The organism is Chitinimonas naiadis (genome assembly GCF_054780835.1).
In genome coordinates this window covers 1-55,935 of record NZ_BAAGVO010000005.1, presented here as the reverse complement: position 1 = coordinate 55,935, position 55,935 = coordinate 1, and the positions used below count along the sequence as shown (strand labels likewise).

At 62.7% G+C, this 55,935-nt stretch carries 55 protein-coding genes, 4 tRNA genes and 1 pseudogene (1 of these 60 only partly in view); 27 read left to right on the top strand and 33 right to left on the bottom strand.

What is annotated here, in order from left to right; all coding sequences use genetic code 11:
• Positions 1–226: the beginning of a DNA polymerase I gene (polA, locus tag ACYVHK_RS16170; protein ID WP_460534185.1), read on the bottom strand. Its footprint begins 2,534 nt before the window's first position; only the first 226 of its 2,760 coding nucleotides appear in the window; it begins with the start codon at positions 224–226; the stop codon falls past the left edge of the window.
• Between the two features lie 95 nt (positions 227–321).
• Here polA and ACYVHK_RS16165 point away from each other — a divergent pair, with 95 nt between their 5' ends.
• From ACYVHK_RS16165 to ACYVHK_RS16100, 14 genes are all read left to right on the top strand, one after another.
• On the top strand, positions 322–1,056 hold the full coding sequence (locus ACYVHK_RS16165; RefSeq protein ID WP_460534183.1) for an LOG family protein: 735 nt from the start codon (positions 322–324) through the stop codon (positions 1,054–1,056).
• A 48-nt stretch (positions 1,057–1,104) separates the two neighbouring features.
• Entirely contained in the window at positions 1,105–1,431 is a 327-nt protein-coding gene (locus ACYVHK_RS16160) for a DUF2782 domain-containing protein (protein ID WP_460534181.1), read from the top strand.
• Between the two features lie 81 nt (positions 1,432–1,512).
• The gene (locus tag ACYVHK_RS16155) at positions 1,513–2,460 is read left to right on the top strand and encodes a homoserine kinase (RefSeq protein WP_460534179.1); all 948 of its coding nucleotides are present in this window, start codon (positions 1,513–1,515) and stop codon (positions 2,458–2,460) included.
• 64 nt (positions 2,461–2,524) lie between these two features.
• On the top strand, positions 2,525–4,441 hold the full coding sequence (locus ACYVHK_RS16150) for a sensor domain-containing diguanylate cyclase (RefSeq protein ID WP_460534177.1): 1,917 nt from the start codon (positions 2,525–2,527) through the stop codon (positions 4,439–4,441).
• Complete coding sequence (locus ACYVHK_RS16145; protein ID WP_460534175.1) at positions 4,438–5,013, top strand: sigma-70 family RNA polymerase sigma factor; 576 nt, start codon at positions 4,438–4,440, stop codon at positions 5,011–5,013. The genes ACYVHK_RS16150 and ACYVHK_RS16145 overlap by 4 nt, the downstream gene beginning before the upstream one ends.
• The gene (locus tag ACYVHK_RS16140) at positions 5,010–5,195 is read left to right on the top strand and encodes a zf-HC2 domain-containing protein (RefSeq protein WP_460534173.1); all 186 of its coding nucleotides are present in this window, start codon (positions 5,010–5,012) and stop codon (positions 5,193–5,195) included. The genes ACYVHK_RS16145 and ACYVHK_RS16140 overlap by 4 nt, the downstream gene beginning before the upstream one ends.
• A 24-nt stretch (positions 5,196–5,219) precedes the next feature.
• Positions 5,220–5,912, top strand: coding sequence for a biosynthetic peptidoglycan transglycosylase (gene mtgA, locus ACYVHK_RS16135; protein WP_460534171.1), 693 nt, complete (start codon positions 5,220–5,222; stop codon positions 5,910–5,912).
• Positions 5,913–5,984: 72 nt separating this feature from the next.
• Positions 5,985–7,613, top strand: coding sequence for an acyl-CoA dehydrogenase family protein (locus ACYVHK_RS16130; protein WP_460534169.1), 1,629 nt, complete (start codon positions 5,985–5,987; stop codon positions 7,611–7,613).
• A gap of 166 nt (positions 7,614–7,779) precedes the next feature.
• Entirely contained in the window at positions 7,780–9,114 is a 1,335-nt protein-coding gene (locus tag ACYVHK_RS16125; protein ID WP_460534167.1) for a deoxyguanosinetriphosphate triphosphohydrolase family protein, read from the top strand.
• A 384-nt stretch (positions 9,115–9,498) separates the two neighbouring features.
• Positions 9,499–10,428 carry a hydroxymethylbilane synthase gene (gene hemC, locus ACYVHK_RS16120; RefSeq protein ID WP_460534165.1) on the top strand — a complete coding sequence of 310 codons (930 nt, stop codon included), beginning with the start codon at positions 9,499–9,501 and terminating at the stop codon, positions 10,426–10,428.
• A gap of 4 nt (positions 10,429–10,432) precedes the next feature.
• A complete protein-coding gene (locus ACYVHK_RS16115) occupies positions 10,433–12,217 on the top strand; it encodes a uroporphyrinogen-III C-methyltransferase (protein ID WP_460534163.1) in 1,785 nt (594 codons plus the stop codon).
• On the top strand, positions 12,214–13,428 hold the full coding sequence (locus tag ACYVHK_RS16110; protein WP_460534161.1) for a heme biosynthesis HemY N-terminal domain-containing protein: 1,215 nt from the start codon (positions 12,214–12,216) through the stop codon (positions 13,426–13,428). The genes ACYVHK_RS16115 and ACYVHK_RS16110 overlap by 4 nt, the downstream gene beginning before the upstream one ends.
• Positions 13,425–13,862 (top strand): DUF2214 family protein, encoded by a 438-nt coding sequence (locus tag ACYVHK_RS16105; protein WP_460534159.1) that lies wholly within the window; start codon positions 13,425–13,427, stop codon positions 13,860–13,862. Before ACYVHK_RS16110 ends, ACYVHK_RS16105 begins: the two co-directional genes overlap by 4 nt.
• Positions 13,863–13,872: 10 nt before the next feature.
• The gene (locus tag ACYVHK_RS16100) at positions 13,873–14,289 is read left to right on the top strand and encodes a DUF4124 domain-containing protein (RefSeq protein ID WP_460534157.1); all 417 of its coding nucleotides are present in this window, start codon (positions 13,873–13,875) and stop codon (positions 14,287–14,289) included.
• 49 nt (positions 14,290–14,338) lie between these two features.
• On the opposite strand, the gene ACYVHK_RS16095 is transcribed toward ACYVHK_RS16100, so the two are convergent.
• The 11 genes from ACYVHK_RS16095 to ACYVHK_RS16045 all read right to left on the bottom strand — a co-directional run bounded on the left by ACYVHK_RS16095 (position 14,339) and on the right by ACYVHK_RS16045 (position 24,656).
• Positions 14,339–14,812 carry a SixA phosphatase family protein gene (locus ACYVHK_RS16095; RefSeq protein ID WP_460534155.1) on the bottom strand — a complete coding sequence of 158 codons (474 nt, stop codon included), beginning with the start codon at positions 14,810–14,812 and terminating at the stop codon, positions 14,339–14,341.
• 58 nt (positions 14,813–14,870) lie between these two features.
• Entirely contained in the window at positions 14,871–16,970 is a 2,100-nt protein-coding gene (ppk1, locus tag ACYVHK_RS16090) for a polyphosphate kinase (protein WP_460534153.1), read from the bottom strand.
• Positions 16,971–17,094: 124 nt separating this feature from the next.
• Positions 17,095–17,367 (bottom strand): Fe(2+)-trafficking protein, encoded by a 273-nt coding sequence (locus ACYVHK_RS16085; protein WP_460534150.1) that lies wholly within the window; start codon positions 17,365–17,367, stop codon positions 17,095–17,097.
• 298 nt (positions 17,368–17,665) lie between these two features.
• The gene (ychF, locus tag ACYVHK_RS16080) at positions 17,666–18,757 is read right to left on the bottom strand and encodes a redox-regulated ATPase YchF (RefSeq protein ID WP_460534148.1); all 1,092 of its coding nucleotides are present in this window, start codon (positions 18,755–18,757) and stop codon (positions 17,666–17,668) included.
• An 81-nt stretch (positions 18,758–18,838) separates the two neighbouring features.
• Positions 18,839–19,456: an aminoacyl-tRNA hydrolase gene (gene pth, locus ACYVHK_RS16075; protein WP_460534146.1), complete on the bottom strand. Its 618-nt coding sequence runs from the start codon at positions 19,454–19,456 to the stop codon at positions 18,839–18,841.
• A gap of 108 nt (positions 19,457–19,564) precedes the next feature.
• Entirely contained in the window at positions 19,565–20,161 is a 597-nt protein-coding gene (locus ACYVHK_RS16070; RefSeq protein WP_460534144.1) for a 50S ribosomal protein L25/general stress protein Ctc, read from the bottom strand.
• Positions 20,162–20,264: 103 nt separating this feature from the next.
• On the bottom strand, positions 20,265–21,215 hold the full coding sequence (locus ACYVHK_RS16065; protein ID WP_460534142.1) for a ribose-phosphate pyrophosphokinase: 951 nt from the start codon (positions 21,213–21,215) through the stop codon (positions 20,265–20,267).
• Positions 21,216–21,326: 111 nt separating this feature from the next.
• Positions 21,327–21,401 (bottom strand) — tRNA-Gln (locus ACYVHK_RS16060).
• 24 nt (positions 21,402–21,425) lie between these two features.
• Positions 21,426–22,265 carry a 4-(cytidine 5'-diphospho)-2-C-methyl-D-erythritol kinase gene (gene ispE, locus ACYVHK_RS16055; protein ID WP_460534140.1) on the bottom strand — a complete coding sequence of 280 codons (840 nt, stop codon included), beginning with the start codon at positions 22,263–22,265 and terminating at the stop codon, positions 21,426–21,428.
• A gap of 53 nt (positions 22,266–22,318) precedes the next feature.
• Positions 22,319–22,885 (bottom strand): outer membrane lipoprotein LolB, encoded by a 567-nt coding sequence (gene lolB, locus ACYVHK_RS16050; protein ID WP_460534138.1) that lies wholly within the window; start codon positions 22,883–22,885, stop codon positions 22,319–22,321.
• Between the two features lies 1 nt (position 22,886).
• Positions 22,887–24,656, bottom strand: a complete 1,770-nt coding sequence (locus ACYVHK_RS16045; RefSeq protein ID WP_460534136.1) for a tetratricopeptide repeat protein — start codon at positions 24,654–24,656, stop codon at positions 22,887–22,889.
• An 89-nt stretch (positions 24,657–24,745) separates the two neighbouring features.
• Between ACYVHK_RS16045 and mutM the strand changes: the two genes are divergently transcribed.
• The 4 genes from mutM (at position 24,746) to ACYVHK_RS16025 (ending at position 29,551) form a co-directional block, all read left to right on the top strand.
• Complete coding sequence (gene mutM / locus ACYVHK_RS16040) at positions 24,746–25,573, top strand: bifunctional DNA-formamidopyrimidine glycosylase/DNA-(apurinic or apyrimidinic site) lyase (RefSeq protein WP_460534134.1); 828 nt, start codon at positions 24,746–24,748, stop codon at positions 25,571–25,573.
• 232 nt (positions 25,574–25,805) lie between these two features.
• Entirely contained in the window at positions 25,806–27,764 is a 1,959-nt protein-coding gene (locus tag ACYVHK_RS16035; RefSeq protein WP_460534132.1) for a dynamin family protein, read from the top strand.
• Between the two features lie 144 nt (positions 27,765–27,908).
• Positions 27,909–28,232, top strand: a complete 324-nt coding sequence (locus tag ACYVHK_RS16030; protein WP_460534130.1) for an H-NS histone family protein — start codon at positions 27,909–27,911, stop codon at positions 28,230–28,232.
• Between the two features lie 176 nt (positions 28,233–28,408).
• Positions 28,409–29,551, top strand: coding sequence for a VanZ family protein (locus tag ACYVHK_RS16025; protein ID WP_460534128.1), 1,143 nt, complete (start codon positions 28,409–28,411; stop codon positions 29,549–29,551).
• Between the two features lie 26 nt (positions 29,552–29,577).
• On the opposite strand, the gene ACYVHK_RS16020 is transcribed toward ACYVHK_RS16025, so the two are convergent.
• The 9 genes and pseudogenes from ACYVHK_RS16020 to argB form a co-directional block, all read right to left on the bottom strand.
• The gene (locus tag ACYVHK_RS16020; protein WP_460534126.1) at positions 29,578–30,177 is read right to left on the bottom strand and encodes a 6-pyruvoyl trahydropterin synthase family protein; all 600 of its coding nucleotides are present in this window, start codon (positions 30,175–30,177) and stop codon (positions 29,578–29,580) included.
• A 243-nt stretch (positions 30,178–30,420) separates the two neighbouring features.
• Positions 30,421–31,200: a MetQ/NlpA family ABC transporter substrate-binding protein gene (locus ACYVHK_RS16015; protein ID WP_460534123.1), complete on the bottom strand. Its 780-nt coding sequence runs from the start codon at positions 31,198–31,200 to the stop codon at positions 30,421–30,423.
• A 53-nt stretch (positions 31,201–31,253) separates the two neighbouring features.
• Entirely contained in the window at positions 31,254–31,922 is a 669-nt protein-coding gene (locus tag ACYVHK_RS16010; RefSeq protein WP_460534121.1) for a methionine ABC transporter permease, read from the bottom strand.
• Entirely contained in the window at positions 31,919–32,206 is a 288-nt protein-coding gene (locus tag ACYVHK_RS16005) for an NIL domain-containing protein (RefSeq protein WP_460535439.1), read from the bottom strand. The genes ACYVHK_RS16010 and ACYVHK_RS16005 overlap by 4 nt, the downstream gene beginning before the upstream one ends.
• Positions 32,192–32,926, bottom strand: a pseudogene (locus ACYVHK_RS16000) (methionine ABC transporter ATP-binding protein); the annotation flags it as partial. The gene ACYVHK_RS16005 and the pseudogene ACYVHK_RS16000, both read right to left, overlap by 15 nt.
• A 126-nt stretch (positions 32,927–33,052) precedes the next feature.
• Positions 33,053–33,697, bottom strand: a complete 645-nt coding sequence (locus ACYVHK_RS15995) for an HAD family hydrolase (RefSeq protein WP_460534119.1) — start codon at positions 33,695–33,697, stop codon at positions 33,053–33,055.
• A gap of 2 nt (positions 33,698–33,699) precedes the next feature.
• Positions 33,700–34,527 (bottom strand): hypothetical protein, encoded by an 828-nt coding sequence (locus ACYVHK_RS15990; protein ID WP_460534117.1) that lies wholly within the window; start codon positions 34,525–34,527, stop codon positions 33,700–33,702.
• Between the two features lie 79 nt (positions 34,528–34,606).
• Positions 34,607–35,038 (bottom strand): CBS domain-containing protein, encoded by a 432-nt coding sequence (locus ACYVHK_RS15985; protein ID WP_460534115.1) that lies wholly within the window; start codon positions 35,036–35,038, stop codon positions 34,607–34,609.
• A gap of 551 nt (positions 35,039–35,589) precedes the next feature.
• Positions 35,590–36,492 (bottom strand): acetylglutamate kinase, encoded by a 903-nt coding sequence (gene argB, locus ACYVHK_RS15980; RefSeq protein ID WP_460534113.1) that lies wholly within the window; start codon positions 36,490–36,492, stop codon positions 35,590–35,592.
• A 116-nt stretch (positions 36,493–36,608) separates the two neighbouring features.
• On the opposite strand from argB, the gene ACYVHK_RS15975 reads away from it, so the two are divergent.
• The 4 genes from ACYVHK_RS15975 (at position 36,609) to ACYVHK_RS15960 (ending at position 43,082) form a co-directional block, all read left to right on the top strand.
• Positions 36,609–37,292 carry a TetR/AcrR family transcriptional regulator gene (locus ACYVHK_RS15975; RefSeq protein WP_460534111.1) on the top strand — a complete coding sequence of 228 codons (684 nt, stop codon included), beginning with the start codon at positions 36,609–36,611 and terminating at the stop codon, positions 37,290–37,292.
• A gap of 13 nt (positions 37,293–37,305) precedes the next feature.
• Entirely contained in the window at positions 37,306–38,349 is a 1,044-nt protein-coding gene (locus ACYVHK_RS15970) for an efflux RND transporter periplasmic adaptor subunit (protein WP_460534109.1), read from the top strand.
• Between the two features lie 175 nt (positions 38,350–38,524).
• Positions 38,525–41,578: an efflux RND transporter permease subunit gene (locus ACYVHK_RS15965; RefSeq protein ID WP_460534107.1), complete on the top strand. Its 3,054-nt coding sequence runs from the start codon at positions 38,525–38,527 to the stop codon at positions 41,576–41,578.
• A gap of 163 nt (positions 41,579–41,741) precedes the next feature.
• On the top strand, positions 41,742–43,082 hold the full coding sequence (locus tag ACYVHK_RS15960; protein WP_460534105.1) for a TolC family protein: 1,341 nt from the start codon (positions 41,742–41,744) through the stop codon (positions 43,080–43,082).
• 66 nt (positions 43,083–43,148) lie between these two features.
• Here ACYVHK_RS15960 and ACYVHK_RS15955 read toward each other — a convergent pair whose 3' ends face one another.
• The 12 genes from ACYVHK_RS15955 to ACYVHK_RS15900 all read right to left on the bottom strand — a co-directional run bounded on the left by ACYVHK_RS15955 (position 43,149) and on the right by ACYVHK_RS15900 (position 53,034).
• Positions 43,149–43,940 (bottom strand): AIM24 family protein, encoded by a 792-nt coding sequence (locus tag ACYVHK_RS15955; RefSeq protein WP_460534103.1) that lies wholly within the window; start codon positions 43,938–43,940, stop codon positions 43,149–43,151.
• Between the two features lie 72 nt (positions 43,941–44,012).
• On the bottom strand, positions 44,013–44,642 hold the full coding sequence (locus ACYVHK_RS15950; RefSeq protein WP_460534101.1) for a flavin prenyltransferase UbiX: 630 nt from the start codon (positions 44,640–44,642) through the stop codon (positions 44,013–44,015).
• A complete protein-coding gene (gene rapZ, locus ACYVHK_RS15945) occupies positions 44,639–45,502 on the bottom strand; it encodes a RapZ family nucleotide-binding protein (RefSeq protein ID WP_460535436.1) in 864 nt (287 codons plus the stop codon). The genes ACYVHK_RS15950 and rapZ overlap by 4 nt, the downstream gene beginning before the upstream one ends.
• A gap of 9 nt (positions 45,503–45,511) precedes the next feature.
• Complete coding sequence (gene hprK / locus ACYVHK_RS15940; RefSeq protein ID WP_460534099.1) at positions 45,512–46,453, bottom strand: HPr kinase/phosphorylase; 942 nt, start codon at positions 46,451–46,453, stop codon at positions 45,512–45,514.
• A gap of 173 nt (positions 46,454–46,626) precedes the next feature.
• On the bottom strand, positions 46,627–47,082 hold the full coding sequence (gene ptsN / locus ACYVHK_RS15935) for a PTS sugar transporter subunit IIA (RefSeq protein ID WP_460534097.1): 456 nt from the start codon (positions 47,080–47,082) through the stop codon (positions 46,627–46,629).
• A gap of 531 nt (positions 47,083–47,613) precedes the next feature.
• The gene (gene hpf / locus ACYVHK_RS15930; protein ID WP_460534095.1) at positions 47,614–47,967 is read right to left on the bottom strand and encodes an HPF/RaiA family ribosome-associated protein; all 354 of its coding nucleotides are present in this window, start codon (positions 47,965–47,967) and stop codon (positions 47,614–47,616) included.
• 43 nt (positions 47,968–48,010) lie between these two features.
• Positions 48,011–49,474 (bottom strand): RNA polymerase factor sigma-54, encoded by a 1,464-nt coding sequence (locus ACYVHK_RS15925; RefSeq protein WP_460534093.1) that lies wholly within the window; start codon positions 49,472–49,474, stop codon positions 48,011–48,013.
• 21 nt (positions 49,475–49,495) lie between these two features.
• A complete protein-coding gene (gene lptB, locus ACYVHK_RS15920) occupies positions 49,496–50,221 on the bottom strand; it encodes an LPS export ABC transporter ATP-binding protein (RefSeq protein ID WP_460534091.1) in 726 nt (241 codons plus the stop codon).
• The gene (gene lptA, locus ACYVHK_RS15915; RefSeq protein WP_460534089.1) at positions 50,218–50,895 is read right to left on the bottom strand and encodes a lipopolysaccharide transport periplasmic protein LptA; all 678 of its coding nucleotides are present in this window, start codon (positions 50,893–50,895) and stop codon (positions 50,218–50,220) included. The genes lptB and lptA overlap by 4 nt, the downstream gene beginning before the upstream one ends.
• 13 nt (positions 50,896–50,908) lie before the next feature.
• On the bottom strand, positions 50,909–51,484 hold the full coding sequence (gene lptC, locus ACYVHK_RS15910) for an LPS export ABC transporter periplasmic protein LptC (RefSeq protein ID WP_460534087.1): 576 nt from the start codon (positions 51,482–51,484) through the stop codon (positions 50,909–50,911).
• Between the two features lie 2 nt (positions 51,485–51,486).
• Positions 51,487–52,002, bottom strand: coding sequence for a KdsC family phosphatase (gene kdsC, locus ACYVHK_RS15905; RefSeq protein WP_460534085.1), 516 nt, complete (start codon positions 52,000–52,002; stop codon positions 51,487–51,489).
• 45 nt (positions 52,003–52,047) lie between these two features.
• Positions 52,048–53,034: a KpsF/GutQ family sugar-phosphate isomerase gene (locus ACYVHK_RS15900; RefSeq protein WP_460534083.1), complete on the bottom strand. Its 987-nt coding sequence runs from the start codon at positions 53,032–53,034 to the stop codon at positions 52,048–52,050.
• 86 nt (positions 53,035–53,120) lie between these two features.
• Between ACYVHK_RS15900 and ACYVHK_RS15895 the strand changes: the two genes are divergently transcribed.
• From ACYVHK_RS15895 to ACYVHK_RS15875, 5 genes are all read left to right on the top strand, one after another.
• Positions 53,121–55,091, top strand: coding sequence for a monovalent cation:proton antiporter-2 (CPA2) family protein (locus ACYVHK_RS15895; protein ID WP_460534081.1), 1,971 nt, complete (start codon positions 53,121–53,123; stop codon positions 55,089–55,091).
• Between the two features lie 350 nt (positions 55,092–55,441).
• Positions 55,442–55,526 (top strand) — tRNA-Tyr (locus ACYVHK_RS15890).
• Between the two features lie 72 nt (positions 55,527–55,598).
• Positions 55,599–55,672 (top strand) — tRNA-Gly (locus tag ACYVHK_RS15885).
• A gap of 17 nt (positions 55,673–55,689) precedes the next feature.
• Positions 55,690–55,764 (top strand) — tRNA-Thr (locus ACYVHK_RS15880).
• A gap of 39 nt (positions 55,765–55,803) precedes the next feature.
• Positions 55,804–55,935, top strand: a 132-nt coding sequence (locus ACYVHK_RS15875; RefSeq protein ID WP_460535434.1) for a GTP-binding protein, incomplete at its 3' end; no start/stop codon positions are given.

Sequence of the window (55,935 nt, the reverse complement as noted above, 5' to 3'; positions counted from 1 at the left end):
CCTTGTATTCGGCATAAAGGTCATCGCGGAAGGTCTTGCCCTTGGCGTCGAAGACGCAGCCGATATAATCGGCTGGGACGTCTTTCATCAGCCGCTTAAGCATGGCCAGGATGCCGCGCAGGGCGCCGGTAGGCGCGCCGGCCGGACTGCGCAGGTCAGGCAGGGCGTGAAACGCTCTATACAGATAAGAGGAGCCGTCGATCAGCAAGAGCGTTTTGGTGGACATATACACTTAACCCCGGTAATGCTGCAGGAGCGCCCCCGGCGGGAACCGTCGCGGGTAGGCCAGCTCCTACAAAACCTAAAAATAGAGAAGAAACCATGAGTGCCAAGAACAAACTACCGAGCGATACCGACCCGGCGGCCATGGCAGCCAGCCACGCCTATCGTTCGCGCGAAGCATGGCGGGTTTTCGAGATTATGTCCGAATTCGTCGAGGCGACCGAGCGTCTGCAGGCGATCCAGCCTGCGGTTTCCATCTTCGGCTCGGCCCGGACCCCGCGCGACCATCCATATTTCAAGCTGACCGAGGAGATCGCCCGCCTGCTGAGCGACGCCGGCTTCAGCGTGATCTCCGGTGGCGGCCCCGGCATCATGGAGGCGGCCAACAAGGGGGCGTTCCATGGCAAGTCGCCGTCGGTGGGACTGAACATCCAGTTGCCGCATGAGCAGAACGGCAATCCCTATCAGGACGTCAGCCAGACTTTCCGGCACTTCTTTGCCCGCAAGGTGATGTTCGTGAAGAACGCGACCGCCTATGTGGTCATGCCGGGAGGCTTTGGTACGCTGGACGAACTGAGCGAGGCCTTGACGCTGATCCAGACCGGCAAGACCCGCAAGATGCCGATCATCCTGGTGGGCAGTGCGTTCTGGGGTGGCATGCTGGACTGGTTCCGCAGCTCGCTGCTGGCTGAGGGCATGATCAATGCGGTCGACATGGACTTGATGCAGGTCATCGACGAGCCGCACGCCGTGGTCGATGCTATCTTTTCCTTCTACGAGACGCGCGGCTTCGGGCTTAGCCCGGCCGAACGCGAAATGCAGCTCAGCCTCTGATTTGAATCTGCCCGCCGCTTTGCGGCGGGCCTGTCCGGAGAAAGTATCATGCGTACCCTGATCCTGGCCCTCGCCCTCGTGGCAGCAGCCCCCCTGTTTGCCGCCGAGCCGCCGAAGCCGGTGGTGCCACCACCACCACCTATCCCTGCCGCGACGGCCGATGATCCGTCGGAAGAGCCCGAGGTGACCATCATCCAGCGTGATGACGCGACCGTCACCGAGTACCGCGTCGGTGGCAAGCTGTACATGGTCAAGGTCAAGCCCAAGGTGGGTCCGGAGTACTTTCTCAGCGACGACGACGGCACCGGCAAGCTGGTACGCAAGGATGGCCAGCAGGTGACCCGTCCGCCGATGTGGGTCATCAAGCGCTTCTGATATGCCGGGCGGCGGGGACTGCCTCGCCGCCTGCCTTCCATGGTGCCGCCGTGGCGCCGTTTTCCCTGGCCGATTGCTTTCATGTCCGTTTTTACGACCGTTACCGCCGAGCAGTTGCGAGACTGGCTCAAACACTACTCGCTGGGCGAGCTGGTGGAATTCAAGGGCATCGCTGCCGGCATCACCAATACCAATTACGCGGTGACAACCACGCAGGGGCGCTACGTGCTGACCCTGTTCGAGACCCTGCAGGCGAGCGAGTTGCCGTTCTACGTCAACCTGATGGCACACCTGGCGCACCACGGCATCGCCTGTGCTGCGCCGATCGCGAACCTGCGCGACGAGTACATCGACCAGTTGGCCGGCAAGCCGACGGTCCTGGTGAAGTGGCTGCAGGGCGAGCCGGTCGAGCATCCGAGCGCGGCGCAGTGCCGCGCTCTGGGTGCGATGCTGGCGCAGATGCATCGTGCGGGTGAGACCTATCCGGGACGGATGCCCAATCCGCGAGGTCCGGCCTGGTGGAATGCGGCGGCGACCGATCTGTACGGCTTTCTGGACCTGCCGGAGCGCAACCTGCTGCAGGCCGAGGTGGCTGCACAGGCGCGACAGCGCTTTACCCATCTGCCGAGCGGGGTGATCCATGCCGACCTGTTCCGCGACAATGTGCTGATGCACGGCGAGCAGATCGGGGGCTTTATCGATTTCTACTACGCCTGTGACGATATCCTGCTGTACGACCTGGCGATCACGCTGAACGACTGGTGCAGCGAACCCGATGGCCATATCGATGCCGCACGTGCCGAGGCCTTGTGTGCGGGCTACCAGGCGGTCCGGCCGCTGAGCTCGACCGAACGTGCGGCCTGGCCCTTGATGCTGCGTGCGGCGGCCTTGCGGTTCTGGGTGTCGCGCCTGTGGGACTGGCACAAGCCGCAGGCCGGCGAGCTGACTTTCCGCAAGGACCCGACGGTGTTCCAGCGGCTGCTGGCGGGCCATGTGGCGCGGGGTGGCAGTGCCCACTGGCTGTCTTGAAGCCCGCAGCGATGCTGCACAATGGGCCGGTATGGGCTAATTTGTCTAGGTCAACCACTGTTCGATGAAGCCGATCTTGCCACGCCGCTTGCTACAGAGTCTGTACGCCGATTTGCCACGCAATACCCGCTTGGCGATGGCCGGGGTGTTGACGCTGATCCTGGTGTTGACCGCGGCGCTGGGCTGGTGGCTGGTCACCGGCTACGACAGTGCCCAGCAGAAGGCTGCCGTGAACGCTTATAACACGGCCCGCCTGCTGGAGGAGCGCGTGCTGGGTACCTCCCGCGAGGTGGACCTGATGCTGAAGGATGTGGCGCATGAGGCCGAGCGTCTGCCGGTGAACCCGCCGGTGTCGTGGAGCGAGCCGATCGGTTTCGAGGCCATCATGCTGTTACGTGAAAAGGCCGAAAGACTGCCGCACATGGCGGCGGTGACGGTGCTCGATGCCGAGGGGCGGGTCGCGTACTCGACCGCAGCCAATCTGCGCGTCAGTTTTTCCGACCTGCCGTATATCCAGAACCTACTGCGTGCCCCCAAGCCGGGTCTGGTGATCTCGGCCCCCTATACCCTGCGGACGACGGGCCGGCTTGGCGTCGTGTTCGCGCGACCGGTGTTCAGTGCAGAAGGGCGTTTGCGGGCTGTGGTGGTGGCGGGCATGCACATCGAGGCCTGGAGCCGGCACTTTGCCGATATCGAGCTGGGCCAGCATGGCTCGGTGGCGGTGGTCGATGCCGAGCGGCACCTGGTCGCACGGCAGCCCTTGCCTGATCGCAAGCTGATCGGCCGGCAATTCGAGCAACTTGTCTGGCAGCCGACCAAGCTGTTGCAGGACACCTATTTCTACAACTCACCCATCGATGGCGAACGCCGGCTGCTGGCGGTGCGGCAGGTACCGGGCTACCCTTTCCTGATCGGGGTGGGGGCGTCGGAGATCGACTATCTGTCCGACTGGCGGGCCGGCCTGGTGGTGACCTTGCTGGGCCTGGCACTGTTACTGATCCTTGGCGTTGGCCTACTGGTGCTGTTGTGGCGCGCCGGCCAACAGGCGCGTGCGCTGGCCGAGAGTGAAGCCAGGCTGATCGCCCGCGAGCAACGCATGCGCAGCATGCTGGAGGCCTCTCCGTGTGCGCTGGGGGTGGTGGAGTACGGACCGGACCGTATCCGTTATGCCAATCCCGATATGGCTGCCTTGTTCGGTTTGCCGCTGGCGAGCCTCGCGGGTTTGCAGGTGGTGGAGCTGTTTGTTCGACCGGAGGAGTGGAAGGCGCTCAGCGGTGCCTTGCGCGACGCGGGCACGCTGCGTGAAATGGAGTTCGCATTGCGCTGTGGCGATGGCGTGGAGCGCTGGGTGGCTGTGTCCGCTACCCTGCTGGGTAGCAACGGTGAGGACAGCTCGGAGGATATGCTGCTGAGCCTGGTGGATGTGACCGCCCGCCATGCGCGCGAAACCCGGCTGACCGAGGAGGCCAGCACCGATGCACTGACCGGTCTGGCCAATCGCAGGCGCTTCTTCGAGCGTGGTGGGGAATTGTTCGAACTGGCGCGTCGCCATCACCGGCCGATGTCGCTGCTGATGCTGGATCTCGATCATTTCAAGCTGGTCAACGATACCCATGGCCATGCGGTCGGCGACGAAGTGCTGGTGCGCATCGCCCGACTGCTGGAAACTTCGCGCCGGCAGGGTGACCTGCCCGCCCGACTGGGTGGTGAGGAGTTCGTGGTGCTGGTGCCGGAAACGGCGCTGCCGCAGGCGATCGAGGCGGCGGAGCGCATCCGTGAGGCGGTGGAGAATGCGCCGCTGACGCTGGAGGATGGCACGCTGGTGCCGGTTACCGTCAGCGTCGGCGTGGCGGAGTTGCGGCCCACGGATACCGAACTGCACCTGTTGCTGATCGCGGCGGATGCGGCGCTTTATCGTGCCAAGGATGCCGGTCGCAACCGGGTGGTGGCGGATGTGAGTGTAGGGGAGAAGATGTCTTGAGTTTGCCAGACGATCAGCAATTGGCCGATCACCGGGCCTATCTGCTGCGTTATGCCCTGTACCGCCTGCGGGATGAAGCGGCGGCGGAGGAGGCGGTTCAGGATACCTTGCTGGCCGCCTTGCAGGCCAAGGAGGGGTTTACAGCGCAATCGAGCGTCAAGACCTGGCTGACGGGCATACTCAAGCACAAGCTGATCGATGCGCAGCGCAAGCTGTGCCGTGACCCTCTGCAGCTGGACGAGCGGTTGGACGAGGAGGGTAGCGTCAGCGACTTTGACAGCCTGTTCGACAAGACCGGCCATTGGGGAAGTGACGGGCCGAGACCCTGGACCCATCCCGATGCGGCGCTGGAGCAACAGGATTTCTGGCGGGTCTACGAGGCGTGCGCCGAGCGCATGCCCAAACGCACCGCACTGGTCTTTGCGATGCGGGAGAGCCTGGGTTACGAGATCGAGGAGATTTGTCAGAATCTCGAGATCACGGCGACCAATTGTTCAGTGCTGCTCTATCGTGCGCGCATGAGCCTGCGTCTTTGTCTTGAGAAAAACTGGTTTGGGTTGGAAGCGGGATGAATTGTAAGGATGCCACTCGGCTGGTTTCTGAAGGGCTAGATCGCCAACTGGGTTTGGGCGAGAAGGTGAAGTTGCGCCTGCACCTGCTGATCTGCCATTACTGCACCGATTTTTCCAGGCAGACCCTGTTCCTGCGCCGTGCGGCGAAACAGGCTGCGTTGCGCAAGCGGAATGAGAAGTAGCGCGCGGCGATATAATCGACCGCCATGAGCCTCCTACGCCTGTTCGGCCGCATCCTGCTGGCCCTGATCCTGTTGTTCATCCTCTATCAGTTGTGGATCTTCGCCCATGTCTTGTGGTGGCGTGACCACAATCCGTCCGAGACGGCGTTCATGGACCAGCAGTTGAGCGTGCTGCAGGACAAGAACCCCGATGCCGAGCTCAAGTACCAGTGGGTACCCTACGAGAAGATTTCGCCCAATCTCAAGCGGGCGCTGGTGGCAAGCGAGGATGCCAAGTTCCTGGAGCATGAGGGCTTTGACTGGGAGGGCATGCAGGCCGCCTGGGAGAAGAACCAGAAGAAGGGCCGCATCTCGGCCGGTGGTTCGACCATCAGTCAGCAACTGGCGAAGAACCTGTTCCTCAGCGGCAAGCGCAGCTATCTGCGCAAGATGGAGGAGGCGGCTATCACCTTCATGCTGGAAGCGGTCATGGACAAGCGACGGATATTCGAGATCTATCTCAATGTGATCGAGTGGGGGAATGGCATATTCGGCGCCGAAGCCGCCGCGCGTCACTACTACCAGACTAGCGCTGCCAATCTCGGTGCCGGCCAGGCCGCCAAGCTGGCGGCGATGGTGCCCAACCCGCGCTATTACGACAAGAACCGTTCCGCACGTGGATTGTTGCGCAAGACCGCGATCATCCAGCGTCGAATGGGTTACGCCGACATCCCTTGATTCAGATTGTTTCGAGCGCTTGCTTGGCTGAGGAGTGCGGACTAGTCTGCTGGCAATAGCGAGGAGACACGCATGAGCTGGCCCACCCATACCGTTAGTAATCAGTCCACACCCCTAACGGACTACAACCCCTATCTCGCGGACCCCGCCTTGCGCGAGGCGGTCGCCCGCGAGGGCGCCAGCTGGGCCGAGGCCGAACTGGCGGCTACCGGCATGCTGCTGGGTACTGCCGAGCAGGTGGAGCTGGCACGGCTGGCCAACCAGTATCCGCCGCAGCTTAGGGCGTTCGATGCCCGGGGGTATCGGCGGGACCAGGTGGAGTTTCATCCGGCCTGGCACGCGCTGATGCAGGGCATTGTCGATCGGGGCTTTCATACTGGTCCCTGGGCGGAGCCCAAAGCCGGCGCCCATGCGGCGCGGGCTGCCGGCTACCTGCTGCAGGCGCAGCTTGAGGCGGGCAGCCTGTGCCCCACTACCATGACCTATGGCGCGGTGCCGGCGATCGCCCGGGACGCGGCTTTGGCTCGCGACTGGCTGCCGGTGCTGTATAGCCGCGACTATGACCCGCGCGACCTGCCGCTGGCGCAGAAGCGTGGCGCCCTGATCGGCATGGGCATGACCGAAAAGCAGGGTGGGTCGGATGTCCGCGCCAATACCACGCGGGCGGAGCGGACGGCCGACGGCAGCTACCGGTTGACGGGCCACAAATGGTTCTTCTCCGCCCCCCAGTGCGACGCGCACCTGGTGCTGGCCCAGGCCGAGGCAGGCTTGTCCTGCTTCTTCGTGCCGCGCTGGCAACCCGATGGCAGCAAGAACCCCATCCTGATCCAGCGACTGAAGGATAAACTCGGCAACAAGTCCAATGCCTCCAGCGAGGTGGAGTTCCAGGCGGCCCATGGTGTACTGCTGGGCGAGGAAGGACGCGGGGTGCCGACCATCCTGGAGATGGGCACCTATACCCGGCTCGACTGCGTGCTGGGCAGCACCGGCATGATGCGGCAGGCAACCTCGCTGGCGCTGCACCATGCGCGGCAGCGTGTGGTGTTCAGCCAAAGACTGATCGACCAGCCGCTGATGCGCAATGTGCTGACCGATCTGGCACTGGAAACCGAGGCGGCCATCGTGCTGGCGATGCGGATGGCCAGGGCATTCGACGCCCGCGACGACGAGGCGGAGACGCTGTTGCGACGCCTGTTGACGCCGGCGGCCAAGTACTGGGTCTGCAAGCGAGGACCGGAGCTGGCGGCCGAGGCGATGGAGGTGATGGGCGGCAACGGCTATGTCGAGGAGGGCGTGCATGCGCGTATCTACCGCGAGATGCCAGTCAATTCGATCTGGGAAGGTTCGGGCAATGTCATGTGCCTGGATGTATTGCGCGCCCTGGCAAAGAGCCCGCGTACGCTGGAGATATTGCAGGCGGAGTTGGCGCCGGCGTTGGGTCGGCATGCTGGCTTTGACCGGTTTGTCGCCGATCTGCAGCGGCAATTCAGCGAGCCGGCGGGATTGGAGAGCCGGGCACGGCGGATTACCCAGCAATTGGTGCTGGCGGTGCAGGCTGGCTTGTTGCTGCAGCACGGGCCGGATTTCGTGGCACATGCCTTCGTGCAGTCGCGCTTGATGGGCGATTGGGGGGATAGCTTCGGCACCTTGCCGGCAACGGTGGATTTCGAGGGGGTGTTGGTGCGGGCATTGGTGGTTTAGGTTCTTTGGCGGCGGCTGGGCGTGTTGGGCTTCGCTTTGCTCAACCCAAGCTACCTGGCTCAACCCAGGGTGTATGGCTGAGCGGAATGGTTGGCGGCTTCCTATCCGGGCGTCCTCCACTACAATGGCTTTCTTCGCCGCATACCGGCTTGCAAGGTAGTGACTCATGTCGCAAATGAACTGGCCGCAACTGCTCTCCGCTGATCGCTTGCGCGCACCGCGCCGGGTTCCGGAGACCGGGCCGGCGATAGGACGGTCCGACTTCCACAAGGATCACGACCGGTTGGCGTTTTCCTCGCCATTCCGTCGGCTGGGTCGCAAGACCCAGGTCCATCCGATGACCGAGAACGACCATGTCCATACCCGGCTGACGCATTCGATCGAGGTCGGGTGCGTGGGACGCTCGCTGGGCATCATGGTCGGGCAGGCGCTGGGCAACAAGCTGCCGGCGCATATCATTCCCTACGATATCGGTGCCATCGTGCAGGCGGCTTGCCTTGCGCACGATATTGGCAATCCACCGTTCGGCCATGCCGGCGAGTACGCGATCCGCGACTGGTTCCGACAGTCGGCCAATGCCTATCTGTTGCAGAACCTGACCGCGGACGAGCGTCGCGACGTGCAGACCTTCGAGGGGAATGCGCAGGGGTTCCGGGTGGTGACCCAGCTCGAGAACCATCGTTTCGACGGCGGCATGCGACTGACCTTCGCGACCTTGGGCGCGACGCTAAAGTACCCCTGGACCAGCGAGCATGCCGGCTTCAAGGAGAAGTTCAGCTGCTACCAAGCGGAGAAGAAGTTGCTCGACGAGGTGGCGCTGGAGCTTGGCCTGATCGCCAAGGGGGGCGGCGTATGGTGCCGCCATCCGCTGAGCTACCTGATGGAGGCGGCCGACGATATCTGCTATGCCATCCTGGACCTTGAGGACGGGGTGGAGATCGGCATGTTGCCGTTCGAGACCATCGCGCCGATGCTGATCCGGCTCGCCGGCATCGATGACGATCTGCTGGCGCTGGAAGTGGCGGGGGCGCCCAGCGTGCGGCGCAAGATGTCGCTGCTGCGCTCCAAGGCGATTGACCGTTGCGTGCGCGAGGTGACGGCCGCCTTCCTGCGTCATCACGATGCCTTGCTGGCCGGCGAGTACGAGGGCGACCTGATTGCAGCCTGCCCGGACTTTGTCAGGCATGGCATACGCGACGCCAAGCAACTGGCGCGTGAACGCATCTTCAACAACCGGCGCAAAGTCGAGATCGAGGTCGGCAGCTTCACCTGCCTGGATATCCTGCTGGAAGCCTTTTGCGGCGCGGCCTACCAGCTGCGCATCGAGCCGGAGCGCTTGAGTTTTCGCAATAAGCGCATCCTTGACCTGATGGAGTACAACGCGCCGATCCGGGACTGGCCCTTGTACGAGAGCTATATGCGGGTGCTCGATTTCATCGGCGGCATGACCGACAACTACGCGACCTACCTTGCCCAGCAGGTCGGGGGCATGGGGAGGTGACGCTCTACCTGAGGTGGCGATCTCTGGGAGCGTGGCTCCGCCCGGGAAGCCTGGGCGCTTAAGGTCTTTCTGAGATCAACCATTCCTCGCTGATTTAATCCGGGCCCCCACGGCCCCCCGAGTTCTGCACGCACAGGCTCTTGGCGCTAAAGCGCCAAGAACTCTGGCGGCCTCGCCGTCTCGACTGCGTGGTTGTTGCCCCTTCAGGGGCCTACAACCACGGCGTCCTCTTTACGGGGGGGCTCGCTGATGCGAGCAAGCAGGCCCTTCCGGCGGCAGTTTAGTAATTTGTTGGTAGGCCGCTACAGTTCTCCCTCTCCGGGACTGTGCCGGTGCGCATGCTAGAATCTGAGCAAATACATCTATCCCCCGAGACTGCCCGCTGTGTCTGTACCTGATCACCTCGTCATCGCCACGCGCGAATCCGCCCTTGCCCTGTGGCAAGCCCGCCACATCGCCACCCGTCTTGAAGCGCTCTATCCGGGATTGAAAGTGGAACTGCTGGGGATGACTACCCAGGGGGACCGCATCCTCGACGTGACCCTGAACAAGATCGGCGGCAAGGGCCTGTTCGTGAAGGAGCTGGAGACGGCTCTGCTCGAAGGCCGCGCCGACCTGGCCGTGCATTCGATGAAGGACATGCCGATGCGGCTGCCGGATGGCTTTGCCATCGCGGCCATCACCGAGCGCGAAGACCCGCGCGATGCCTTTGTCTCCAATGCCTATGCCCGGTTGGTCGACCTGCCTGCCGGTGCGGTGGTGGGTACGTCCAGCCTGCGCCGTGAAGCGCAGATCCGGGCGGTCTATCCGCAATTGCAGGTCAAGCCGCTGCGCGGCAACCTGCAGACCCGCTTGGGCAAGCTCGATGCCGGCGAGTACGACGCGATCATCCTGGCCGCCGCGGGCCTCAAGCGACTTGGGCTGGGCGACCGGATCAAGACGGCGCTGAGCCCCGAGGAAAGCCTGCCCGCGCCGGGCCAAGGTGCGCTGGGTATCGAGATTCGTGCCGATCGTGCGGAACTGTTGGCCTTGCTGGCCCCACTGAACCATGCCGAGACGGCCGACTGCGTGACGGCCGAGCGGGCCATGAGCCTGCGGCTCGATGGCTCGTGCGAGACGCCGCTGGGCGGCTATGCCGAGATCGTCGATGAGCATTTCCTGCGCATGCGCGGTTTTGTCGCGAGCCCGGACGGCAGCGAGATACTGCGTGCCGAATCCAATGGCAGCCGGGCTGCTGCCCTGGGCCTGGGCCGGCAGGTTGCCGACCTGATGCTGACCGAGGGCGCCCGCGCCCTGCTTACTCCCAAAGCCTGAACCTATGACCAGTCCGCTTGCTTCCCGCCGCTTCCTGCTGACCCGACCTGCCAAGCAGGCCGAACATCTGGCCGCACTGTTGGCGGAGCAAGGTGCGCAGGTCTTACGCGCACCGATGATAGAGATTGCCGAGAGCAGCCAGCCGGCGGCGCTGCAGGCGGTGTTGCAGCGGCTGGATGACTTTGACCTGGCGGTGTTTGTCAGCCCGACTGCGCTCGATGAGGTGGCGGCGCGCTTGCCGGGCTGGCCGGCCGAGCTGACCGTCGCGGTGGTCGGGCCGTCCTCGCAGGTGCGGGCGCTGGAACTGGGGATGCAGGATGTTATCAGCCCGGAATCGCGCTTCGATAGCGAAGGGCTGCTGGAGCACCCCTTGTTGCAGCGGCTGGATGGCCGGCGGGTGGTGCTGTTCCGCGGCAATGGCGGACGGGAGCTGCTGGCCGATACGCTGCTGGCTCGCGGTGCGACGGTGGAGGTGGTCGAGGCTTACCGCCGCCTGCCGCCCAATGTGAGCCGTGAATCTCTGCAGGCCTTGCTGGCCCAGGGCTGCGATGGCGTGATCGCCACCAGTAGCGAAGCGATCCAGAACCTGTTCGCCCTGTGCGACGAGGCCCTGGCCAGCCAGCTGCGCGAGATCCGCTTCTTTGCCAGCCACGCCGCGATAGCCGAGACCATACGGCAGTTCGGCGTGACGACGGTCATCGGTACGCGGACCGGTGACGCGGGCATCGTGGGCTCCCTGCGCGAATACTTTTCCAGCCCGGCGGCGGTGCCGCCCGTGCCGGCGAGCGAGGCTACGACCATCGTGCGTGCGCCTGCGGGTGGCGGGCAATGGCGATGGATCGTGACGGCGGTGGTGCTGGCGGTGCTGGTATCGATGCTGATCGTCCATTACCAGCGCGAGGCCATGAAGGCCGAACTCAGCAGTCGCTTTGCCCAGCTGGAAAGCCGGCAGCAGGCGCTGACCGCCGGCGAGCAGCGCGATGGCGGCCGGATGAGCCAGCTCGATGCGCAGCTCAACGGCATCGACCACCATATCGAGGAATTACGTGCGCAGCAGGTCGACCTGCAGGCACTGTACGGCGCCATCGCCGGTGACCAGGAGGAGACGCTGCTGGCCGACGCCGAGCTGACCTTGTCGCTGGCCAGCCAGCAACTGCAGCTGACCGGCAACGTGGGCGCCAGCCTGGCGGCGCTGTACCGGCTTGATGAACGGCTGGCTGGGCATGACAAGCCGCGGCTCATGCCTTTGCGCCGTGCGCTGGCGAAGGATATTGACAGCCTGAAGCGGGTGCCGTGGATCGACTATGTGGGCTTGTCGGCCAAGATCGATACGTTGGCGGGCAGCGTGGACCGCCTGCCACTGGTGGTGGATGCCAAGGTGCCGGAAGACCAGGCGGCCAGCGAGGCGGTAGGCCATCGCGGCGTGCTCGGTGAACTCGGCCGGGCGCTGGGTGCGCTGGTGGAGATACGCCGTATCGACCAGCCGGACCCGGTGCTGCTGGCGCCGGAGCAGGCCCTGTACCTGCGGGAGCACATCAAGCTGCGTCTGCTCAATGCCCGCTTGGCGCTGTTGCAACGGGACGAGCCGACCTTCCGCCGTGACCTGATGGCTGCCGATGCCGGCCTGCGCAAGCATTTTGACACCCGCTCCAAGCCGGTCATCGCTACCCTCAATACCTTGCGCGAGCTGCAGGGGGCCCAGCCAGCACAGGTGCTGCCCAGCCTGGCCGACAGCCTGAACGCCGCTCGCGATGCGCGCCGCAAGGCCAGCCGGGAGGACAGCAAGTGAGGATACTGTTCTGGCTGCTGGCCCTGTTTGCCCTGGCGGTAAGCCTGGCGCTGTTCGCCCGCTACAACTCCGGCTATGCGCTGTTGTTCTTTCCGCCGTGGCGGATCGAGCTGTCGCTGAATGCCTTCGTGCTGCTGTTCGCACTCCTGGTGCTGGGGGGGTACGGCATCGTCAAGCTGGTCGACTGGTTGCTGGCCATGCCGCGTAATGTGCGTCGCTACCATGCTGCCAAGCGTATCCGTGACGCCCGGCGCTATCGGCGCGATGCGATCACCGCGTTGATCGAGGGTCGTTACCACAAGGCGGTACGTGCCAGTCGGGTCGCTCGCGAGGCGGAGGACGAGCGTGATATGAAGCTGATCGATACTCTGATCGCGGCACGGGCGGCGCATTTTGGCCGTGATTATGAGGCACGGGACAAGTTTGTCGAAGAGGCGCGTGACGCCAGTGGCGGCCGTTCGCTGGCGCTGGACATGCTCGAGGCCGAGATGTGCTACGAGCAGTATCGCAACCGGGAAGCGCTGGCGGCCTTGCAGCGGGTGTATGCGCAGTCGCCCAAGCTGACGGCGGCGCTCAAGCTGGAACTGAAGGTGAGGCAGCAGGAGAATCACCCGGCCAGGGTGATCGAGCTGACCGACCTGCTGGAGAAGAGCGACGGGCTTGATCCCAGCCATGCGGCCCGGATACGCAACCAGGCCCGGCTGGCGCAGTTGCGGCTATCGCCCATGGATGGTCGTGAGTTGACCCGCTGGTGGAGCGGCCTCAAGCGCGAGGAGCGGGTGCTGCCCAAGCTGGCGGCGGCTGCTGCCCGACAGTTCATCCGGGTGGGGCTCGGGGATCAGGCCGAGAACCTGTTGGTCGATGCGCTCGAAGCCGAGTGGGACGTGGCGCCGCTGGAGATCTACGGCGAATTGGGCCGTCTTGGCGTGAAGGGCGACGCCGTCAAACGGCTGGCGCGGGCCGAAGACTGGCTGCGCCATCATCCCAATGACCACCAGCTTCTGCTGGCGCTGGGGCGGATGTGCCGCGACGCCGCACTGTGGGGCAAGGCACGCAATTACCTTGAGGCCAGCGTGGCGGTGGCGGCAACGCCGGTGGCACATGCTGAGCTCGGGCAGTTGCTGGAACAGCTGGAAGAGCGGGAGACCGCAGATCACCACTACCGTGCGAGCCTGGGGTTGGCGCTGGACCTGCTGGAGAAGCGCGCATGATGGGCAATGCACTGCTGGCAGGGTTCCATTACCTGGGTGCCATGCTGCTGATGGCCTGCCTCGTGACCGAGCATATGCTGCTGAAGCCGCGCATGGATGCCGATACCTTGCGCAAGCTAGGGCGCATCGACGGCCTGTATGGCATGTTGGCAATATTGCAGATCGTGACTGGACTGGGACGCATCTGGGCCGAAAAGGGGTTGGCTTTCTATGCCCATAGTGGCCTGTTCCATCTTAAAATCACCTTGTTCGTCCTGCTGGGGTTGCTGTCCATCTATCCGACGGTGCGCATCATCGCGTGGCGTCGGCGTGCCGGTGCTGTGGCCGAATGGGCCCCACCCGAGTTCAAACGGGTGCTGATGCTGGTACGGGTGGAATTATTGCTGTTGATCTTGTTGCCGATCGTGGCCAGTCTGATGGCCCGGGGCTGGTAGGAGCATGAGTGTGAAGCGTCTTTTGCTGACGTGCCTGTTTCTGTTGTTGGCGAGCCCGAGCTGGGCTGGCCGGGTCAACCGTTGTACCGATGCGAACGGCAAGAGCCAGTATTCGGAAATGCCTTGCCCGCAGGGGAACAAGGTCGAGTCCATACGGACCGTCGAAAGCAATATCGGTGGCAGCGGCAGCGACCTGCAGGGCTTGCTCGAGCAGGAGCGGGCACGTGCCGAGCGCTTTATCGGCTCGGACGATGTCGTGCGCATTTCGGCTACCCGTACGACCCAGTCGCCCAATATGTGCAATGTCGCGACCCAGGAGTACCAGACGGCGAAGCGCAACCTGCTGTGCTGGGCGCGGGCGACCTGCGATAACGACCATACCCGCGAGCTCTACAAGCGCGCCGTCGCCGCCTGTCGGCGCTACTAGGGCGCGCTGCGCAGCACGACCTGCCACTGCTTGGGGGCGGGCGTGAGATCTACAGTTGCTCGGGACTCAGCACCGCCTTGAGGCCGATATGGGCCCGCCCGTCCCGGAGCCGGTACTGCAACCACCAGATAGCGCCCTTCCTGGCGTTCCAGTCGGCCTCCATGCCACTCAAAAGCTGTGCCGCAACTCTGCCTAGCGTAGGCTGATGGCCGACCAGTACGGTCGCTCGCTCGGCCTCGGGCCAGCCGGCGACCTGCAGGTACTGCTCGGCGCTGGCGCCGGGGTTCAGCCGTTCATCCACTTCATGTTCCGGATTTAGTGCCGCGGCGGTCTGTCGTGCACGCACGGCGGTGCTGGCAATGATGCGGGTATGACTGGGCAGGCGTGCAGCCAGCCAGACGGCCATCTTGCGAGCCTGCTTGTGGCCGCGCTCGGTCAGGGCGCGGGCCAGATCGCTGGTCTCGTCGTCATCGTCGGTATCCTCGGCCTCGGCATGGCGCCACAGGATCAGATTGGTCTTCATCGCCTATCCAATAGAAATGGCCAATAAAAAGGGGCGCCGCAGCGCCCCCGTGTCCGGATCAATCCCTGGCTTTCGCCGCGAGGTCTGCCAATAGCATGCCTTGCGCACTGCGCAGCTTGCCGCCACGTGCGGTTTTCTTGCGATAGCGGCCGTCGGGCTGCATTTCCCAGGCCTGGGCGTTGTCGACCAGGTAGGGGCGCAGGCCTTCGCGGATGATGCGGCGCTTGCTCTTGCTGTCGAAGATGGGGAAGGCGACCTCGATGCGGCGGAAGAAGTTGCGCCCCATCCAGTCGGCCGAGCCCAGGTAGAGATTCTCGGCACCGTCGTTGAAGAAGTAGAACACGCGGGTGTGTTCCAGGAAGCGGCCGACAATGGAGCGGACCTTGATGTTCTCGCTCAGGCCCTTGACGCCCGGGCGCAGCGTGCAGACGCCGCGCACGATCAGGTGGATGGTCACGCCGGCCTTGCTCGCGTCGTACAAGGCCTCGATCAGGGCGGGCTCGAGCAGCGAGTTCATCTTGGCGATGATGACGGCGCGGCGGCCGGCACGGGCGATATCGGCCTCGCGATTGATGGCGGCCACCATCGAGGAGTGCATGGTGAACGGCGACTGCCACAGGTGCTTGAGTTTGCCGGGGTTGCCCATGCCGGTCAGCTGGATGAACACGTCGTTGACGTCGGCACACTTCTCTTCGTTGGCCGTCATCAGGCCGAAGTCGGTATAGAGCTTGGCGGTACGCTGATGGTAGTTGCCGGTGCCGAGGTGGGCGTAGCGGCGCAGCCGGCCTTCCTCGCGCCGGACGATCAGCAGCATCTTGGCGTGGGTCTTGTAGCCGTAGACCCCGTAGACGACGTGGGCGCCGACGCGTTCGAGCTTGGCGGCCCAGTTTATGTTCGCTTCCTCATCGAAACGGGCCATCAGTTCCACGACTGCGGTGACTTCCTTGCCGGCCTCTGCCGCCTCGATCAGCGCTTCCATCAGCGCGGAATCCTTGGAGGTGCGGTAGACCGTCATCTTTATCGCCACGACCTGCGGGTCGCGCGCCGCCTGCTGCAGCAGATCGATCACCGGGGTGAAGCTCTGGAACGGGTGGTGCAGCAGGATGTCGCCGTGGCGGATGGCGTTGAACATGTCCGGCTGCTTGCGCAATTCCTTGGGTACGCCGGGCATGAAGGGCTGGAACTTCAGATCGGGGCGATCGACCTGGTCGGGCACCTGCATGAAACGCACCAGGTTGACCGGCCCGTCGACGCGGTACAGGTCTTCATCATCGAGACCGAACTGTTCGAGCAGGAAGTCGGAAATATGGTGCGGGCAGTTGTCGGCGACTTCGAGACGAACGCCATCGCCGAATTGGCGCTGGCTCAGTTCGCCCTGCAGTGCGGCGCGCAGGTCCTTGACGTCTTCTTCGTCGACGTTGAGGTCGGAATCCCGCGTGACGCGGAACTGGTAGCAGCCCCGCATTTCCATGCCGGGGAACAGTTCGTCGACATGGGCGTGCAGGACCGAGGACAAGAAGACGAAGCCGTGTTCGACACCGGAGACTTCGGACGGCAGCTTGATGAAGCGCGGGAAGATGCGCGGCGCCTGCACGATGGCCACGCCGGAGCTGCGACCAAAGGCATCGCGACCATCGAGCTCGACCACGAAGTTGAGGCTCTTGTTCAGAAGGCGCGGGAAGGGATGGGCCGGGTCCAGGCCGATAGGCGTCAGGACCGGGGCGAGCTCACGGTCGAAATACTCACGTACCCAGGTGCGCTGTGCCTCGGTCCACATGGTACGCCGCAGGAAGACTACGCCTTCCTCCGCCAGGGCGGGCAGCAGCACCTCCCGCAGAATTTTGTACTGTTTCTCGACCAGGGCGTGCGCATCCTCGGCAATGCGATGGAAGGCGGCCTCCGGCGAGAGTCCATCCGGCGCGGGCCGGGCGTTGTGCATGCGGATGCTTTCCTTGAGCCAGGCAACCCGGACCTCGAAGAACTCGTCCATATTGGACGACACGATGCACAGGAAGCGCAGCCGCTCAAGCAGCGGGTTGTGCGGGTCTTCCGCCTGCGCCAGCACACGCCGGTTGAACTCCAGCAGACCGAGTTCGCGGTTGAGGAACAGCTCGGTGCCGTGTTCCTGATAATGATGCTGAGGGTTTGCGTGGGTCATGTTGTGGGCTATCTGGCAGTGTGTGGCCGGGCCGGAACGAAGCAGTATAACCATCCCACGGGTCTGTCAGCAGCAGCCGGAAAGCAAAATGGCCGCTAAGGCGGCCATTGTTGCGGTGCAGGGCTTATTCCTGCGGCGGGACGTAGCCCTGCACGGCGTCTGCGCCGCTACCGAAGAAGTAGTTCTGCAACTGCTGCGACAGGTACTGACGGGCGCGGCTGTCGGCGAGATTCAGGCGGTTTTCGTTGATCAGCATGGTCTGGTGCTTGACCCAGGCTGCCCAGGCTTCCTTGGAAACACTGTCGAAAATCTTCTTGCCCATCTCGCCGGGCAGCGGCGGGAAGTCCAGCCCTTCGGCTTCGCGACCGAGCTTGATGCAATTTACCGTTCTGGCCATGTCGGTATTCCTCTTGAAACTAACAGATATTCGTGACAATCCGGTGACGCAAAGATTCCGGTCCTGCTGTCCGGGGCCGATCAGGGGAGGTGTTGCTTCTGATCGTGCCGCTTCGGACAAGGTTTGAGGCAATCCCCGTACGAGCGTCAGCGAGGCTCCCTCGCGGCGGCGAGGGCGGGGGGGCGTGGATTCAATCAAGCATACCGTTTGAACCACGTCCCGATTACGATGCCCGTTAACACCCGGCTGTGCCGGGTGGTGCGCTGCGATTGGCAGCATCGGACATCGTGGCGCCTCATCAAACGTTGAACAGGAAGTTCAGCACGTCACCATCCTTGACGACGTACTCCTTGCCTTCCGAACGCATCTTGCCGGCTTCCTTGGCGCCTTGTTCACCCTTGTACTGGATGTAGTCATCGAAGGAAATGGTCTGGGCGCGGATGAAGCCGCGTTCGAAGTCGGTATGGATCACGCCCGCAGCCTGCGGGGCGGTATCGCCGACATGGATGGTCCAGGCGCGGACTTCCTTCACGCCGGCGGTGAAGTAGGTCTGCAGGCCGAGCAGCCTGTAGCCGGCACGGATCAGGCGGTTGAGGCCCGGCTCTTCGAAGCCCAGGTCTTCCAGGAAGGCCTGCTTGTCGGCGTCGTCAAGGTCGGACAGTTCCATCTCGATCTTGGCGCACAGTGCGACCACGGGCGCGCCTTCGGCTGCGGCGTGGGCTTTGAGGCGATCAAGGTGGGGGTTGTTCTCGAAGCCGTCTTCCAGCACGTTGCCGACATACATGGCGGGCTTGATGGTCAGCAGGCACAGCGGCTTGAGCAGGTCCTTGTCGTCGTCGCTGAGCGCCAGGGTGCGGGCGGGCTTGCCTTCGTTCAGGTGCGGCAGCAGCTTTTCGCAGACTGCGATCAGTTTTTGCGCGTCCTTGTCGCCGGACTTGGCCTTCTTGCCTTCGCGCTGGATGGCTTTTTCGACGCCAGCCATGTCGGCCAGGGCGAGCTCGGTCACGATGACTTCGATGTCGGCCAGCGGGTCGATACGTCCGGCGACGTGGACGACGTTTTCATCGTCGAAGCAGCGCACGACGTTGACGATGGCATCGGTCTCGCGGATGTTGGCCAGGAACTGGTTGCCCAGGCCCTCGCCCTTGCTGGCGCCGGCGACCAGGCCGGCGATATCGACGAATTCGACGATGGCGGGCTGGATCTTCTGCGGGTTGACGATCTTCGACAGCTCGGCGAGGCGGGCGTCGGGCACTTCAACGATGCCGACATTGGGCTCGATGGTGCAGAAGGGGTAGTTCTCGGCTGCGATGCCGGCCTTGGTCAGGGCATTGAACAGGGTGGACTTGCCGACATTGGGCAGGCCGACGATGCCGCATTTCAGGCTCATGGGAAATCCTTCCGGTAAAACATCATTGTAATCGCTGTGGCGGGGTGCATCACGCCGATGGTTCGGTTTGCGCCTGCGCGGTCATGGCGCGGGCTTGGCGACCTTGGGCTTGGTGTTCACCTGCATGGTGGCCTTGTTGTACTCACCGTGCGACAGGGCGCGCCAGGCCGCCAGGGTACGGCTGATGGCGTCGTCGATCTGCGGCTGCTCGTCCTGGCGCGGGCGATGGAGGACAAAGTCGACCACCGGCTGGTTGAGGCCCAGCGAGCGCGGATGGCCGACACCAAGGCGCAGGCGCCAGAAGTCGGCCGTGCCGAGCATGGCCTGGATATCCTTGAGGCCATTGTGGCCGGCATGGCTGCCGCCCTGCTTGAGCTTGGCTTCGCCAGGCAGCAGGTCGAGCTCGTCGTGTACGACCAGGATTTCCTGCGGCAGGATTTTGTAGAAGCGGGCGAGGGCGGCGACCGAGTGGCCGGAGCGATTCATGAAGGTCGTGGGCTGCAGCAGCCAGACTTCACTATCGCCCTGCTTGGCGCGTCCGGCGAGGCCGAGGAATTTGCTTTCGACCTTGAGGCTGGCACCCAGCTCGCGCGCGAGCGCATCCACCCACCAGAAGCCGGCGTTGTGACGCGTGTCGGCGTATTCCGGGCCGGGATTGCCGAGGCCAACAACGAGACGGATGGGCGGGGTGGTGGTCATATCCGGTGTCTTTGATCGCCGCGGGCATGGGGCTTGTGCGCGGCGGGATGTGAAAACGGCCCGTCAGCCGGTAAGGGCGACGAGCCGTCTGCAGGGAAACGCTGCCAATTAGGCGGCGGTTTCCTCGGTGGCAGCGCCACGGACCGACAGGATGGTGGCAACGGTAGCGTTGTCGCCATGCTTGAGGGCCACGAAGGCAACGCCTTCCGGCAGCTTGATGCTGTCGAGGTGAACCGAATTGCCGGCTTCCAGGTCCTTCAGGTCAACTTCGATGAACTCAGGCAGCTTGCTCGGCAGGCATTCGACATCGGCGTCGGTCATGACGTGCGACACGATGCCGCCACCCAGCTTCACGCCAGGTGCTACGTCGGCGTTGATGAAGTGGAACGGAACCTTGGTGTGGATCTTTTCGTTCGGGTTCACGCGCTGGAAGTCGACGTGCATGACGATCTGCTTCCAGGGGTGGTACTGGGCGTCACGGATCAGGACGGGCTCAGCCTTGCCATCCACCTTCAGGTTCAGGATGGAAGCGTGGAAAGCTTCGTGCTGCATGGCGTAGTACAGGTCGTTGTGCACCAGTTCGATGGCGACGGGCTCTTGGCCTGCGCCGTAGATGATGCCGGGGACCTTACCAGCGAGACGCAGGCGGCGGCTCGCTCCGGTGCCCTGTTCGACGCGCTTGGTGGCGATAACTTCGATAGACATAGTCTTGCTCCAGAACAACTACATAAAAATGCATCACCCGCGACCAGATGATGCTTGCGAACCGGCCAGCCCTTGCGGGGCTGGCCGGATGATTCAATCTGTCTTAGTCAACGAACAGCGTGGAAACCGACTCTTCGTTGTTGATGCGGCGCAGGGTCTCGGCCAGCAGCGGGGCCAGGCTGACGACGCGGATGCGGCTCGACTTCTTGGCGGCTTCGCTGAGCGGGACGGTATCGGTGACGACCAGTTCGTCGAGTTCCGATTGGCCGATACGCTCGACTGCCGGGCCGGACAGCACCGGATGGGTGGAGTAGGCCAGTACCCGCTTGGCGCCGTGTTGCTTGAGGGCTTCGGCGGCCTTGCAGAGGGTGTTGGCGGTATCGACCATGTCATCCATGATCAGACAGGTACGGCCTTGCACGTCACCGATGATGTGCATCACTTCGGCCACGTTGGCCTTGGGGCGACGCTTGTCGATGATGGCAAGTTCGGTATTCAGTTGCTTGGCCATGGCGCGGGCACGCAGTACGCCGCCCACGTCAGGCGAGACGACCATCAGGTCTTCGTAGTTCTTGGTACGGACATCATCAAGCAGCACCGGGGTGGCGTAGATGTTGTCGACCGGGATGTCGAAGAAACCCTGGATCTGGTCGGCGTGCAGGTCGACGGTCAGCAGACGGTCCACTCCTGCAGCTTGCAGCATGTTGGCGACGACCTTGGCCGAGATCGGCACACGGGCCGAACGCGGACGACGATCCTGGCGCGCATAGCCGAAGTAAGGCATGGCGGCGGTGATCCGGCCGGCGGAGGCGCGCTTGAGCGCGTCGACCATCAGCAGGACTTCCATCAGATTGTCGTTAGTAGGGGCGCAGGTGGATTGCAGGACGAAGACGTCACGGCCGCGGACATTTTCCAGCAGCTCGACGGTGGCTTCACCATCGCTGAAACGACCTACGGTGGCACGACCGACAGTGATGTCGAGGTGCTTGGCTACCGCGTCGGCCAATTGTGGGTTGGCGTTGCCGGTAAAGACCATCAAACTGTCGTAGGCCATGTCCTGATCCTTAACAAAAAAAGAAAGCGTGTAATCGTTATTACACGCTTTCTGGTTTCTTTTTGCGTTAGGTTTGCGCATAGAGCAGCGGCCCGAACGCTTTGCAGATATTGGCAGGGGAGGTAGGGATCGAACCTACGAATGTCGGAATCAAAATCCGATGCCTTACCACTTGGCGACTCCCCTACACTTGCCCGACTGATGCAAGCATCAATCCAGCAAATTAAACAAAGGGTGCTGCATCATTCCTTGCGCGATAAAACCATGCATTGTGGCAGGCAGGTTTTGTAGGACACGCTCGGCTTCCGCTTGGGTATTGAATGCAGCAAATACACAAGCACCTGATCCGGTCATCATCGCTGGGCCGTACTGGCTAAGCCAGGTCAGGTATTCGGCGATGACGGGGTATTTCCGTTTGGCCACTGTTTCCAGGTCGTTTCGGACTTGGCTGCTCGGAAAGGCCGCCATTATTATGGGCTTGCTATCGCGTGTCAAGCTTGGATCTGAAAATATCTCGACAGTGGGTACGGATGCTGGCGGAATCAACACACTATACCATTGAGCGGGCAGGGTTATTTCCTGTAATGCCTCGCCGACGCCTTCTGCAAAAGCATTGCGGCCGAACACGAAAACCGGGACATCAGCACCGAGTTTCAGGCCCAATTCCTGTAGTTCGGCCCGGCTGAGACCGGTTTTCCAGAGGTGATTGAGGGCGATCAGGACGGTTGCGGCATCGGAGCTGCCTCCGCCCAGGCCGCCGCCCATGGGCAGGCGCTTGTCCAGACGAAGATTGCAACCCAGGCTGCTGCCTGTATGGGCCTGCAAGAGGCGCGCAGCCCTGACGATCAGGTCGCTTTCCACCGGGACACCCGGAATCGGGTTGTCGTGGACGACCTCGCCATCGTCGCGAACCGCGATATGGATGGTGTCGCCGTGGTCAATAAAGCGGAAGACGGTTTGCAGCAGATGGTAGCCGTCGTCGCGGCGACCGGTGACATGCAGAAAGAGATTGAGCTTGGCGGGCGCGGGGAAGCTTTGATACGACGTCATGGCGAAGTGGATTTGTCCGGGGAGAGGCGCCCCGTCGATGGGGCTTGAGTCGCTTATTGTGGCGTGGACTGCTTGTTCAATTGCCAGTCATACAGGGCGATGCGTACTTCGAGATCCGGGCGGCTCAGCGTGAGCCGGTTGGGCGCGAGCTTGCCGAGGTCGAGCGGATAGCGGATCTGCCAGTTGTCCTGCTCCAGGATGCGGGCATCGGCCTCGTTACGCCAGTGGGCGGGGCGCTGTGGATCGGCCAGGCCCAGCAACCAGTAGCGCAGCCCGGCTGCCGGCAGGCGCCAGCCGAGCTCCTGCTCGCTGAGTGCCTCGATATCGTCGGCTTCCTTGCGCTTGCCGTCGCTATCGAAGAAGCGTGCACCGTCGGGGGCGAGTTCCAGCCTGGCGACCACTTGACCCAACGGGTTGCTGACGTCGACGGTGTCGAGCCGGTCCTGGTGAGCCCAGTTGAAGCGCGCGTTGTAGCCTTTGCCGGCGGCATTGACCGCCACGCGACCAGAGACGCTGTACTGGTCGGGTAGTTGCGCCGGGGCGCCGGGGGCGGGCTGCTGGGTGGCGCAGGCAGCCAGGAGCAGGCTGCCTGCCAGCAGCAGGCAGGACAGGCGGCGCATGTCAGCGGCCCGTCAGGCGTTGCATGGTTTCACTGAGGACCTCGTGATCGGGGTCGAGCTTCTTGCCCTCTTCCCAGATCTTGCGGGCCTCGCCGTGCTTGCCGGCTTGCCAGAGCACTTCGCCGTAGTGCGCGGCGATCTCCGGATCACGCAGCGTGGTAAAGGCACGGGACAGCCATTTCACGGCTTCGTCGAGGTTGCCGCGACGGTACTGCAGCCAACCCATGCTGTCGATGATGACCGGATTGTCAGGCTCCTGGCTCAAGGCCTTGCGCAGCAGGGATTCGGCTTCTTCGAACCGCTGGCTGCGATTGGCCAGCGTGTAGCCCAGGGCGTTGAGGCCGATGGGGCTGTCCGGCTTGAGCTTGAGGTACTGGCGCAGGTCGTTCTCGGCGGCGGGCAGGTTGCCTTGCTGGTCAAAAATCAGCGAGCGGTCGTACAGCAGGTCGGCGCTGTCGGCGTGCTTGATCAGGCCGGCGTCGAGCGCGGCGCGGGCCTGATCCAGTTGCTTGAGTTCGCGCCAGACCTGGGCTTCGAGCTGGATGCGGGCCACCTGGTCGGCTGGCGTGGCATTGGGCAGTCGCTGTACGGCGGCGAGTGCAGCATCACGGTTGCCAAGGCGGGCCTCGATACGGGCGATGCGCATCGTGGCGGCGGCAAGGTGCTCGCCCTCGGTGATCTGGCGGTAGTGCGCCAGGGCTGTCGGGAACTTGGACTGCTCCTCCGTCACCAGCCCCAGATAATAGTAAAGCGAGGCGGGTTTGTTGACGCCGAGCAGCAGGGCTTGCTGCAGGGCGATTTCCGCCTCGGCATAGCGATGCAGCTGGATGGCGGACAGCGCCTGGCCAATGACGTATTCGACTTCGCCCGGGTAATCCTTGGCGAGCGCGGCATAGACGCTGCGGCCTTCCTCGAAGCGCTTGGCATCGCTCAACTGGCGGGCCAGGGCGGCGCGGATATCGCGTGACTTGGGCAGGCGCTGGCTGGCGGCGAGCAGGTAGTCGGCGGAGGCGCCTGGCGAACGGGTGTCGGTCAGCGTGGCGCGGTAGAGGATGGCGGCCTCCCAGTCCGGGCGCAGCTTGACGGCCTGGTCATTGGCGGCGAGTGCAGTATCGATATCGCCGGCATTGCTGGCAGCCAGTGCGACCGACAGCGAGGCTTCCGGCAGGGCGGGATAGCGGGCTGCCAAGCGCTGGGTCAGGGCCAGTACGGCGCGCTTGTCGACCTGTGCCGGCCACAGGGTATGGACCTGCATCAGAATGCCGGGTGCGTCGCTGGGGCGTTCCGTCAGCCAGGCGTCGAGTTCCGCCTCGGCGGCCTTGAGCTGGCCGGTACGGGTCAGGACCGACAGCAGGGTCTGACGTGCCTGAATATTGTCCGGCTCCAGTTCGCGCCAGAGGCGGGTGGCCATAAGGGCGTCGTCCACCTTGCCGGCGGAGAAGCTGGTTTCCACCGCGCGCTGTGCGGCGCGTGGGTCGCGGGTCCGTCGGGCCAGTTCAAGCCAGGTATCGGCAGCCAGGACCTTCTCACCCCTGGCGGCGGCGACATCGCCCAGCAGGAAGCCGAACAACAGTTCCGGGCTCAGTGCCTGCTTGGGGTACTTCTCCTCGGCCGCAGCAGTCGCGGCATCGGCAGCCGCTGTCGCGGCGGCTTCGTCTGCGGCAGCCTGGTCGACCGGTGGAGCGGGCTGGGTGACCGGCGTGGCACAGGCGGACAGCAAGGCTGCAATCAGGAGTGCGCTGGCGGTACGGAGGGGGTATGAGGTAGGCATGCTGGTGTCCTTGTCGCCGACTCGGCGGCGTTGGCGGCCATGCTATAGTCGGCCGCTTACTTTGTATCTTAACCTTTTCGGCTCAAACCATGCCTGAATTGCCAGAAGTTGAGACTACGCGGCGCGGGATAGAGGCTGCGATGTCCGGTGCGACCCTGTCCGGGGCCATCGTGCGCGATGGACGGTTGCGCTGGCCGGTGCCGCCGGCTCTCGATGAAGTGGTCGCCGGGCGGACCGTGCTGCGTATCTGGCGACGTGCCAAGTACCTGCTGTTTGATCTGGGCCACGGGCATCTGATATTCCATCTTGGCATGTCGGGCAGTTTGCGGGTGGTGGATGCGGATTTGCCGCCTGCCAAGCATGATCATATTGATCTGTTGATTGGCGGCGGAAAGACGCCGAAGGCGCTGCGCTATCGCGACCCGCGACGTTTTGGCGCCTTGCTTTGGCAGCCAGGCGAGCTACTCGTTCACCCCTTGCTGTCGAAACTGGGGCCGGAGCCGCTGGAAGCCGACTTTACAAAGGCGTATCTGAAGACGGCCCTCAAGGCCAAGCGCGTGGCCATCAAGCTGGCCTTGATGGATAACCATATCGTGGTGGGTGTTGGCAATATTTACGCCAACGAAGCCTTGTTCCGCGCCGGGATCAAGCCGACCCGACCGGCCGACAAGCTCAGCCTTGCCGATTGCGAGCGCCTGGTACTGCATATACGAGAAACGCTGAGCGAGGCGATTGCCGCTGGCGGCAGTACTTTGCGTGATTTTGTCGATAGCGAAGGCAAGCCGGGATATTTCCAGCAGCGCTATTTTGTCTATGGCCGCGAGGAGCAGCCCTGCTTGCGTTGTGGCGAGTTGATCCGCATGACCCGGCTGGGGCAACGGGCGACTTTCTGGTGCGATCACTGCCAGCCACGCTGACGCAGCTTGTTGCTTTGTCGCTAATCTGTGCTGGCCTATTGCTGCCGGCCTTAAATGCGGCAGATTATTAGTATTTTATGATGGTTGTGGGTAATCTCCGGCGCCGAATGGTGGGGGCTTGCTGATAACCGTGCTTGCGCATAGATGCTTCGTCGTTATCTAATGACAATGCAATTTATTTCGCCAATACATGCGCCCGCAGCTTTCGCTGCCATGCGCGAAGGGAATTAGGATGTCGAACGACAATCTGGTCGCCAATTTCGAAGCGTACAGTGAATGGCGCAGCCAACTTATCCAGCGCATTGGCGAATTGCAGCGTTGGCTGTCCGAGCAGGACCTGAACGATGCGCAGACCAATATGCGCATCCAGCACCTGATCGACAAGCTGCGTGAGGACAAGCTCAATATTGCCTTTGTCGCTGAGTTCTCGCGCGGCAAGTCCGAGCTGATCAATGCGATTTTCTTTGCCGAATACAAGCAGCGTGTACTGCCCTCCTCCGCTGGCCGCACCACGATGTGTCCGACGGAGCTGCAATATGATGCAGAACGGCCCAATTGCATCCAGTTGTTGCCGATTGAAACCCGCGGTACCGATACCACGACGTCGGAATACCGTCGTTACCCCGAGGAATGGACTACCATTTCGCTCGATATCGATTCGGGCGAGGCCATGCTGGCCGCGTTCCAGCAGGTCGGACAAAAGAAGTGGGTGACGGTTGATGAAGCCAAGAAACTGGGCTTGTATGACGACCAGGATCAGGATCATCAATTGTCGGTACAAAATGGCCAGATCGAGATTCCTTGCTGGCGGCATGCGGTAATCAATTTCCCGCACCCCTTATTGAAGCAAGGCCTGGTTATTCTGGACACGCCGGGCTTGAATGCGATTGGTACCGAGCCGGAATTGACGCTCAACCTGTTGCCGAATGCGCATGCCATTCTGTTTATCCTGGCGGCGGATACCGGTGTGACCAAGACGGATATCGAAGTCTGGCGCAATCATATTGGCAAGGCGCAAGGCGGCCAGCGTGGGCGTATTGCGGTGCTGAACAAGATCGATGGCCTGTGGGATAGCCTGAAGACCGATGCGGAGATCAATGCCGAGATTGATAAGCAGGTAAAGACCAGCGCGGAATTGCTGGGTATCAAGCCGGGCCAGGTATTTCCCGTGTCGGCCCAGAAGGGCTTGGTTGCCAAGATCAATGATGATCTGCCGCTGCTGGAAAAATCGCGCATCCGCCAATTGGAAAAGGCGTTGTCCGAGGACCTGATTCCGTTCAAGCAGGAGATTGTCCGCGACAATACCCATACCGAGGTGGAAGACCTGGTATTGGCCACGCGCGGCATCCTGAATGCGCGCCGTGATGGCGTGAGCGAGCAGCTCGATGAATTGACCGCGCTGCGCGGCAAGAATCGTGATGTGATCGAGCACATGCTGGACAAGATCCAGGAAGAAAAGGTGCATTTCGAGCGCGGTATGCAACGCTTCCAGGCGCTGCGCAGCGTGTTCTCGCAACAGACCAATGTGCTGTTCGGCTATCTGGGCATGGATAACCTGAAGAACCGGATTACCAAGATCCGCATGGAGATGGATGCGTCGAGCTTCTCCTCGGGCCTGACCAGCGCCATGCAGAAGTTTTTCAAGGATATCAACGGCAATATCACGCGTTCGGCCGAACAGGTGGCGGAAATCCAGGCCATGATGGCTGGCATGTACAAGAAGTTCAGCGAGGAACATGGTCTTGGCGCCGTGACGCCGCCGCCGTTCTCGACCTTGAAATACCATAAGGAAATTGCGCGCCTGGAAAAGAGTTTCCATGAGCATTTCAATACCTTTGGTGCGATCCTGACGACTTCGCAAAACAAGATGACCAAGAAGTTTTTTGAAACTATCGCGAGTCGGGTTGTCTATGTTTACGAAGTTGCCAACCGGGATGCGGAAAACTGGCTCAAGGCGGTGATGGCACCGATGGAAACGCAGGTGCGTGAGCATCAAATGCAGCTGCGTCGCCGTCTGGAGAGTGTAAAGCGCATCCATAAGGCGACGGATACGCTGGAAGATCGTATTGAAGAATTAAGTGAAATTGATACGGTTATTCAGCAGCAATTAAGTGAACTGGATGCCAAGTTGAAAAAGGCTTATGAAGCATTGAATGCGATGATGGAACCTGTCGCACGGCATGCAGCCTGATAATTTCGACTTGCAATTCCATTGGCATATTCCTAGCATATAACAGGGTGTTGTTGCAATAACTGGTTGATTCGACCGTATGGTCGCTGCATAATAAAAGCCAAGCTTATTGACCTTGATGCACTGAATTTTGGAGAAATGAAAATGGTGGATTTGTCCGGCCTGTCCTTGCCCCAGCTATACCAGCTGCAAAAAGATCTTGAGCGCGAAATTTCCCGTCGCAAGGTTGAAGACAAGCATAAGGCTATTGCTGATCTGCAGAAGCTGGCTGCTGAGCGTGGTTTTAGCTTGTCCGAATTGCTGGGTGCAGAAGCGCAAAGCAAGCGTGGTGGCAAGCGTGGTCCGGTAGCTGCCCAGTTCAAGAATCCCGCCAATCCGGAACAGACCTGGAGCGGCCGTGGGCGCAAGCCGCAGTGGGTGGCCGACCATCTGGCCAGCGGCGGTGATATCGACAGCCTGCGCGTGTAAGCTCTAGGCTGCACCGCGATTTTGCGCGGTTCCGGTTCGTGAAAAAGGAAGCCTCGGGTTTCCTTTTTTGCTTTCTGGCGGGAGACGGGCGCCGGGCTGGCGATGCCGCACGGCCTAGGGCGATGCCGAAGCGCCTGCAGCTTGGCTTTGCCCTGATCCACCAGGTGGCGGGTCACGTGATAATCTTGCCCCCCATGCGTCTGCAATTGCCCATCTCCTACCTCGCTCGTGGTACTGCGCCGTCCTGGTTAGGGCGGCACTTCCTGCTGGCCTGGCACGCAGTGATCCTGGTGGTGAGCTGGTATCCCTTCAGCGGTTGGCGCTACACCGGTGAGCCGGTCCTGGCGTTCCTGGGCTATCCGCTGCCCTACTACCATACGCTGACCGACAACACGCTCAATGTGCTGGCCTATCTGCCGCTGGGTTATGCCTGGGCGCTGTATTTCCGCTGCCGCTGGTATGCGCCCTTGTCGGCCTTGCTGCTGGCAGGCCTGCTATCGGGGTCGGTCGAGTTCGTGCAGCAGTTCCTTCCGGATCGGGTTGCCTCCAACCTTGATCTGTTCTACAACGCGCTCGGCGGTCTGCTGGGGGCCTTGCTGGCGGGGCTGATGTCCAAGCTGCTGGTGGTGCGAGGCTGGCATGTCTGGCGGCAGCGCTGGCTGCAGGAGGGGGCGCAGGCGGACTTCGGCCTGACCCTGATGGTGCTGTGGCTGTTGGCCCAGCTCAATCCCGCCGTGCCCTTGTTCGGCGTGGTGGTGCAGCCGACCGGCATACCGCAGGCCTGGGTCTCGCCCATAGGCAACGCCATCCTGTTCCTGCGGGTGCTGGAATCCCTGGGTGTGATGCTGAGCATCACTGCGGTCAGCCTTTTGGTCGCCACCCTGCTGGCGCATCGGCGCGATGCGGTGCGCGGTATTTTCAGCTTGGTGCTGACTGCGCTGCTGGTCAAGGTGGTGTTCGCCGGCGCGCTGCTCAAGCCGGCGGAGTTCCTTGCCTGGTTCAATCTGAATGTGCTGATTGGCGGCCTCGCGGCCTGGGGCCTACTGTCCATCGCCTTACGCTTCAAACGGCGTTGGCAGGCGCTGGCGGCGCTGATCTGCGTGGTCCTGGCGCAGTGGGTCGAAGCGCTCTGGCCGCTGACGGCGCAGATGGCCAGCATGAGCCAGCTGTTCAAGTGGCGCTATGGCCATCTGCGGGATTTCGGCGGGCTCACCCAGACTTTGTCCGAGGTCTGGCCCTGGTTGGCGGGGCTCTATCTGGTCTGGTTGGTATTGCGCGACTGGCGGCGCAGCGCGCAGCCGACCATTCTGGGGCGTTGAGCGCCTGCGCGGCGGGCTTTCTGGTCTTAGCGGGGCTCGACCTGCAGCGGAATGGTCGGGTTGAGGAAGCGCTCGCCACTGAGTACCTTGTCCAGCATGGCGGGATCATGCCATTCGGCCTTGCACTGCTCGGAAAACACGACCTCGGTCAGCTTGATGTCGCCCATGCGCGGGTTATAGGCATCGGCACGGAAGCACTGCGCGTAGCCGGTTTCGGTCTCGTGCGCGATCACGGAATGCAGGACGACGTCCTGCTCACCATTGGCCATGTCGGTATTCTTGAGGATGGCGTCGATGATGACGAAGAACAGTCGCGAGAATTGCTCGGCCGACGGTGAGACCGGCATGGCAATCCAGCGCTGGGAGTAGCGCTTGGCCCAGGCGATATAGTCCGCCTCGTCCCGGTCCCAGAAGCAGATGGCATGATCGAAGGCGTCGATGACGTCGCGGATCGTGCCTTTCATCAGGCCGAAGTCGTAGACCATCTGGCCGTGATCGAGCGCATTGGCTTCGAGCAGGACTTCGACCTTGTAGCTGTGGCCGTGGATGGAGTGCCGACAGCGATCACTGCTGCAATTGCGGACGATATGGGCGTTCTCGAACTTGAACAACTTGCGGATGAGCATGGGACTACCTGGTGGCGTTTTGCAGCAATTGTGCCACCCGGGCAAAAAAAAGCCACGCGCAAGGCGTGGCCGAGTGACTACTTATGGAGTGAGACAGGTCAAACGAACCGCATCAAGCTGCGATACGGGGTACTGCGGACTACAAAGCTTGTGTTGCCATGAACCCCTGAGCCTGGTGACCAGTAGGTCATTCCGTGCTCTGACGAGCGCCAGGGTCGCCGTTTCCGCTTCGCCTATCGGCGTTTAGAACGCGGGGATGACAGCACCCTTGTATTTGTCGGCAATGAATTTCTTCACTTCCGGGGTGGTCAGCGCGGCGGCGAGCTTCTTCACGGCCGGGGCATTTTGGTTGTCAGCGCGGGTCACGAGGTAGTTGGCGTACGGCGACTGGGCATCTTCGATGAAGAGCGCGTCACGCGTGGGGACCAGCTTGGCTTCCAGGGCGTAGTTGGTGTTGATCAGGGCGAGATCGACCTGGTCCAGCACGCGCGGCAGGGTGGCGGCTTCCAGTTCCTTGAATTTCAGCTTCTTCGGGTTGCCGACAATGTCTTTAACGCTGGACAGGATGTTGCTGGCGTCCTTGAGCTTGATCACGCCGTGCTTGTCGAGCAGCACCAGGGCGCGGCCGGCGTTGGAGGCTTCGTTGGGGATGGCGACCACGGCGCCTTCCTTGAGCTCGCTGGCCTGTTTGACCTTGCGGGAGTAGGCACCGAACGGTTCGACGTGGACGGCGACGTCGGTGACCAGGGTGGTGCCGCGATTCTTGTTGAATTCGCTGAGGTAAGGCTTGGTCTGGAAGTAGTTGGCATCGACGCGTTTTTCCGCCAACTGGACGTTGGGCTGGACGTAGTCGGTGAAGACCTTGACGTCGAGTTCGACGCCTTGCTGGGCCAGCTTGGGCTTGATGAAAGCGAGAATCTCGGCGTGTGGCACGGCGGTGGCAGCGACGGTGAGCTTCTCGGCCTGGGCGGAGAGGGCGGCGAGGCCGGTAGCGACGATCAGGAGGGACTTGAGCAGAGTCATGTTGTGGCCTTTGTCTTGGTCTGGTTTGGTTGGGTAGGCGGGGAGTCGGTTTGCTATTTGCGGGTGGCGCGGCGGACCAACCAGTCGCCGAACATCTGCAGGATCTGGACGAGGGCGAGCAGGGCCAGCACGGTGATGACCATGACTTCGGTCTGGAAGCGCTGATAGCCGTAGCGGATGGCCAGGTCGCCCAGGCCGCCGCCGCCGATCACGCCAGACATGGCGGTGTAGGACACCAGGGTCACCGCGGTGACGGTGGTGGCGGCCAGGAGGCCGGGCAGGGCTTCCGGCAGCAGCGCGCGGCAGATGATCTGCCAGAGCGTGGCCCCCATGGCCTGGCTGGCCTCGATGATGCCGCGGTCGACTTCACGCAGCGCAGACTCGACCAGCCGGGCGAAGAAAGGGGCGGCACCGACGACGAGCGGCGGGATGGCGCCGGCGACGCCGATCGACGTGCCGACCAGCTTGACCGTGACCGGGATCAGTACGATCAGCAGGATGACGAAGGGCAACGAACGCAAGGCGTTGACCACGAAGGAGAGGGCTGCGTAGGCAATACGGTGCGCCAGCAGTTGGCGGGGGCCGAGCAGATAGAGCAGGACGCCCAGTGGCAAGCCCAGCAGTACGGTAAAGCCCAGTGAGACGCCCAGCATGGTGAGGGTGTCGAGGGTGGCGGTGCCGATGTCCGCCCAGTCGATCAGGCTCCAGTCGAAGTCGTTCATGCGCTGACCTCCTCGCAACGGACGCCTCGGGCTTCGAATGCGGCCTTCGCGGTCCTGCCGTCACCGTTGATGCCGACGATGAGCTGGCCATAAGGGCGGTTCTTGATGCGGCCGACGCTGCCTTGCAGGATGCTGATGGCGAGATCGTGCTGGCGGCCGATTTCGCTGATCACCGGTTCGTAGGTATTGGCATCGACGAAGGTCAGCCTCAGCAACTGGCCGCTTACCGGCCCGAGCTTGCCGGCAAGGTCGAGCGTGGCGGCGTGGCCGTCTTCGGCCACCATGTTGCGGGTGGCGTCGTGACGCGGGTGCAGGAACACTTCGGCAACCGGGCCGTGCTCGACGATGCTGCCGCCCTCGATGACGGCGACGCGATCGCAGATGGCGCGAACGACCGCCATCTCGTGGGTGATCAGGACGATGGTGAGGCCAAGTCGGGTATTGATGTCGAGCAGCAGCGCCAGGATGGACTGGGTGGTCTGTGGGTCGAGCGCCGAGGTGGCTTCATCGCACAGCAGCAGCTGTGGGTGGTTGGCGAGCGCACGGGCGATCCCGACGCGCTGCTTCTGGCCACCGGAGAGTTGGGCGGGGAACTGGGCCTGCTGCTGGGTGAGGCCAACCAGTTCCAGCAGTTCGTCGACGCGGGCGTCCATTTCAACCGGGCTGAGCTCGGCCGCGAGTTCGAGCGGGAAGCGGATATTGCCGGCGACGGTGCGGTGGGCGAGCAGGTTGAAATGCTGGAAGACCATGCCGACGCGGCGACGCAGGGCACGCAGGCCGGCGGCGTCGAGCGTGGTGATGTCCTGGCCGGCGATAATGACCTGGCCGTTGTCCGGACGCTCCAGCAGGTTGAGCGTGCGCAGCAGGGTGCTCTTGCCAGCGCCGGAACGACCGATGATGCCGAAGACTTCCCCGTTGCCGATCTCGAGATTGATGTCGTTCAGGGCGACGACGGATTTGCCGTCGACCGGGTAGGTCTTGAATAGATGGTGAAGCGCAATCACGGGGTGTCCGTTCGGTAAGTCTGATGTGCCGGATCGACGGGTGGGCCGATCGAGCGGTCGAACTTTAGCCGAACTCTATATTCCCGTTAAATACTGAAATATACAGTCAAAATAACAGAATTGAATTTATCGCAGCCAGCCCAGTTGGCGGGCCTGTCTGGGCAGGTCGAGCAGGCGGGTGAGACCGATGTCGACGCGGTCATTGCGACGGGCGTGCGGAGCGAGCCAGACGGTGCGCATGCCGAGGCGTTTGGCTGTGACCAGGTTAACGGCGGTGTCCTCGACCATGATGCAGTCGCGAGGATTCAGGCGGTAGCGGTGCAGGAGGCCGCGATAGCCGCTGAAGCGGGGCTTGGGTTGCAGGCCGGTGTGCTGGATGGCGACCAGGCCATCGAACAGATGGGCAACGCGCAGGCCGCGCAAGACGGTGATGGCGTAGGCCTCGGGCGCGTTGGTGAACAGGATTTTGCGGCCGGGCAGGCGTTGCAGCGTGGCGTGCAGGGCCTGCATGGGACGCAGTTCGCGGGCCAGGTCGGGAAACTGGTGAGTGGCATTGAGAAAGTGCTCGGGATCGATATGGCCATGCCGTTGCAGGCCGGCCAGCGTGGTGCCGTAGCGCTGCCAGTACTGCAGGCGCAGGACGTCGGCTTCGGCGGCACTGATGCCGAGGTGCTGAGCGACGTAGGCGGTCATCAAGCGGTTCATCTCCGGAAAGATGTAGGGCTCGGCGTCGTGCAGCGTGTTGTCGAGATCGAAAATCCAGGTGGGCATGGCTATTGCGCCCGGCTGGTGGGCTTGAGTGGCGGGAGCGGGTTGGCTGGCAGCGAGGCGCTGAGTGTGCCGACGTCGAACCAGCCATCGTAGAGCAGGGTGTTGTCGCGACGGGCTTCAACCAGGGTGATCTGGCCGGCGGCGATGGCCTTGGGGCTGCCCTGGACGCCCAGGATGCCGCAGCTGTCCGGCTCGGGGGATTGGCAGACCCAGGCTTCGCCGCCCGGATAGCTGATATTGAGACTCAGGGTGTGGCCGGCATCGCCAAGCAGGGAGCCCATGGGCCGTGCGCCAGTGAGCTTATTGAGCTCGGCCCGGTTGGCGTGGATGTTGCCGACCAGGGCGAGGACCAACTGCTCGGGTCGTTGCCGGGATTTGGCCAGTGATTGCGCGTAGCCGGCATCGCCGCCGTCGGCAAAGGCGAGCAGCGTGATGGCCTTGCCCTGGCTGCGCCAGCCGCGCACACGCTCTATCAGTTGCAGCATGGCCTGGCTGTTGCGACCGTCGCTCCATTTGGCGCTATCCCAATGCGGGCCGGCCAGCAGGGTGGCACGGGCCGCGGCGCTGCCGTCTGAGCGCAGGTAGGCATCGAGCCGGTTCTGCTCGGTGGGGGGGAGTTCCAGGCCCAGGATTAGCGGGCGGGATTGTTCGAGCAGCTTGCAGGCGAGGTCGCCGGCGAAGGCGGGTGCTTGTTCGGTGCCATGCAGCTCGCCCAGCAGCAGGAAGTCGGGTTGGCGCTGGAGCAGGGGTTGCAGATCGAGCGAGGGGCAATCGGTCGCGTGGGCCATGCTGGCGGTCAGCAGGGCGATGGCGGCGGTAATGAACTTCAAACTGCACTCCTGTGTGGGGCGGAGGATGGGCAAAACAAAGCCGGCGTGAGGCCGGCTGGTAGCGACGGGCCGGTACGGATCAGCCGTGGATGTAGTTTTCCAGCTGTTCGATCAGGAATTGCTGTTCGGCGATCTGTTCGCGGACAAGGTCGGTGATCGACAGTACACCCAGGACCCGTTCACCATCCATGACCGGCAGGTGGCGGAAGCGTTTCTCCGACATGATGGCCATCAGCTGGTCCACCGTCTGGCTGGGTTTGGCGAATACTACCCGCTTGGTCATGATATCGATGATGGGCGTGCCTGCCGAGGTCTTGCCCTGCAAGACCACCTTGCGGGCGTAGTCGCGCTCGGAAAAGATGCCGACCAGGTCGTCGCCCTCCATGACCAGCACGGCACCGATGTCCTTCTCGGCCATCAGTTGCAGGGCCTGATACACCGTGGCGTTCGGGGCGACGGTGAAGATGGCTTGACGGGATTTTTCCTGCAGGAGCTGACGGGCGGTTTTCATGCGACACACTCTCCATGGCTGATCGGGAACGGCACCTCTCAAACTATAAGCAGTAGCACCGGTGCACCCAAGGAACATTGTTGCTGCAGTGCGTCATGGCGTTGCTCAGTCAGTCGAGACGGCTGAACCGGCAGTTGAGCATCCGGCACAGCCGGATGCTTACTAGCAGTTGATGTTCGGGCGCGCCTTCGCTTTTATATCCGCCACCCCCTCCCGCCCTCGCCTCGGGTGAGGGAGCCTCGTTGACGCTCGTCAGTGTCTCGATTTGGTGACAGTGCATTTTTCGACGAGCGATGTGGCGCAATGTCTTGCGGGAGGCTGTTTGTGCTTTGGCGAAAGAGCTTGGTGGAAGGTGCTGCGCTTTTCCACCCTACGAGGGGCATGGTTCTAGCTTTGTTCTGTGTCGCGAACGAACGTCAGCGAGGCTCGCTCGCGGAGCGAGGGCGGGGGAGTGAGAGATAAAGAAGCGAAGGCGCGTTTCCACATCATATGAAGCAAAACGCCCGGCTCTGCCGGGCGCTGCCAATCACGTCGAGTAAACGCTGACCTAGTTAGGGTCCATCCCGCTGGATCATGGTGCCGACGCCGTGGTCGGTCAGGACTTCGAGCAGCAGGGCGTGCTTGACCCGGCCGTCAATGATGTGGACGGCGTTGACGCCGTTGACGGCGGCTTCGAGGGCGGAGCTGATCTTGGGGATCATGCCGCCGGAGATGGTGCCGTTCTCGACCAGTTGGTCGACGATCTTTGGCGTCAGGCCGGTCAGCAGCTGGCCTTGCTTGTCGAGCACGCCAGGGGTGTTGGTCATCAGGATCAGTTTTTCGGCGCCTAAGACTTCGGCCAGCTTGCCGGCAACCAGGTCGGCGTTGATGTTGAAGGCTTCGCCTTCGCTGCCGACCCCGATGGGGGCGATGACCGGGATGAAGTCGCGGGTGTCGAGCAGGGCGACGAGTTCGGGATCGATCGATTCGATTTCACCGACCTGGCCGATGTCGATCTGTTCTTCGTCGGTATCGCCGCGCAGGAACATCTTCCTGGCGCGGATCATGTGGCCGTCCTTGCCGGTCAGGCCGACGGCGCGGCCGCCGTGCTGGTTGATCAGGCTGACGATTTCCTTGTTGACCGAGCCGCCCAGGACCATCTCGACGATGTCCATGGTCTCGCTGTCGGTCACGCGCATGCCCTGGATGAATTCACCCTGCTTGCCGACCTTGGCCAGCAGGTCGTTGATCTGCGGGCCGCCACCGTGCACCACCACCGGATTCATGCCGACCAGCTTCAGCAGGACGACGTCGCGGGCGAAGCCTTCCTTGAGTTCGGGTTCGGTCATGGCGTTGCCGCCGTACTTGATCACAATGGTCTTGTTGTAGAAGCGGCGCATGTAGGGCATGGCTTCGGCCAGTACGCTGGCCTTGCTGGCGGCGATCTGGGCGGATATCGGCTCGACGGTGGGCATGGCAAATCCTTTGCGATGAATATTGCGGCGGATTTTAACGCGGTTGCCGGCTTGAAAGGGCACAGGCTGGCGCGTATAGTTTGAAAAATAAATAAACATTCATTTATTATTTGCACATGCACGCTAATCCTTCCGCCTCGATCGAATCTTCTTCCCTGCCGGACGCGGCAACGCCTGGGCGCTGGACGCGGCGCAAGGATGCGCGCCCCGGGGAGATCCTGGATGCGGCGCTGGATCTCTTTGTGGCGCGTGGCTTTGCGGCAACCAAGGTCGAGGATATCGGCCGCGCGGCTGGCGTGACGGCAGGGACCATCTATCGCTACTTCGCGGGCAAGGAGGAAATCCTCAAGGCCTTGATCCGGGAGTCCTTCGTACCGACCCTGCAGGAGGGCGAGCAACTGATCAGCCAGTACACCGGTAGCGGTGCCGACCTGATGCGCGAGGTGGTGCAGACCTGGTGGCAGATGCACGGTGCGACGCGGCTGTCGGGTATTCCCAAGCTGATGATCGCCGAGGCGAACAATTTTCCGGATTTGGCGCGCTTTCACCGTGAGGAGGTGGTCGAGCGCGGCGAGGCCTTGATCGCACGGGCCTTGCAGTACGGCATCGATCGTGGCGAGTTCCGGCCCATGCCGCTGGATATCGCGGTCAAGGTGGTGACGGCACCGGTGGTGATGGCCATGGTGTGGAAGCACACCGATGCATGCAGTACCGACGGAATCGATATCGATCGCTATCTTGAGGAAGTGATCGAGACACTGATTTATGGCCTGGGCATGCGTCCGGGAAAAAAAGCGTAGCGGAGAAGACAAGATGAACAAGACGAATCTGGCCTTGCTGGCCACGGCGGTAGCGGTGCTGTCGGCCTGCGGCAAGCAGGCTGCGCAGTATGAGGATGTGCGACCGGTGCGCACGACGGTGGTCCAGCCGGCCGGCATCGCGACCGGATCGAGCTATTCGGGTGAGGTTCGGGCTCGGCGCGAGAGTGCGCTGGGCTTCAGGTTGGCGGGGCAGGTGGTCGAGCGCTATGTGGAGGTTGGCCAGGCGGTGAAGGCGGGCCAGCCGCTGATGCGGCTCGATGCGCGCGATGTGGCGTTGCAGCAGGCGTCGGCCAAAAGCCAGTTCGACAAGGCACGGATGGATCTGGATCGTGCCAAGCAGCTGAAGTCGCAAGGTTTTGTCAGCCAGGCCAATGTGGACCAGGCGCAGGTTGCGTTCGACGCGGCCAATTCGCAGTACAAGCTCAGCAGCAACCAGGGTGGCTATACGGTGTTGAAGGCGGAGCGGGCGGGGTTGGTGACGGCGCTCAATGCGGAGGTGGGCCAGGTGGTGGCGGCCGGTACGCCGGTGGTCAAGGTGGCCGAGGATGGCGAGCGCGAGGTGGCGGTGAGCATACCCGAGTCGCGCGTGGAGGAATTGCGGACTGCCCGTGATCTGCGGGTGGTGCTGTGGGCGGCTCCCAGCAAGCAGTATGTGGCCAAGCTGCGCGAGCTGGCGCCGGACACCGACCCGGTGACACGGACCTATGCAGCGCGGATCACCGTGCAGGACCCGGATGTGCAGGTACGGCTGGGCATGACGGCCAATGTGCTGCTGCCGGGGTCGAGCGCCCGCGATGGCTTTACCCTGCCGCTGACGGCGATCTATGACCAGGATGGCCAGCCCAAGGTGTGGGTGGTGGACCCGGCGAGCAGGCGGGTCAGCGCGCGGGCGGTACAGTTGTCCGGCGCCCGCAACGACGTGGTGCTGGTGACGGCGGGGCTGAAGACCGGCGAGACGGTGGTCACGGCCGGGGCGCACCTGTTGCATGCCAATCAGGCGGTACGCCTGGCGGGTAGCCTGCTCGACCGCCCCTAGGAACGCTTTGCAACAGGCAGATATCTGCCATGGCACCTCTGCGCCAGGCCTGGCCGGCCGCCTGGGTGCCCTAGTGAATCAACGGGTCGTCGCTGGTTTCTCCGCTCCCCCGCCCTCGCCGTAGCGAGCAAGGGGGTTCCCAGCGCCACCCTACGCCAATGGAAAGACGATCAGCATGCGTGGCATCAACCTGTCCGAATGGGCACTCAAGCACCAGCAGCTGGTGCTGTATTTCATCGTGGTCTTCATGCTGGCGGGGGTGTTCTCCTATACCCGCCTGGGGCAGAAGGAAGACCCGGAATTCACCTTCAAGGCTATGGTGATCCAGACCTATTGGCCTGGAGCATCGGCCAGCGACATGGAGTTGCAGGTCACCGACAAGATGGAGAAGAAGCTCCAGGAGATGTCGGAGATCGACTATGTGCGTTCCTACTCCAAGGCTGGCGAGAACCAGCTGCTGATCAGCCTGAAGGAAGAGTTGCCGCCGCAGGCAGTGCAGGGCGTGTGGTACCAGGTCCGCAAGAAGATCGGCGACATGAAGTACACGTTGCCGTCGGGCGTACAGGGGCCGTTCTTCAATGATGAGTTCGGCGATACCTTTGGCAATCTGTATGCGTTTACCAGCGATGGCTTCAGCTATGCCGAATTGAAGAAGTTCGTGGATGCGGCGCGGGCCGAGCTGCTGCATGTGCCGGACGTGAACAAGATCGATTATGTGGGTGTGCAGGACGAGAAGGTCTATGTTGAGACGTCCAACGCCAAGCTGTCGTCGCTGGGGATTGATCCGCAGCTGGTGTTCCAGACCCTGCAAGCCACCAATGCGGTGGTGCCGGCCGGCGTGGTGGAGACCGGTAGTGAGCGGGTGGCGCTGCGTGTCACCGGCGAGTTCGATTCGATCGAGGCGATCCGCAATATCGGCATCCGCGCCAATGGCCGGACTTTCCGGCTGGGTGATGTGGCGCGCGTCTATCGGGGTTATGTTGACCCGACTGCGGTCAAATTCCGCTTCAACGGCCAGGAGGCGATCGGCCTGGCGGTCAGCATGCGCAAAGGCGGGGATGTGATCCAGCTCGGTGAAAAGCTGAACGCCAGCCTGGCGCGCATCCGCGCCGAGCTGCCGGTAGGGGTGGAGCTGCATGCGGTGTCCGACCAGCCCAAGGTGGTGGCGGAATCCATCCATGAGTTTGTGAAGAGCCTGATCGAGGCGGTGGTGATCGTGCTGGCGGTGTCCTTCGTCTCGCTCGGACTGCGTACAGGCCTTGTGGTGGCGCTGTCCATTCCGCTGGTACTGGCCATGACCTTCCTGGCAATGTATGCCTTTGGCCTCGACCTGCAGCGGATCTCGCTGGGGGCGCTGATCATCTCGCTGGGCCTGCTGGTGGACGACGCCATCATTGCGGTCGAAATGATGGCACTCAAGCTGGAACAGGGCTGGGACAGGCTGCGGGCGGCTACCTATGCCTATACGACGACGGCCTTCCCGATGCTGACCGGGACGCTGATCACGGCGGCGGGCTTTATGCCGGTGGGCCTGGCGAAGTCCAATGCCGGCGAGTACACGGTGTCGATCTTCCAGGTGGTGGGTATCTCGCTGATCCTGAGCTGGATCGTGGCGGTGGTATTCACGCCCTATCTGGGCTTCAAGCTGTTACCGGAAACGAAGCACCATGGCGACGAGCATGCGGTCTACCAGAAGCCGTTCTATGTGCGATTTCGCAAGCTGGTGAACTGGTGCCTGAGTTATCGCAAGACGGTGATCCTGGTGACCGTACTCGCCTTCGTGGTGTCGGTCGGCCTGTTCCGCTTCGTGCCCAAGCAGTTCTTCCCGTCGTCCAACCGTCCGGAGCTGATGGTGGACGTGTGGCTGCCGCAGGCGTCGACCTATCTGCAGACCGAGGCGCAGGTGAAGGCGCTGGAGCAGAAGCTGAAGGGCGACCCGAATGTGGTCAGCGTCACCAGCTATGTCGGCAACGGCAGCCCACGCTTTTACCTGCCGTTGGAGCAGCAGCTGCCTAACCTGAACTTTGCGCAGTTGATGGTGATGACCAAGAACGAGCATGTGCGCGATGAGGTCTTCGTCAAGATACAGAAGCTGTTCGAGTCCGATTTCCCGTTGGTGCGGGGCCGCGTGACGCGGCTGGAGAATGGCCCGCCGGTGGGCTATCCGCTGCAGTTCCGGGTGTCCGGTCCCGACCAGGCGAAGATCAAGGTCATTGCCGAGCAGGTGGCGGCCCTGATGCGGGCGAATCCGAACGTGCGGCATGTGAACACGGACTGGAGCGAGCGAGTCAAGGTGATGCGGCTGGAGGTGGACCAGGACAAAGCCCGGGCTCTGGGCATGACCTCGCAGCAGCTGTCGATGGCCTTGCAGACTTCGCTGAGCGGCGTGACGGTGACACAGTACCGCGAGTATGACCGCACGATCGATGTGGTGGCGCGACTGGATACGCCGGAGCGGACCGATCTCAACAACCTGAAGGACGCGAAGGTCTACTTGGGAGGCGGCAAGTATATTCCGGTCAGCCAGATTGCCCATCTGAAGCTGGAGAGCGAGGAGAGCCTGATCTGGCGCCGCAATCGCATGCCGACCATCTCGGTGCGCGCGGACGTGGAAGGCGCCCAGGCGCCGGATGTGACCATGGCGCTGTGGCCCAAGGTCAAGCAGTTGTCCGATACGCTGCCGCTGGGTTATGGCATCGCGATCGGCGGTTCGCAGGAGTCCAGCCTGCGTAGCCAGGGTTCCATTGTGGCAGTGATGCCGCTGATGCTGCTGACGGTCATGACGCTGTTGATGTTCCAGCTGCAGAATATCGGCAAGATGGTGCTGGTGTTGCTCACGGCGCCACTCGGCATGATCGGTGTGGCGGCCATTCTGCTGCTGTTCCAGGTGCCGTTCGGCTTTGTCGCGCAGCTGGGGGTGATCGCACTGGCCGGCATGATCATGCGCAACTCGGTGATCCTGGTGGACCAGATCGACCAGCATACCAAGGAGGGCGAGCATCCCTGGCATGCCATCGTCGAATCGGCGGTGCGGCGTTTCCGCCCCATCATGCTGACGGCAGCGGCCGCCATCCTGGCGATGGTGCCGCTGACCCGGTCGACCTTCTGGGGGCCGATGGCCTGGTCCATCATGGGCGGCCTGCTGGTGGCCACCGTCTTGACCCTGCTGTTCCTGCCGGCGCTCTACGCCGCATGGTATGGCGTCAAGAAGCCGCTGGATGTGGCTTGAGCGCGTGTCTTGTCGTAAAAAGCGGTAAAACCGGCGTTGCGCGAGTGGCAAATTGTTCACGACTCGCGCAACGTGGCGATAAACTGACTTAGAATTCAGTTACAACTCATAGTAAGATACTGCGCAGTATGTTTACATAACGCGCTCAATCAGAGGATCAACCATGCAACGCTATGCAATCCGCGCCCTGTCGCTGGCGGTCATGCTCGCCGCGGGTTCCACCGCCTTGGCAGCCGATCTGCTGCAGGTCTACCAGGAAGCCAAGAAGTACGACGCCACCTTTGCCGGCGCCGAAGCGGCTTTGCGGGCTGGCCAGGAGAAGACCAATCAGGCGCGGGCGTTGTGGTTGCCGCAAGTGGGCCTGGATGGCAACTACACCCATGCCAAGACCGAATCCGAAGGCAAGACGGCTGCCGGCACTGCCAGTGCGTCGGCCTCGGGCAATACTTATGGCTATACCGTATCGGCCAACCAGCCGATCTATCGGGCTTCTGCCAGCGTGGGTAGCACCCAGCTTCAGGAGCAGGCCCGTCTGGCCGAGGTGAACTTTGCGGTGGCCAAGCAGGACCTGATCCTGCGTGTGGCGCAGGCTTACTTTGATGTGTTGTACGCCCAGGACAGCCTGGAGTTCGTGCGGGCACAGAAGGATGCCGTGTCGCAGCAGCTGGCCCAGGCCAAGAAGAGCTTCGAAGTCGGTGTGGCGACCATCACCGATACGCACGAGGCACAGGCCAAGTATGACGCCATCGTCGCCAGCGAAATCGCAGCGCTGAATGACCTGACGGTCAAGCAGAATGCCTTCCTGCAGTTGACCGGCGTGCCGGGCGACGGCCTAGCGGTGTTGCCGGGGAAGATGACCGCAACCCCGCCGAGCCCGGCCGACGTGAATGTGTGGGTCAAGCAGGCTGAGCAGAAGAGCCTGGCGATCGACAGCCAGCGCGGTGCACTCGCTATCGCCGAAGCCGAGATTGACCGTTATCGCCTGCTGCGCCAGCCGACGCTGGACCTGGTGGCGCAATATGGTGAGACCTGGAACAAGAATGGCCTGGCTGCCGCCCGCGGTGCCAACAACACCAATAACACCTCGATCGGCGTGCAGCTGAATATCCCGATCTTTACCGGTGGCAGCACCAGTTCCAAGCTGCGGGAGTCGGTCGCGCTGCGTGACAAGGCCCAGTACGACCTGGAAGCCACCCGTCGCAGCACGGCGCAGACCACCAAGCAGGCTTACCTGGGGGTGGAATCCGGTGCGGCGCAGATCAAGGCGCTGGAGCAGGCGCTGGTATCCTCGCAGAGCTCGCTCGATTCGACCAAGCTTGGCAAGGAGGTCGGTGTGCGGACTACGCTGGACCTGTTGAATGCACAGCAGCAGTATTATTCGACCAAGCGTGACTTGGCCCAGGCGCGCTACAGCTACTTGCTGAACCAGCTGAAGTTGTCGGCTGCGGTGGGTGAACTGGCGGAGCGCGACCTCGAGAGCGTCAACGCGAAGCTGGCCCGCTAGGACCGGCTAGCAAGAAAAAAGAAAAGGCCACCGGGATCGGTGGCCTTTTTCATGTGCCGGAACGGTCTATTCGCGTTCGAACAGGTTGCCGAGCCCGCCGAGTACCGAGCCTTGCTCACCACCGGTGCCGCCGCCGACCTTGGAGGCGCCAACGATGCGATTGGCCAGCCGGGCGAGTGGCAGCGACTGCAGCCAGACCTTGCCCGGGCCGCGCAAGGTGGCGAAGAACAGGCCTTCTCCGCCGAACAGTGCGCTCTTGATGTTGCCGACGTACTGGATGTCGAAGTCGACGGTCGGGGCGAAGGCGACTACGCAGCCGGTGTCGACACGCAGGGTCTCGCCAGGTTGCAGCGTCTTCTCCATGATGGCGCCGCCAGCGTGGACGAAGGCCAGGCCGTCACCCTCGAGCTTTTGCAGGATGAAGCCTTCGCCGCCGAAGAAGCCGGCGCCGAGTTTCTTCTGGAAGGCGATACCGAGCGAGACGCCCTTGGCGGCACAGAGGAAGGCATCCTTCTGGCACAAGAGGGTACCGCCGACGTCGGGCAGGTGGACCGGGATGATCTTGCCGGGATAGGCGGCACTGAAGGCAACACGCTTCTTGCCGCTGCCCTGGTTGCTGAAAACGGTGGTGAATAGCGATTCGCCGGTCAGGAGACGCTTGCCGGCGCCCATGAGCTTGCCCATGAGGCCGCTTTGCTGGGCTGAGCCATCGCCGAAGATGGTATCCATCTGGATACCATCTTGCATGTAGAACAGGGTACCGGCTTCGCCGACGGCGGCTTCGCCCGGGTCCAGCTCGACTTCGACATACTGCATGTCGTCGCCGAAGATTTCGTAATCCACTACATCCATCGCCATCTGACTTCTCCTGGTTTGCGAGGCGTTGTTCGCCTCCGTTGCTTATTGTTTGCGGCGTCGCCTGGCGGATGTTCAGGCAGCGTCGGTGCTGTCGTCGCCCCAGCGGGTCATCAGCTGGTGTGGAACCTTGAGCTGGTCGAGGATGCGGGCCACCACGAAATCCACCAGCGCGCCGATGGTTTGTGGATGGTGGTAGAAGCCGGGATTGGGCGGCAGCACGCAGACGCCGAGCCGGGCCAGCTTGAGCATGTTCTCGAGGTGGATGACCGAGTAGGGGGTCTCGCGCGGGACGATGACCAGCGGCCGGTTTTCCTTGATGCTGACGTCGGCAGCGCGTTCGATCAGGTTGTCGCTCATGCCGGCGGCGATGGCGGCCAGAGTACCCATGGTGCAGGGGCAGATGACCATGGCGTCGGCAGGATTGGAGCCGGAGGCGACCGGGGCAAACCACTCCTCACGACCGAAGACGCGCAGCTGGGGCGCCGCGACGCCGTAGCGCTCGCTGAGCATGGCTTCGACTTCCTTGGCCCGCGAAGGCCAGGTTTCGCCGACTTCCTGGCGGATCACGACCTGTGCGGCTTGCGAGTACAGCAGGTAGACCTGTACGCCGGCAGCCAGCAGGCATTCGAGCAGGCGCAGGCCGAAGGGCATGCCGGAGGCGCCGGTCAGCGCGAGGGTGACGGTGCGGGGTGCGGTGCTCATGCGATTTCGCCGGGGTATTCGCGGTGCCGGACCAGGACCTGCCGCTTGGCCAGGAAGTGCTGGGCGATCTTCTCTGCCAGCCAGACCGAGCGGTGCTGGCCACCGGTGCAGCCGATGGCCACGGTCACGTAACTGCGGTTGTCGCGATCGAACATGGGCAGCCAGCGCGCCAGGTAGTCGCTGACGTCCTGGTACATGGTCAGGGCGGCCGGTTCGCTTTCGAGGTAGTCGATGACCGGCTGGTCACGGCCCGTCAGTGGCCGTAGCTCGGGATCATAGTAGGGGTTGGGCAGACAGCGTACATCGAAGACGAAATCGGCATCGAGCGGCAGGCCATGCTTGAAACCAAAGGATTGGCAGATCAGTGTCAGCCGGGTCTGGTCCAGCGCCAGCCACTGCTTAACCCAGCCGCGCATGGCGTTAGCGGACAGGTCGCTGGTGTCGAGCCGATGGGCTAGGTCGGCGATGTCGGCCAGGACTTCGCGCTCGAGCAGGATGCACTCGGTGACCGTCAGGTCGGGGTGCTGGGTGTTCAGCGGGTGCTTGCGGCGGGTCTCGGAGAAGCGCTTCAGCAGGGCCTCGGTCTTGGCCTCGAGGAAGAGGACGCGAACGTCGGCGCTCTGGGCCTTCAGCTCGGCGACGCAGGCCGGCAGGGCGGGCAGGCTTTGCGCGCCACGAATGTCGACGCTGATGCCGATGTGCCGGTGACCCTGGTCACGCAGCATGCAGACGGTCTGCAGCAGCAGGGTGGCTGGCAGGTTGTCGATGCAGAAATAGTCGAGGTCTTCCAGCAGCTTGAGCGCCACGCTCTTGCCGGAGCCGGACAGGCCCGAGATCAGGACGATCTGCGTCGTGGTCATCGGCACGGTCTACTCTCCCGATTCCATGAAGCGCTGATGCCGCTCGATGAATTCCCGGGTCGAGTCGATACCGCGCAATTGCAGGATGTAGTTGCGAACGGCGGCTTCTACCAGCACCGCCAAGTTGCGGCCGGCGGCGACCGGCAGCACGACCTTGCGCACGGCGACATCGAGCACCGACTGGGTGGCTGCCTGCATCTGCAGGCGGTCGAGCGGGGTGATGGATTCCGCCTGCTTGGTCAGGTGGATGATGAGCTTGAGGTTCTTCTTGGGGCGGACCGCAGTCTCACCGAAGATGGTACGGATATTCAGCACGCCGAGGCCGCGGACTTCGAGGAAGTCGCGCAGCAGCGGGGGGCAGCGGCCCTCGAGCGTATCGGGGGCGATGCGGTACAGTTCTACCACGTCGTCGGCGACGATGCCGTGTCCGCGCGAGATCAGTTCCAGCGCCAGTTCGCTCTTACCCATGGCGCTCTCGCCGGTGATCAGTACGCCGACCTCGAGCACGTCCAGGAATACGCCGTGCAGATTGGTGGAGACCGCCAGCGCCTTGGCCAGATAGAAGCGCAGCACGTCCATCAGGTAGGGGGACTGCTCGGGCGAGGTCAGCAGCGGCACATGCGCACGCTCGCAGGCTTCGCGCAGTACGTCAGGCGTGGCTTGGCCATTGGCTACGATCATGGCGGCCATATCGGTACTGAACAGATGATCCAGCGACTTCTTCAGTGCCGTGGGCTCGACGCCTTGCAGGTAGGCGATCTCGGCCAGACCCAGCACCTGGATGCGGTTCGGGTGGACGAAGTTCAGGTGGCCGACCAGAGCGTGAGCCGGCTTTTGGCTATCGGCCTCGTTGGACAGCAGGTTGTTGGCGCCACTCTGGCCGGCCAGCCAGGTCAGGCGCAGCTTTTCGGCGTTGTCGATGAAGAGCTGGCGGACGGTAATCTGCGGCATGGGTTCGCTTTGAAATCCGTGTGCAATGGGATAAGGGCGGCTTCACCGATCTGCCATGGACGACTACCTGGCCGGTAAGGCCCCTGTTGCAGCCATCTTAGCGTGTCAGCCCGCGCCGTTGTTGACGTTTGTCGGGCCTGTGGCGGGAAAGCGCCGGCCCGGGCCAGCTCAACTCAGGGTTGCCACTGCGTCAGCAACTGGTGGACCTGTTCGGCGGTAGGGGCGAGCGTCAGGGCTTCACGGATCTTCTTGTCGCTGAACAGCTGGGCCAGCTCGGACAGTATCTGCAGGTGCAGGTCGGTAGCTTGCTCGGGGACCAGCAGCACGAAGGCGAGATTGACGGCTTTGCCGTCCGGCGCCTCGAAGGGGATCGGCTGCTTCAGGCGGACAAACACGCCGACTGCTTCCTTGAGCCCTTTGATCCGGCCGTGCGGAATGGCGACGCACTGACCCAGGCCGGTCGAGCCGAGTTTCTCGCGGGCGAACAGGGCATCGAAGATGGCGCTGCGCGCGATGCCGTGACTGTTCTCGAACAGCAGACCCGCCTGTTCAAACAGGCGCTTCTTGCTGGTCAGGTCCAGATCGAGGAATACATTGCTCAGAGGCAGGATGGAGGCAATCGAGGCCATGGGTGTGCTGTACAGAAATAGGCCGCCATTGTACGCCGGCCAGTTGTGGCGACAAGGCGAGTAAGCAGATATTGCTTAGTAAAACCTGACAGGCCGTGGGTGAAGCGCCACAGATCGAGCGATGCCTTGTGGGGCGAGCGCTTTAGGCAGGGGAAGGGCGCCGTGCTGTTGTTAAAGCTACAGGAACCATACGGCGCAATGCCCTTCGGGGATTGCGCCCTACCGCTGGTCGCTTTGCCTGATGGAGGGCGCTTCGTTGAGCGTGCGCCTGGCGGAAGGCGCTACGCTTTCTACCCTACGGATTCAAGTCACTGACGAGCGTCAGCGAGGCTCCCTTGCGGCGGCAAGGGCGAGGGGATGGGGTGATAAGAAAGCAAATGCGCGTGTGAACATCGACCGCCGGTTAGCACCCGGCTGGGCCGGGTGTGGCACTGAAGATCCAGTCTGCTGTGAGTTTGTACCGTGTACAACGAAAACGGGAACGGTGTCCCTGTACCGTTCCCGTTCCCTCTCGCTATAACTGTGCCGACGTCAGGCGGCGGGTTGTGCGCTTTCCTGGCTTTCCGGGCCGGTTTGATACTTCATTGCATCACTGTGGCGATCACCGTAACGCTTTTCCTTGTGCTTCAACACCTGCCGATCCAGCTTGTCGGCCACCAGGTCGATGGCGGCGTACATATCGGGCTCGGTGGCTTCCACGTGTATATCCTTGCCGCGCAGATGGACATTGACTTCGATCTTCTGCTGCAGCTTGTCGACGCTGAGTGTCACGCCCATGTCGATCACATGATCGAAATGGCGCGTCACCCTTTCCAGCTTGGTCTCCACATATTCGCGGATGGCTGGGGTTACGTCGAGGTGGTGCCCACTGATGGTCAGGTTCATACGACTCTCCTTGTGTTAAGGACGCCGCCGAACTGCAAGGCGGCTACAGGGACTTTCGTTGGTTCACGGGAGGGATTTGCATGGCTTCACGGTACTTGGCGACGGTACGGCGGGCAACGTTGATGCCCTGCTTGCCGAGTACCTCGGCAATCGTGCTGTCGCTAAGCGGTTTTTTCGGGTCTTCGCTCTGGATCAGTTGTTTGATCAGGGCCTTGATGGCGATGGCGGAGCATTCCCCGCCGGAGTCGGTATCGACATGACTGCCAAAGAAATATTTGAACTCATAGATGCCTCGCGGCGTAAGCATGTACTTCTGGGTGGTGACGCGGGAAATGGTCGATTCGTGCAGATCCAGTTCCTCGGCGATGTCGCGCAGCACCAGCGGCCGCATGGCCACCTCGCCGTGCTCGAAGAAGCGTTGTTGCTTCTCCACGATCGCCTGCGCCACCCTGAGGATGGTATCGAAGCGTTGCTGGACGTTCTTGATCAGCCATTTGGCTTCCTGCAGCTGTCCAGACAGCCCCGCGCCGTTCTCGCGTTGCTGCCGGAGTAGATTGGCGTACAGCTGGTTGACCTTGAGCTTGGGCATCGCCGCTTCGTTGAGCTGTACCGTCCAGCCCTGCCGGAGCTTCTTGACCGTCACATCGGCTACCACATAACGCGTATCCGTTTCGCCAAACACGGCCCCTGGCCGCGGGTTCAGGCGCTGTATCAGCGTCTGGGCCGCCTTCAGGGTTTCGTCGTCGCATTTCAGCGTTCTCTTAAGCTTACTGTAGTCCTTGTTGGCCAATAAATCGAGATGGTCAGCAACGATCATGAGGGCCAATCCGCTAGCCGGTTCATGGGCCATCAACTGCTTGAGCTGCAAAGCCAGGCAGTCTTTAAGATCGACCGCTGCCACGCCACAAGGTTCCAGTTGTCGGATCAACTGCCAGCCAATCTGCAGTTCTTCCAGTTCCAGTTCCAGTTGTTCGCGCAGTTCCAGCGGGATCAGCTCGAAGATTTCTTCCAGGCTCAGGCCGAGGTAGCCATGGTCGTCGAGCGCGTCGATGATCAGGTTGGCGACGGCGTGATCGCGCGGGCTCAGTGGCAGCAGGCCCAACTGTTCCAGCAGGTGCTCGCGCAGGGTGGAGATGCGCGCGACGTTGGCCTGAGGGTCGAATTCGTCATCGTCGTCGCGACCCTTGCCGCTGCCGCTGGCTTCATTCCAGTAGTTGTCGCCGAGCGCGTCGTCCATGTCGAAGTCGGGCTCGGTCGGCTCGGCTGCCGGGGCTTCATCCAGTGTCGGGCTGCTGTTGGGCAGTTCGACCGGAGTGCCATCCTCGCGTACCGGGTGAATCTCCGGCTCGTTCTCGTCCTCCCGTTCCAGCATGGGATTGTCTTGCAGGAAGCGCTCGATCTCCTGGTTGAGGTCAAGCGTGGAGAGCTGCAGCAGTTTGATCGACTGCTGAAGCTGCGGGGTGAGCGTCAGGGACTGCGAGACTTTGAGCTGGAGGGACTGTTTCATGCCGCGTTTCTGTAGGTCGGCTTACAGCCTGAAGTGCTCGCCGAGGTACACGCGGCGAACGTTGTCGTTATAGACGATCTCTTCGGCCGTCCCCGAGGCCAGCACGCTGCCCTCGTTGATGATGTAGGCGCGGTCGCAGATGCCCAGGGTTTCCCGCACATTGTGATCGGTAATCAGTACGCCGATCTGTCTCTCTTTCAGGAAACGGATAATTTTCTGGATATCCATCACCGCGATCGGGTCGACACCGGCGAAGGGTTCGTCCAGAAGGATGAAGCGGGGATTGGCGGCCAGCGCCCGGGCGATCTCGCAACGGCGGCGTTCGCCACCGGACAGCGACAGGGCGCTGCTGTCACGCAGGTGGGCGATATTGAGCTCGCGCAGCAGCTCGTCCAGGCGATGTTCGACCGCGTCGCTGCTGGATTCATGCAGTTCGAGGATGGCACGCACGTTCTCGGCCACCGTCATGCGACGGAAGATCGAGGCTTCCTGCGGCAGGTAGCCCAGGCCCAGGCGGGCGCGTTCATGGATTGGACGATGGGTGATCTCGGCATCGTCGAGGAAGATCTTGCCGCCATTGAGGGCAACGAGGCCCACGATCATGTAGAAGCTGGTGGTCTTGCCGGCGCCGTTCGGGCCGAGCAGACCCACGACCTCACCGGCATCGACGTGCATGGACACGTCGCGCACGACGGTGCGGGTCTTGTAGCGTTTTTGCAGGTGCTGGGCGGAGAGGCGGGAGGTCATGGCTTGGCTTCGACCTCCGGCGCCTTCTTCTTGGGCTGGATCACCATGCGGACGCGGCCGTCGTTGGTGGCGGTAGCGGGCGCGCCCTCGGCCTGGAACTGCTCGGTCACCGAGTTGTAGGTCATCAGTGCGCCGGTGCTTTCGTCCTCACCCTTCTTGACCCAGGCATTGCCGCGCAGTTTGACCTCGCCTGTCTTGCTGTCGTAGTCGAGCTTGTCGGCGCGGGCTTCCAGCCAGACGTTCTGGCCTTCCATCTTCTGCCGGAATTTGACCTGCCGGCCCTCGGCGTGGACGACGCGCTCACCGTTGGGCATCTCCTGCATGACGGCGTTGTCGGCATCGAGTGACAGCGTGCCCTGGGTCAGCTTGACGCCCCCTTCCAGAATGGCGCGACCGGCTTTCTGGTCCTGCGACACGCGGCCGGCGTCGACATGGATGGGCTTGTAGCTGTCGGCGAGCTCGGCGTACGCCAGCAGCGGCAGCACGGCGAGGCCAGCCAAAAGACCTACCCAGCGCCCGAAGATGCCGCCTAAGAGCGTCAGCGAGGCACCCTCGCGGCGGCGAGGGCGGGGGGAGAGGGATAGATCAGCGAAACGCGATTCCGGTGGCTGAGCTGGGATGTCCAAGCGACCGGCTTTGCCGGTCGAGGCGTTGTCGATATGAGTCTCTGCCATTTGCAGGGCAATCTTAGCGTTTCGGCGGGGCATAGTTGATGCTCACTTTGGAGCGCAGCTTGAGGCGCGCGTTCGTATGATCGTAATCGAAGCCGGTGGATTGCACCCGGTCGCCATCGCTGACCATAACGGCCGGGGCGTCCGAGTTGGCCAGGCCCTTGACGGTATCAAGGGACAGGCGGCTGGTGGTCAGCGTCATGGCGGCGAGGTCGGCAGCCGGTTCGCGCTGCATGACCACGTCCTTGTCAAATTCGATCTTGTCGCCACTCTCGCTGACCGTGGCCTCAGTAGCGGTCACGTTCAGGACCGGCTGGTCGGGCAAAGTACGAACCAGCTTGGCGTGGGTGAGTTCGGAGCGGTCGTCCTGCGGGTAGTGCTGCATGGCATCCGCAGTCAATACATAAAGCGGCTTGCCTTCGGGGCCGAAGCCGGTTGCGACGAAGCGCTTGATCTTCAGGTCCGGCTCGTTGCCGGCCATGCCGGGCGCAAAGAAGGGCAGGTTGGTGGCGCGGTCGAGCAGCAGCGCAAGCCCGGCCAGGAGGCCGAGCAGCAGCAGGGGGAGGGCGCGGGCAGCGCGATCAGGCAGCATGCTCACCGGAGATAGTGCGCCATGAGTGCGTCAAAGGTGCCCTGGGCCTGCATGATGACTTCGCAGGCTTCGCGTACGGCGCCGTGGCCACCCCGTGCGCCGGTAACGTAATGGGCATGCTGCCGGACCAGGGTGGGCGAGTCGGGCACCGCCACGGCAAAGCTGACGCGGCGCATGACCGGCAGGTCGATGACGTCATCGCCCATATAGCCGCATTGCTCGGCGGTGAAGCCGGTATCGACCAGCAGCTGCTCGTAGGAGGCGAGCTTGTCGTGCGAGCCCTGGATCAGGTGCTGGATACCGAGGTTGCGGGCGCGGTGCTCCACCAGGCGCGACTTGCGGCCGGTGATGATGGCCGACTGGACACCGGTTTCGGCGAGCATCTTGAGGCCGTGGCCATCGAGTGAGTTGAAGGCCTTGATCTCTTCGCCGGCATCGGTGAAGTACAGACCGCCGTCGGTCATGACGCCGTCGACATCGAAGATCATCAAACGTACGGGTTGAGCTCGTTCCAGCACTGTTTATTCCTTGCTTAATGCTTCTTGTTGCTTATCGGTTACGGATCAGACCACACCGGCCTGCAGCAGGTCATGCATGCGGATGGCGCCGGCGAGCCTGCCATCTTCCTTCACCAACAATACATAGACCTTGGATTTTTCCATCATCTGGACGGCTTCCACCGCCAGCTTGCCGGCTTCGATGGTCTTTGGGTTGCGGGTCATCACGGATTCTATCCGGGCTGACTTCAGGTCGATGTCCTGATCCATGGCACGACGCAGGTCGCCATCGGTGAAGACGCCGAGCAGCTCGCCTTGTTCATCGACCACGGCTGTCAGGCCCAGGCCCTTGCGGGTGATCTCGAACAGCGCATCGCGCACGCTGGCGTTGCGGTCGACCACGGCCAGCGCCTCACCCTGGTGCATGACGTCGCGGACATGGATCAGCAGTTTACGGCCCAGGCTGCCGCCCGGGTGCGACAGGGCGAAATCGTCACGACTGAAGCCGCGCGCTTCCAGGAGGCTGACTGCGAGCGCGTCGCCGAGCGCCAGCGTGGCGGTCGTGCTGGCGGTCGGGGCCAGGTTGAGCGGGCAGGCTTCCTTCTCGACGCGGGCGTTGAGATGGATGTCGGCCGCCAGCGCCAGCGCGGACTCCGGGTTGCCGGACATGGCGACGATCTTGGCGCCGCGCCGCTTGATGGCGGGCAGCAGGGACACCAGTTCTTCCGCTGCGCCCGAGTAGGACAGGGCCAGGACGATGTCGTCGCCGGTGATCATGCCGAGATCGCCGTGGGCGGCCTCGGCCGGATGCATGAAGAAAGCTGGGGTGCCGGTCGAGGCGAGGGTGGCGGCGAGCTTGCGGCCGATATGGCCGGATTTGCCGATGCCGGTGACCACCACGCGACCCTGGCAGGCGAGCATCAGCGCGTGCGCAGCCAGGAAGGATTCATCCAGCCGCTCGGCGACGCCACGGATCGCGTCGGCTTCGATCGTCAGGACTTCGCGGGCAAGATCGAGCAGATCCTGCGCAGTAGGTATGCTTTGTGCAGTCATAAGATAGAAGTATAAGGGATGCGCCGTTCCTCGTCCCGTCGCTGCTTGTTCGTATAATCCCTGCATCCATCATCCTGATTGAAGTCATGCACCATCACGCACTGGAAACTGTCCTGCTCCTGCTCGCTGCTGCGGTTGCCGTGGTGACGCTGTGTCGCCGCATCCAATTGCCGGCCATGCTGGGTTATCTGGTGGTCGGGATTGCCATCGGCCCGCATGCGCTGGGCCTGATTGCTTCCTCGGGGGAGGCCAGCGAGCTGGCCGAGTATGGTGTGGTATTCCTGATGTTCAGCCTGGGGCTGGAGTTCAGCCTGCCCAAGCTCAATGCCATGCGGACGGTGGTATTCGGACTCGGCTCGGCTCAGGTGGTTTCCTGCCTGCTGCTGGTGCTGGGCGCCGCGATGCTCGTCGGTCTGCCGTGGCAGGCTGGCCTGGCGCTGGGTGGTGCGCTGGCGATGTCGTCGACCGCGATCGTCAGCAAGCTGCTGGCGGAACGGGTGGAGGTCAATTCGCCGCACGGGCAGCACGCGATCGGCATCCTGCTGATGCAGGACCTGGCCGTGGTACCGCTGTTGATCATCATTCCGGCGTTGGGGCAGGCGACGGACAGCCTGTGGGTCGTGGTGGGCTGGGCGGTGCTGAAGATCGCGCTGACGCTGGTGATCCTGCTTTACTTTGGCCCGCGCCTGTTGCGGCCGCTGTTTCATCTGGTGGCCAAGGGGCGCTCGACCGAGCTGTTCGTGCTGAACGTGCTGCTGGTCACGTTGGGTATCGCCTATGCGACGGCCCAGGCGGGCCTGAGCCTGGCCCTGGGGGCCTTCCTGGCGGGCATGCTGATCGCGGAAACCGAATACCGGCACCAGGTGGAGGAGGATATCCGGCCATTCCGAGACCTGCTGCTGGGTTTGTTCTTTGTGACGGTGGGGATGCGGCTGAACCTGCTGGCGGTCTGGCAGCAGCTGTGGGCGGTGCTGCTGGTGTGCCTGTTCCTGACCGTGGGCAAGGCGGCGGTGATCGCCGGCCTGACCCGCTTGTTCGGCCGCAGCGCCGGTACGGCCGTGCGTACCGGGATGGCGGTGGGTCAGGGCGGTGAATTCGGCTTCGTGCTGCTGACCCTGGCGGCTAGTTCGCACTTGCTGCCGGTGGCGGCCGAGCAGGTGGCATTGGCGGCCATTCTGTTGTCCATGCTGGCGGCGCCGTTCCTGATCCAGAATTCGGACGCAGTGGTGCGGCGCTTCATTGCCTCGGACTGGATGTTGCAGGCCATGCGGCTGACGCAGCTGGCGGCGAAGACCATGTCGACCTCGGACCATGTGATCCTCTGTGGCTATGGCCGCAGTGGCCAGGCGCTGGCCCGGGTGCTGCAGAAGGAAGACATCAGTATCTATGCGCTGGACCTGGACCCGGAGCGTGTCAAGGAGGCGGCGGTGGCGGGTGAGAATGTGTCGTTTGGCGATGCGACACGGCGAGAGGTGCTGATGTCGGCCGGTCTGAGCCGCGCCCGGGCGCTGATCGTGACCTATGACGATACGCCGTCCGCACTGAAGATACTGAGCGTGGTCCGTGCCGAGCGGCCGGACCTGCCGGTTATCGTCCGTACGTGGGACGATAGCGATATAGAACGACTGCGCAATGCCGGCGCCGACGAGGTGGTGGCGGAGATCATGGAGGGCAGTCTGATGCTGGCCTCCCACGCCATGATGCTGCTGGGCGTGCCGCTGAACCGGGTGTTGCGGCATATACGCGGGGCGAGGGAGGAGCGCTACAGCCTGTTCAAGGGGTTTTTCCGTGGCGCCAGTGATGAGAGCCTGGACGAACAGGCGCAGCCCCGGCTGCATTCGCTGCAACTCGACGCCAAGGCGGCGGCGGTGGGCCGTCCCTTGCAGGAAATGGGGTTGCCGGAGCTGGGGGTCATGCTGAAGACCTTGCGCCGGGGTGGGACGCGTATCGACGAGCCGGGCGACGATGAGGTGCTGGCGGCGGGCGATGTGCTGGTGTTGCTGGGGGCGCCGGAGCTGCTGGCTCGCGCCGAGCGACGGCTATTGGGCGGTGAGTAGGCGGACTGGCTGCGCAAGTCATATAAGATATGGTGTTTCGCGCTGCAGGGTAGGACGGAGGGCTGGCACATGGGTGTTCAGCCCTCCGCTATTTATAGGGCTGGCCGCAATTATTTTGCCGGCCTATGAAAAAACTTTTTTGTGGGACGGTGTGGCCGTGTTTGCCAAGTCGATCGCTTGCTAAGCGATTGATAAGATGGGCGATGTGTTGTCATTGCGCGACTGGGTTGGTGGGGCTGCAAGGCGCTGCCAGGCGCGGTTTGGGGTGGAAAACACGCTGTTGCTGCGAAATATTTCACGAAGGGGTTTGACAGGGTGGGGGAGTATCTCCATAATGCGCGGCTCATTCAGGAGGGGTTCCCGAGCGGTCAAAGGGATCAGACTGTAAATCTGACGGCTCTGCCTTCGAAGGTTCGAATCCTTCCCCCTCCACCAGAATTGAAGTAGCAGGTTTGTTTGTGCGGCGTTGCAAGGCGCCGTGCGGCAAGTGGTTCGAAGTCCTGTCGTGCGGGTGTAGCTCAATGGTAGAGCAGAAGCCTTCCAAGCTTACGACGAGGGTTCGATTCCCTTCACCCGCTCCATCTGTTTTGTATGGAATGCCCATGTAGCTCAGGGGTAGAGCACTCCCTTGGTAAGGGAGAGGTCGGCAGTTCGAATCTGCCCATGGGCACCATCGCTTGATACGTTTCTATTCGCAATCAAGGACTCCAAAATGGCAAAAGAGAAATTCGAGCGGACCAAGCCGCACGTAAACGTTGGTACGATTGGTCACGTTGACCATGGTAAGACCACGCTGACCGCCGCGATCACCACCATTCTGTCGAAGAAGTTCGGTGGCGAAGCC

Excerpts from the sequence above, each read along its gene's own strand:
- ACYVHK_RS16160 (WP_460534181.1), top strand. The coding sequence starts at position 1,105 with ATGCGTACCCTGATCCTGGCCCTCGCCCTCGTGGCAGCAGCCCCCCTG.
- ACYVHK_RS16015 (WP_460534123.1), bottom strand. The coding sequence starts at position 31,200 with ATGACTCTGCTCAAGTCCCTCCTGATCGTCGCTACCGGCCTCGCCGCC.
- ppk1 (WP_460534153.1), bottom strand. The coding sequence starts at position 16,970 with ATGACCCACGCAAACCCTCAGCATCATTATCAGGAACACGGCACCGAG.
- ispE (WP_460534140.1), bottom strand. The coding sequence starts at position 22,265 with ATGACGTCGTATCAAAGCTTCCCCGCGCCCGCCAAGCTCAATCTCTTT.
- ACYVHK_RS16105 (WP_460534159.1), top strand. The coding sequence starts at position 13,425 with ATGATGGGCAATGCACTGCTGGCAGGGTTCCATTACCTGGGTGCCATG.
- rapZ (WP_460535436.1), bottom strand. The coding sequence starts at position 45,502 with ATGACCACGACGCAGATCGTCCTGATCTCGGGCCTGTCCGGCTCCGGC.
- ACYVHK_RS15970 (WP_460534109.1), top strand. The coding sequence starts at position 37,306 with ATGAACAAGACGAATCTGGCCTTGCTGGCCACGGCGGTAGCGGTGCTG.
- argB (WP_460534113.1), bottom strand. The coding sequence starts at position 36,492 with ATGCCCACCGTCGAGCCGATATCCGCCCAGATCGCCGCCAGCAAGGCC.
- ACYVHK_RS16125 (WP_460534167.1), top strand. The coding sequence starts at position 7,780 with ATGTCGCAAATGAACTGGCCGCAACTGCTCTCCGCTGATCGCTTGCGC.
- lptC (WP_460534087.1), bottom strand. The coding sequence starts at position 51,484 with ATGCTGCCTGATCGCGCTGCCCGCGCCCTCCCCCTGCTGCTGCTCGGC.
- ptsN (WP_460534097.1), bottom strand. The coding sequence starts at position 47,082 with ATGGCCTCGATTGCCTCCATCCTGCCTCTGAGCAATGTATTCCTCGAT.
- ACYVHK_RS16150 (WP_460534177.1), top strand. The coding sequence starts at position 2,525 with ATGAAGCCGATCTTGCCACGCCGCTTGCTACAGAGTCTGTACGCCGAT.
- ACYVHK_RS16115 (WP_460534163.1), top strand. The coding sequence starts at position 10,433 with ATGACCAGTCCGCTTGCTTCCCGCCGCTTCCTGCTGACCCGACCTGCC.
- hprK (WP_460534099.1), bottom strand. The coding sequence starts at position 46,453 with ATGCCGCAGATTACCGTCCGCCAGCTCTTCATCGACAACGCCGAAAAG.
- lptB (WP_460534091.1), bottom strand. The coding sequence starts at position 50,221 with ATGACCTCCCGCCTCTCCGCCCAGCACCTGCAAAAACGCTACAAGACC.
- ACYVHK_RS16035 (WP_460534132.1), top strand. The coding sequence starts at position 25,806 with ATGTCGAACGACAATCTGGTCGCCAATTTCGAAGCGTACAGTGAATGG.
- ACYVHK_RS15895 (WP_460534081.1), top strand. The coding sequence starts at position 53,121 with ATGCACCATCACGCACTGGAAACTGTCCTGCTCCTGCTCGCTGCTGCG.
- ACYVHK_RS16030 (WP_460534130.1), top strand. The coding sequence starts at position 27,909 with ATGGTGGATTTGTCCGGCCTGTCCTTGCCCCAGCTATACCAGCTGCAA.
- ACYVHK_RS15985 (WP_460534115.1), bottom strand. The coding sequence starts at position 35,038 with ATGAAAACCGCCCGTCAGCTCCTGCAGGAAAAATCCCGTCAAGCCATC.
- hpf (WP_460534095.1), bottom strand. The coding sequence starts at position 47,967 with ATGAACCTGACCATCAGTGGGCACCACCTCGACGTAACCCCAGCCATC.
- ACYVHK_RS15955 (WP_460534103.1), bottom strand. The coding sequence starts at position 43,940 with ATGGCGATGGATGTAGTGGATTACGAAATCTTCGGCGACGACATGCAG.
- ACYVHK_RS15965 (WP_460534107.1), top strand. The coding sequence starts at position 38,525 with ATGCGTGGCATCAACCTGTCCGAATGGGCACTCAAGCACCAGCAGCTG.
- ACYVHK_RS16140 (WP_460534173.1), top strand. The coding sequence starts at position 5,010 with ATGAATTGTAAGGATGCCACTCGGCTGGTTTCTGAAGGGCTAGATCGC.
- ACYVHK_RS15995 (WP_460534119.1), bottom strand. The coding sequence starts at position 33,697 with ATGCCCACCTGGATTTTCGATCTCGACAACACGCTGCACGACGCCGAG.
- ACYVHK_RS16155 (WP_460534179.1), top strand. The coding sequence starts at position 1,513 with ATGTCCGTTTTTACGACCGTTACCGCCGAGCAGTTGCGAGACTGGCTC.
- ACYVHK_RS15975 (WP_460534111.1), top strand. The coding sequence starts at position 36,609 with ATGCACGCTAATCCTTCCGCCTCGATCGAATCTTCTTCCCTGCCGGAC.
- pth (WP_460534146.1), bottom strand. The coding sequence starts at position 19,456 with ATGACCACCACCCCGCCCATCCGTCTCGTTGTTGGCCTCGGCAATCCC.
- ACYVHK_RS16045 (WP_460534136.1), bottom strand. The coding sequence starts at position 24,656 with ATGCCTACCTCATACCCCCTCCGTACCGCCAGCGCACTCCTGATTGCA.
- ACYVHK_RS16010 (WP_460534121.1), bottom strand. The coding sequence starts at position 31,922 with ATGAACGACTTCGACTGGAGCCTGATCGACTGGGCGGACATCGGCACC.
- ACYVHK_RS16095 (WP_460534155.1), bottom strand. The coding sequence starts at position 14,812 with ATGAAGACCAATCTGATCCTGTGGCGCCATGCCGAGGCCGAGGATACC.
- ACYVHK_RS15960 (WP_460534105.1), top strand. The coding sequence starts at position 41,742 with ATGCAACGCTATGCAATCCGCGCCCTGTCGCTGGCGGTCATGCTCGCC.
- mtgA (WP_460534171.1), top strand. The coding sequence starts at position 5,220 with ATGAGCCTCCTACGCCTGTTCGGCCGCATCCTGCTGGCCCTGATCCTG.
- ychF (WP_460534148.1), bottom strand. The coding sequence starts at position 18,757 with ATGAGCCTGAAATGCGGCATCGTCGGCCTGCCCAATGTCGGCAAGTCC.
- ACYVHK_RS16020 (WP_460534126.1), bottom strand. The coding sequence starts at position 30,177 with ATGCTCATCCGCAAGTTGTTCAAGTTCGAGAACGCCCATATCGTCCGC.
- ACYVHK_RS16130 (WP_460534169.1), top strand. The coding sequence starts at position 5,985 with ATGAGCTGGCCCACCCATACCGTTAGTAATCAGTCCACACCCCTAACG.
- ACYVHK_RS15900 (WP_460534083.1), bottom strand. The coding sequence starts at position 53,034 with ATGACTGCACAAAGCATACCTACTGCGCAGGATCTGCTCGATCTTGCC.
- lptA (WP_460534089.1), bottom strand. The coding sequence starts at position 50,895 with ATGGCAGAGACTCATATCGACAACGCCTCGACCGGCAAAGCCGGTCGC.
- ACYVHK_RS16165 (WP_460534183.1), top strand. The coding sequence starts at position 322 with ATGAGTGCCAAGAACAAACTACCGAGCGATACCGACCCGGCGGCCATG.
- ACYVHK_RS16065 (WP_460534142.1), bottom strand. The coding sequence starts at position 21,215 with ATGGCCTACGACAGTTTGATGGTCTTTACCGGCAACGCCAACCCACAA.
- ACYVHK_RS15925 (WP_460534093.1), bottom strand. The coding sequence starts at position 49,474 with ATGAAACAGTCCCTCCAGCTCAAAGTCTCGCAGTCCCTGACGCTCACC.
- ACYVHK_RS16085 (WP_460534150.1), bottom strand. The coding sequence starts at position 17,367 with ATGGCCAGAACGGTAAATTGCATCAAGCTCGGTCGCGAAGCCGAAGGG.
- ACYVHK_RS16005 (WP_460535439.1), bottom strand. The coding sequence starts at position 32,206 with ATGGTGGCCGAAGACGGCCACGCCGCCACGCTCGACCTTGCCGGCAAG.
- lolB (WP_460534138.1), bottom strand. The coding sequence starts at position 22,885 with ATGCGCCGCCTGTCCTGCCTGCTGCTGGCAGGCAGCCTGCTCCTGGCT.
- mutM (WP_460534134.1), top strand. The coding sequence starts at position 24,746 with ATGCCTGAATTGCCAGAAGTTGAGACTACGCGGCGCGGGATAGAGGCT.
- ACYVHK_RS15950 (WP_460534101.1), bottom strand. The coding sequence starts at position 44,642 with ATGAGCACCGCACCCCGCACCGTCACCCTCGCGCTGACCGGCGCCTCC.
- ACYVHK_RS16070 (WP_460534144.1), bottom strand. The coding sequence starts at position 20,161 with ATGTCTATCGAAGTTATCGCCACCAAGCGCGTCGAACAGGGCACCGGA.